This is a genomic window from Streptomyces lienomycini, from assembly GCF_027947595.1.
Lineage (GTDB): Bacteria > Actinomycetota > Actinomycetes > Streptomycetales > Streptomycetaceae > Streptomyces > Streptomyces lienomycini.
Genome location: NZ_CP116257.1, coordinates 4,155,501 through 4,211,573, shown reverse-complemented (window position 1 = coordinate 4,211,573; position 56,073 = coordinate 4,155,501). Strand labels below are relative to the sequence as shown.

Sequence of the window (56,073 nt, the reverse complement as noted above, 5' to 3'; positions counted from 1 at the left end):
CCGGTGACCTTGGCCGCGAAGGCCGCCCACGGCAGGTCGGCCAGCGCGGTGAAGGGCGGCGGAGCGGTATTGGCATTGACGACGACGGTGTCGATCCGCCCGTGGGTGGCGAGGATCCGGGTCACCAGCTCATCGACAGCGGTTGGGTCGGTGACGTCGGCCCTGGCGCTCGACGCGCTGCCGCCAGTGGCCTCGATGTCACGCACGACTTCCGCCGCGTCGGCAGCACCGGTGCGGTAGTTGACGATCAGGTGGTGCCCGCGCGTTCCGAGGTGCCGCGCGATGGCCGCCCCCAGGCCACGGGCGGCACCGGTGATGAGTGTGGTCGGTGACACGCTTCCTCCTTGGTCGTGAACAGGGCACTAACCTAGGGAGAGTGCTGGGGCGGCGGAAGGCGCTCACCATGTGGTGCGGTGCTCTCCCGGCGGTGAGTGCGCAGTCCAGGAGACCGGGAGAGGTGTGATGGGTGACGTGTTCCACAAGGACTGCCCGGCGCGCGAGGTGCTGGGGCACCTCGCCGGCAGGTGGACGATTCTGATCCTCACGGCACTGCTGGCCGAACCGTTGCGCTACCACGAGCTACGCACGGTGGTCGCGGGAATCAGCGACAAGAGCCTCGCGGCCACGCTCCGCTCACTCCAGCAGGACGGCCTGGTGCACCGCCAGGTCGGCACGGGGCAGCCGCCGTCCGTGACGTATTCGGTCACCGGGCTGGGCCGCGGCGCGGCAGCGGCGCTGAACCCGCTTCTGCAATGGATCCGTGCCAACGCGACGGAGATCACGGCACGCCGCGAGAAGTGACCGAGCCGTCGAACGCTGTCGAGGAGGAAAGAAGTACGCGGTCTCACGCGACTCGGACGTTCGGAGTCCTGTACCGGCCGAGCTGCGCCAGCACGCTTTGACCTGCGATTTCCTGATCGCTTCCACCAGGTCGATCAGCCGGGCGTTTTCCTGGCGCTCGAGTCGGCCCCAGAAGTGAACAGCGTCGAGCGGGAGCGTCCCACAGACGGCGGATCTGATGATCGGGAAGGCGCTGATGAGCGAGACCGTCACCGGGCACGAGGCCTTGGGAAATCGTCAGGACGCTCGGCGGCGCAGCGACTGCGCCGCCGTCCTTCAGCACGATCAGCCGAATCGCGCAGTCCTCCGAGGCTCGGACCGTCTCTCCAGCCCAGCGGATGCGCTCACCGTCGATCTCCTGCCGTGAGCAAGGTCCACCGCCCAAGGGCTCTCGACGCCCGCCGGTGGCCGGCCGTCCTCGTCCATCACCAGCCGGAAACGGACCTTCACGTCGTTCCAGCCGGATGGCGCGAGCGCCCGGCCAAGTTGGTACTGAGAGTCGGCGGTGTCGGCGATCAGCCGCCGTGGAGCCCCCACTCGTCGAGGCCGCCGTACACGTGGGCTTCAAGGCAGCGCGGAGCGTCCAAGCCGACCGCCTCGCCCCGGTAGAGGGCGATGAGCGAGTCCTTGCCCCGCCACCACGTGTCCGTAACGCCCTGTACCTCAGGCACCGGCTCGAAGCCGACGAGGTCCAACGACTCGACGGCCTTCCCCTTGATCCTCGTCACGGTCTTGGCCCAGCGACCGGCGTGGGCGGCGAGCGCCAAGGACTCCACCCATCCGTCTGTGCTGGCATGCAGCGGTGTCCAGCGGTAGGCATCGATGCCGAATGCGCCGTCGGAGCCGATCCTGAACCCGTAGGCCATGGACACCCGACAGCTTCCCGCCCGAAACGACCAGCCCTCGTCGGTCGAGCCCTCGGGGCAGCCGGCGCCCAGGATGCGCGGACCGCCCTCGTAGAACGGGGCAGGCGGCAGCGCAAGACCGCCCCAACGGTCCTGGAAGACCGCAGCCCGGTCGATCTCCACGGCCGGGGCCCCGTGCTCGATCCACTTCCGTCGATGCTGCCCGAGGCCCCGCCGAGGAACTCGAACGCTATCCACCTCGACGAACCTTCTGGCCCTGGCGGTCAGGCCGACCGGCGCGACCGGGATGGGCGATATGGAAGTGGCGGCCGTCATGGTGCCGGAGTCTAACGGCGGTTCGGTCGCGATTCGGATGTCAGCCATTGCGACCAGGTGGCATCCACCGCGACCAGTCACGCGTACTTCGTGCCGGTCCGACCCGCGCGGCCGTTGTCAGTGGCCTCTACCAGGGCTCCTCGGTCACCACCATGATCGGGAGAGACTATGGGCACTTGGGACGTCGGCCCCTTCGACGACGCCACCGCAGCGGATTTCTACGCGACACGGCGCAGCATCGCCACCAAAGACGTCACGAACACCATGCGGATCAAACAGCCCGCATCATGGAAGCGCGAGGTCAGCGATGTCGGCGATGTCAGTGCCTGGCCGTAGCCTGCGGGCGTGAGTACAGCACTGACCCAGTCCTACGCCTATGCGGACGCCTCCGCGGTGCGGGAATCGGCATCCGGCCGCAGCCTCGCCCTGGAAACCTCGGGCGGTGCCACACCTGGCGGTGAGCAGGCCAACCCCCGCTTCTTCGACGGGTTCCTGACCGCCCCGACCGCCGCGGCCACGGCACTCCTCGCGGTCGCGGACGTCGCGGCCACCCGCTACTACCGGCCCAGCTCCGCCGCCTCGCTCGACCCGGTGGTCACCGCCAACGGCGACCGCCTGCGGATGGAGTCCTTCTCCGGCTGCTGCGGGGTCTACGCGCGTCTGGACGTCCTCGCTCCCGGCCTCGACGGCGACGATGTCGGCCACGGCACCACGAACGTCGACATCAACGTCCCGCTGCGTCAGGCTCTCGCCAAACTCGGCGGCCTCGACCCGCTTCACCTGCGAGTGGGCCCGGAAGAGGTGGAGGCCATCACCTTGGACGGCCATTTCGTGGAGAAGAAGGTCCCCCTCCCACAGCGCTGGCTGCGCGGCTTCGCCGAGGCCCAGGTACTCGGGGCCGGCTTCGCGCTGCGCGCCGAGGTGCCGCCCGCGCAGGCGGCAGCCGTCCTGCGTTCTCTGCCACGCCTCGCCCTCGGCTCCCGTGCCCGCACCGCGCGCTGGGTCGTACCCACCGGGCGCACCCTGCGGCCCGTCAGCAGACCGGCTCCCGGAGCCCTTTGCCTGCCCGGCGCCGAGCGGCTGACCGGCCTGATACCCGTGCTGCGGCACGCGACCGTTGTACGGCTCTACGCCCCTGAGACTGCCAAGGGCGAGGGCACGGCCGTCGCCTGGGAGGTCGGGCTGCCCGGCATGAGGCTGACGCTGCTGCTCTCGCCGAGCGCCTCGCGCGGGTTCTCCGGGGACGGCGGCGTCCTCGACGACCTCGCCACCGGATCCGCGGCGCGCGACGCCGAGCAGGTGGCGGAACTCCTCGCCTGGGAGCCGACGTTGGACGTAACCATGCTGGCCCCCCAGGCCGGCCTTGCGCCCGAACGGGTCCGCGCGGCACTCACGGTGCTCGGGACCTCGGGGCAGATCGGCTACGACCTCGCCGAACAGACGTACTTCCACCGTCACCTGCCCTTTTCAGCCGGTGACGCGGAGGCCCGCAACCCTCGGCTCCGCGGTGCGCGGACCCTGGTCGCGGAGGACGCCGTCAGGCTCGACGGCGCACTCGCCTGGGTCGGGAAGGACGACCACACCCACATGGTCCGCGTCGACGACGCGGGCCGGTCGAGCTGTACCTGCCTGTGGTGGGCGAAGTACCAGGGCGGACGCGGACCGTGCAAGCACGTGCTCGCGACCCGCATGGTCCGCGACGACATGACGAAGGAATCGGCATGATGAACCTGATCGAACTCGTGGAAGCCGGTGACGTCCAGGGAGTGCTCGGGGCACTCCGTGAACTCACCGCGGAGCAGCGAGCCGCCCAGGCCGCCCCACTCGAAGCCCACTTCGAGCCGGGGCTTGGCAACAAGTGGGTCATCCCCAGCCCGCAGTGGCAGGCCCTGGCCGCCGCCCGCATGGGGAGCAGACCCAGACCCCGGGACGCAGTGGACTGGTTGGTCAACGCCGACTACTTGACCTTGACGTGTGGCTGGATGGTGGACATCACGAACCTCTACTCCACCGAGTGGCGCGCGGAGCTGGTCGCCTGCATCGCCGCGCAGTCGTGGTGGGGAAGCCTCCACAATGGCCTGCTGTTCGAGTTGGCCGAGCACATCATCCTGGACACCGGCTGCCCCCTGCCGACCTCCGACGAGTTCATCAGGCAGTGGCTGATGAACCGGGCCGAGCGCCGTTGGCGGCCCGGGCGCCCCGACCACGTGCTCGGCGGCCCGCGTGACGGCAACCTCCTCGCACGGCTGCGCAACGACCCCTTCACCCCGACACTCCTCCCGCTCGCCGTGGCAAGCCCGAAGGTCGGAGTCTCGGCCTACCGCAAGGATCTCGTCGCCTTCGCTGCCAAGGGCGTCATCGACCGGGACATGCTGATCCGGCGCACCTTCCTGGATCTCACCCGCCGCACCCCCGCGGTCCAGGTGGCGGAGAAGCTGCTGGCCGGGGAGCCCCTCAGCCCCAGCGAACAGGACCTCGTGGCACGCACCCGCGCGGAACTCGCCGGATCCCTGATCTCGGACGTGCTCCGGGGGAGTCCGCGTCCCCTCACCGACCTGCAAGCCCTCGCCCTCACCCCGGCCGAGAACGCGCCCCTGCTCCGTGACCACGTCGCGATGCTCGACCGGTCGTCCCTGATCGCCGCCTACGGTCAGGAGGTCCTCCTCGATCTCGACGGGGCGGGGCTGCTGGAGGCCGACGTCCTCACCGAGATCTGCGAACGCGTCCTGCTCCGCCCGGAGAAGAAACTGGTGGGCGCCCAGCTCGCCTGGCTGAACCGGGTGGCCAAGCGGGACGCCACCCGCACCGGCAGGATCCTGACCGACGCGGCGCTCACCTTCCAGCACTCCGACGTGGGCCTCCAGGAACGCGCTCTCAACCTGGTCGCCCGCCACCTGCCCGCCGTGACCGACGAGCAGGTGCTGTCCGACCTTCGCGAGGCCGCCGCATCCCTCAATCCGGGTCTCACCACGCGCGCCACCGAACTGCTCGGCCCGCCGGGGCAGGACGCCACCGGACCGTCTGCCGGGCCGTCCGACGAGTTGCTGCGCGACATCCTGCCGGAGATGCCCGAGCCGGCACCGGTCCGCCCCATCGACACGGCCGCCGAGGTCGCCCCCGAGGTCGCGGTGCTGCTCGCCGACCGCGAGAACGTGGTGGCCTTCGAGCGTGCTCTGGACGGCCTCGTCCGCCACGCACGCCTCGACCGCGGCACCCTGTCCAAAGCGCTCGAACCAGTCATGCGCCGGAAACGGGACCTGCCGGGCAGCCGCTGGAGCTGGACGCCCCTCGACACGCAGCTCGACGTGTACGACGTCGCGGCCGCGGTGCGCGGCGACGAGCCGAGGACATGGCACGTCCGCCTCCGCCACGAGGACCCGGACCTCCGTGCCTTCTGGGCCGCGATGGCCATCCCACCGACCGACATGCTCAAGGCGCGGCTCACCGAGGCCATCGAACTGATCGAGTCCGACGCACAGCCCTACCTGCTGGCCCTGCCGACCCACGCCAACGGGGCGGTGGACGCCGCCACCCTGGTGGAGCGGATCACCGAGTTCGAAAGCCTGGGCATCACCCCCGCACCCATCGACCTGGCCCAGGCCCTCCTGCGGGTCACCCCCACCGACGACGAGCGGGTGCGGGACGCGGCGGACGCACTCCGCTCGAACGCGGGCCGCCGGCTGGCACGGTGGCTGGACCAGGGAGGCGCACCTCACCGGGACACGACGCCCGAGAAATGGCCGGCCGACAACCCGATCGGCGCAGAGCCGGGGCGGTGGGCTCCCGCGGATCCCTGCACCGACCACGACCTGCCTCTCCCGCCGGTCGCCGCGGCCCTCCTCGGCCCCTCCGGACCGTACACCTCCGCAGGGGGTGCGTTCTGGTTCGCGCAGCTGCCGCATCACCGCGACGAGATGGCCGCACGCCTTGCGAACACAAGGAGTCCCCAGGTGGCCACGCCAGCCACGATCCCGAGTCCCCGCCTGCTCCCGCGACTGATGGAAATGCACGGCACCGCGGGCTACGCGACGCACTGGCAGATCGCGCGGCGGCTCGACGGGAACGCGAAGGAGGAGGACGCGGTAGTGGACGCCCTGCTGGTCCTCGCCGCGCAGGGGCAGCTGGACGCCCGGCTGTTCGCCGGACAGTGGCAGGCCCTGCTGCGAACTCCCGCCCGGGCCACCGCGGTACTGCGCGCGGCGGCCGAGACCGGCGCCTGGGCGACCGTCTGGTCGATACTCGAGGCCGCCCTGCCCGCCCTGCTTCGCGACAAAGCGGTCAACGGAGCGGGAGCGATCCTGGCACTGGCCGTCGAGTGCGCCGCCCGCTCCGGAGCGAAGGGCTCCATCCCCGAGGTCGACGAGATGGCCATGCGCAAAGGCTCGAGCCAGACCATGAAGAACGCCAGACTCCTGCGTGACGTGCTGCGGAGCTGAGACGGCGGCGACCCCGGCAGATCGTGGAGTCGACGTTCACCTCCCACGTGATGAGCCCGGCCGCGTCTGCGCGGGCCTGCAGCCCGGTGAAATGGGCGGTGCTTGCCCGGTTCTTGCGGCACGACGCCCCGAGGCGAGGGTCAGGTCACAGCCGGAGCAGCATTCGGTGGGCGATGCTGCTGTCCCGCAGTGGCTTCAGCGCGAGGCGCACCAGGGTCAGTGCGTTGTCGTCACCGGCGATCCGGTTGGCGCTGAGCTCACCACAGGACTGGCACTGGTGAATGATCATCCACTCACCGTCGGGTCGCACGGACATACTCAGTGCTTCCATCCGTCCACGACAAGCCGCGGCCCGGTCACCCGGGATCCGGCGGTCGACGTGCAGGCTGACCAGGCAGTTGGGGCAGTGATTGCGGTGGGTGGTGCCGGGCGCGTCCAAGGACACATCCAGTCGGCAGCCCACGCACCTGAAATCGTGTCGCCGGTGCCCTCCCTGGCGGTGCAGGACGTCCTTGTGCCGCTGTGGCCGTCGCATCCTCTGCGTACGTCTGCTGGAGTTGTTCGCTCGTCTCGGCACGGGGTCTTCTCCTTACAGGTCGCCGAATGCTTCGAGCGGGAACGGTGGTTGTGCCAGCGGGCGCACGGCCATGCGTATCAGGATGAGCTGGTTGTCGTCGGCGCAAATGGGGCTGGAGGTCAGCTCGTCGCAGTGCACGCAACGATGGATGACCATCCAGTCACCGGTACGCAGCACGGCGACGGAGATCGGCGACATCCGGCCCTGGCATGCGCTGAGACCGCCCTCGACGTGGTCGAGAACGTGCTGGGAGTGCAGGCACGACGGGCAGTGATTTCGTCGTGTGCCGTCGCCGGCGGCGGCGGATACCGTCAGGCCGCACCACACACAGGCGAAAGTGCCGGCCAGAACGGTGTTCGGGGTGTTGGAGAAGGTTTTGTTGGTACTGGACACCCGGAGGGCTCCTTGCTGAGAAGTCGGTCATGACAGCAAGAGCAGGCCGAGCGGCCTCGCCAAAGACGCCCCGTATGCCGCAGCGCGCGGGGGACTACGGGGTGCGTGGGCAGGTCAGAGCACCGGAAAGCCGCGTCCGGTAGCCGTCCGCGTGGGACGGGTCAGGAGGACGGGACGGCTGGAGCCGTGCAGCGAGGCGCGCGCGGCAAGGGCCGGGGCACAAAACTCACTCCCTTCCGGGGCACAGCAGGCCCGAGTAGTTCCGACGGAACGCCCGACAGTAGCAACGGCCCATGAGCGGGCGTCAACGGATTTTCGGACCCGCCGCCGCGGTGAACAGAGAAGATGTCGTGTGGAACCCGAGCCGGCGACGTCTGCCCCGGTTCTCGTCCCTGCGCGAGATCGTCGCAGTCGTCGAGGGGCGTCGCTCGTGCGCATGCGACCGGTGCGGGTGGTTCGGCCTTCCGGAGGGGAAGCCTGCCCCGGGTCGACATGCGCAAAGTCCGAGATGGCCGGAGCGCTGTTTATGAGACAGGTCCCGCGCTGCCCGGGCCGACGCAGAGGTTCACAGGAGATGCTAGGGTTTCTGCCGAAGTGGCGACCAGGCCACTCTTGGAGATCGGAGGAGATGCGCGATGACGGTCGTGGTGACCACCGCTGTGTGCGGTGCCCGACTCGTTCGCATCTCTCGGGTCTCGGCCTGACCTTTCCTCTGCCAGCCTCCCCTGCGTGGGAGTGGTTCCGGCACGTCTGACGTCCGGCGAGACCCCCTCTCAAGGGTCTCTTCAATTGTTTCACCCACACGCTTCACACCCATCTGCTCTTTCCCGTCCTTCGCGCGTCCCGACCTTGGTCGACTACGGCTGGGACACGGAGCGTGAGCGGTCCTTCGGTCCGTCGAGGGACGAGGGCCTGGTCCCGGGCCGTGTCGTGCGGGCCGAGCGCGGTCTGTGCGACGTCGTCGCCGAGACCGGCCCCGTCCGCGCGATGGTCCTCCCACCCTCAGACACCAGTGGCCGGCTGACGCCGTGCACCGGCGACTGGGTGGCCGTCCGGCCGGCCGGCCCGGCGACCTCCGCCACCGTGGTGGAGGTGCTGGAGCGCCGGAGTGCCGTGGTTCGCTCCAGTTCCTCGCGCACCTCCCACGCCCAGGTACTGGCCTCGAACGTCGACACCGTGGCGGTGGCCGTCTCCCTCGCCGACCCGCTCAAGCTCGGGCGGATCGAGCGGATGCTCGCCCTGGCTTGGGAGAGCGGCGCCACACCCGTGGTGGTGCTCACCAAAGCCGACCGGTCCACCGACCCCGCCTCGGCCGCGTCCGAGGTGGCCGAGGCGGCCCCGGGCGTGGAGGTGCTGGTCACCAGCGCCACCACCGGCGAGGGCCTGGACGTTCTGACCGCCGTCCTGTCGGGCACGGTCGTGCTGCTCGGACCCTCGGGCGCGGGCAAGTCCACCCTCGGCAACCGCCTGCTCGGCGAGGACCTCCTGGCCACCGGCGCGGTACGCGGCAGCGACGGCAAGGGCCGGCACACCACCGCCTGGCGCGAACTGGTGCCGCTGCCGAACGGTGGAGTCCTCCTGGACACCCCGGGCTTGCGGGGCGTCGGCCTGCACGACGCCGACGACGGCCTGGAGCACACCTTCGCGGAGATCACCGAGCTGGCCCGCGACTGCCGCTTCACAGATTGCGCCCACACCACTGAGCCGGGCTGCGCCGTGCTGGCCGCCGTCGAAGACGGCCGTCTCACCCAGCGGCGCCTCGACAGCTACCACCGGCTGCAGCGCGAGAACACCTTCGCGGCCTCCCGCACTGACGCGCGGCTGCGCGCCGAGCTGGAACGGCCGATGAAGCAGATCTCGCGCCAGGTGCGCGCCCTCAAGCGGTCCCCCCACTTCAAGGCATGACGGAAAGGAACACGGTCATGGACCTTCCCCGTATCTTCACCATCCGCGAGAGCGGCCACCGTATCCACAACCCGCTGACCGCGGACAAGTTCGCCGCCCTGGGCGAATCCCTCCGTCTCCCCGCCGGGACCCGGGTGCTCGACCTGGCCAGCGGCTCGGGCGAGATGCTGTGCACCTGGGCCCGCGACCTGGGCTTCACGGGCGCCGGGGTCGACATCAGCACGCTCTTCACCGAGCAGGCCCGGGCCCGCGCCGCCGAACTCGGCGTCGCCGACCGGGTCGAGTTCCTCCACGGCGACGCCGCCGGCCACGTCGCCGACCAGCCGGTCGATCTGGCCGCCTGCGTGGGCGCCACCTGGATCGGCAACGGCGTCGCCGGAACGACCGAGCTGCTCCAGCGCAGCCTCCGCCCGGGAGGAGTGATGCTGATCGGCGAACCCTTCTGGCGGCAGACCCCTCCGGACGAGGAGACCGCCAAGGCATGCCACGCCACCTCCATCGCCGACTTCCTGCTCCTCCCGGAACTGATCGAGCAGTTCCAGGATCTCGGGTACGACGTCGTGGAAATGATGCCGGCCGACCAGAACAGCTGGGACCGCTACGCCGCGGCCCAGTGGCTCAGCATGCGCCGCTGGCTCGACGAGAACCCCGATGACGAACTCGCCCCCGAAGTACGGGCGGAACTCACCACCGAGCCCGCCCACTACGCCCGTTACGGGCGTGAGTACCTCAGCTGGGGCGTCTTCGCTCTCATAAAGCGCTGACGCTCCCGTCCCGAGTGGGGTCAGGACGTCAAACCGTCCGGACCCCACTCGGAACACTTGATCACCACGACGATCAAGCCGACGGCAAGGGAGAGCCGACACCCTCCGCCTCCGTGCAGGCCCTGACCTTCTTCCGGACGGGGAAGCTCGGGGCGCTTGCAAACCTACCTATCAATAGGTAGGTTTTCAGTACAGGCAACGTCGCCACCCCAACCATCCGTGCCAACGGGCTCGGCCGGGACTTCGCCGAGCACACCGCGGTGCACCGGCTCGACCTGGAGGTGAACCCCGGAGAGGTCTATGGCCTGCTCGATGGCCTGCTCGGCCCCAACGGCTCAGGCAAGAGCACCACTGTCCGGATGCTCACCACCATGCTCCGCCCCTCCCGGGGCACCGCCCAGGTCGCCGGAGTCGACGTCTCCCGTGACCCTGGAACGCCATGCGCAGCCTGCTCACCGCGTCCTGGAGCGAGCAGAAGCTGCTGCCGGGCGCCCTCGTCGCTCTCGTCCGCCTGGTGGCGGGCGCCGCCGCGGCCCACCTCACCCTGACCCGTCGTACCCGTACAGGAGTCTGACCACCATGCCCCGCCAGAGCGACACCCGCACCCGTGCCCGCGACGAATTCGCCCGCCGACTCTCCGACTACGGCTACCTCGGCGTCTCCCTCGACGACATCGCCAAAGCCGTCGACGTGAAGAAGGCCAGCCTCTACCACCACTTCCCCGGCGGAAAACCCGCCCTGTTCATGGAGGTGGCCGACCACTACACCAAGGAAGCCTCCGCACTCCTCCAGAGCGCACTCGCCACCCCCGGCACCTTGCGCGACAAGCTCCTCGTCCTCGCCGCCTCCTACGCCACGGGCACCTACAACTCAGCGCTCAGCAACCAGATCTACTACGCCATCCGCCACCTCGAGGAGGATCAGCGCGCCGAGGTCTCCCACGCCTACGTGCGCGGCCTCATCCAGCCCGTCACCGACCTCATGGCCCAGGCGGTGGCCACGGGCGAACTACGGCAAGCCGACCCGGGGTTCCTCGCCACTGCCTTCATGGAGCTCGCCGCCACTGTTCACCCCTTGCAGGACGACTGCACTCAGGCGTCCGCCGACCGCCTGGCCCAGGATGTCGTCGACCTCTTCCTGCGAGGGGCTGGCCCAGACCCCCTGACCTGAACCTCAGCCCTCAAGCATCCGGCCAGGCCGCGTGCTTGAAGAGCTGAGGTCGCCCAGGGGAAGTACGGGACCCAGGTCGGGCCCGAACCGGGAGAAGGCGCTCGCCCTGGTCCGTCCACCAGTTCAATCGAAGCCGCCCCCAAGACGGCTGTCATTATCAGCGTGCACGAGCTCAAGCGCCTCGCGCGCAACGCGGCTGAGCTGATGCCGCTGTCCGTCGAGCTCCGAGCCGGCGGATCCAACTCGAGCTGCTCACCGAGGTGAGACTTCCGTGAACCAGTCCTGGCCCAGCGCTGACGTCGGAGCCGGGCCAGGGGGACGACGCCCGCGCTCGCGTCGTCCCCCTGACCTTGGGCCGTAGCTCGGCGTTGGGGTGGGGGCTGGGCCTGGAGCCGTTCGCGAAGGTTGATCTCCTCGGGGGCGAGCGGGTCCTCGGGCCGCCGGATGCGTACGGGCTTGGGCCGCAGCGACAGACCGTCGTGGGCCGCGGCTTCCTCGGCTTCCGCGAGCGCCCGGTACAGCGAGGCGACCGACGGGGACTTGCCCGCGTTCTTGCCCACCTTGATGGTCAGCTTCTTCGCGATGTGGGGGACGGGGACACCCTTGTCCTTGAGTGCGACGGTGAAGGTGAGCATGTCGTCGTCGATGACCTTCGGGCGTCCGCCGTGGTTGCCCTTGGACGCGGCGATGACCTGGCCTTCGAGGGTCTTCTCCCGGATGTAGTTGCGCTTGATCCGCCGGCCACGGCGAGCACGGCGAAGAACATGCGTGTTTCGAGAGGGCTTTTGCTCTCACAGATGAACCGTTGCGAGAACGACCGCGCGCGATGTCCGTGGTCCGAAGATGCCCGGTGTGGCTGAGTTCATGCTGCGGCGGGGGCACGGTGCAGCGTGAACCAGAACGTCGGGACGGGGTTCGTGCCGGGCGTCACGTCGGTCAGCTGCCACCCGGAGAACCTGGCGCTGAGTTCGTCGGCGGTGGCGCCGGACCATGAGTCGTCAAACGCCCCGGGCCCGTACCCGAACATCAGCAGTCGTGCACCGGGGGCGGCCCGCTCGGTGAGGCCGGCGGCGTAGACGTCGCGGCGGTGCGGTGGAATCCCGCAGTAGCAGCTCAGGTCGAAGAACAGGTCGTACGGGCCGGGCACGCCCACCTCGTCGAGTCGGGTGGCGTCTCCGCACAGCACCGTGACGTCCGCTCCGGCCGCGTCGGCCTTCTCCCTCGCCTGCCGGACCGCGCGGTCGACCAGGTCGACGGCCGTCACCTGCCAGCCGTGCCGGGCGAGGTACACCGCGTTGGTTCCGGTGCCGCAGCCGAGTTCGAGGGCCTGGCCCGGCATCAGCGCGTCGGGCGCCTCTATCAGGGCCACGAGCTCGGGTGGCGTGATGCCGCTGTCCCACGGCGGCTTGCCGTCTCGGTAGAAGTCCTCCAACACACCGCGCACAGACGCCTCTTGATCGAGCTCCGCAGCCGTCCGAGTCTTACTCATCGCTACCTCTCCAAGAATCTAGAGTCCAACTCTAGTGACTGACTCTAGAGATAGACTCTCGACATGGATGCGGTCAAGGGATCCGACGGACAGAACACCAAGCGCCCCGACAAGCGGGCCGAGCGCTCGCGGCGCACCCGCGAGAACATCGTCGCGGCAGCGCGGGACCTGTTCGTCGCGCAGGGGTACGGTGCAACAAGCCTTCAGGAGGTCGCGGATCGCGCAGGCGTGGCCGTCCAGACCGTGTACTTCGTGTTCCGAAACAAGCGCGCGCTGTTCAAGGACGTCGTCGACACATCCATCGCGGGCGACGCCGAACCGGTCGCCACAATGGACCGTGACTGGTTCCACGCTGCGTGCGCCGAGCCCTCCGCGGCCGGGCAACTGCGTGCCCACGTGCGGGGCGTACGCGACATCCTCGGCCGGGTCGCCCCGATCGTGCCGCTGATCGCGGCCGCGGCGGCCACGGATCCGGAGATCGCCGCGCAGTGGCCCGCCGGCCCCGACCCCCGCTACACCGTCCAGCACGCCGCAGCGAAGGCGCTGACCTCCAAGCCCGACGCCCGCCCCGACGTCGACACCGCCCGCGCCGCCGACTTGCTGTACGGGCTGCTCAGTCCGGAGCTGTACCTGATCTTTGTCCGAGAGCGGGGCTGGTCCCCCGACGCCTGGGAGGAGTGGGCATGTGGGGCCCTGACTACCCACCTCTGCACAGACCACGAGTAGGCCATCGCCCCTGCGGCGACAGCCGCCGAAGCGAAGCAGAGTTCGCGACCGGCTGCGGTTGCGGAAGCGGACCGGGACGCTCACTCCGCTGCACCGTCGTCGTCATCATCGTCAAGTCCGGCGGCGTCAGGGTCGTGCAGCGGGCGCAGCGCGCCGGCGGACGCGACCCGCGCCAGCGACCGCGCGAACGCCGTGCTCGTCGCCCGCGTTGGCGGCGGCGCAGCCGCTCCAGCTCCGTGAACCGGGCACCTTCCGGCACCGCCGGCGTGGCCACCAGATCCCCAGGCAGCGCCGCGTCCGCCCGGTGCGCGGGCCTGGCGACCGTGGCGTGCAGCCGCTTCTCCGCGACCGCCCGGACCTCCGACATCTTCCGGGCCGGGACCGATACTCCCGGCAGCAGCACCCGGTGCCGACGCTGCCAGCCCACCGCCTGGTTGAACAACGCCACCGGCCCCTCGGTGTGCGTCTACGCCCGCCTGTGCAGTACGCGTCCCGGATCTCCCACGCGTGCTCGTACGCCGTCGGCTTGCGCTCGGTGTACTGCTTCACGCAGCTGACGCCCTTGATGCCGAGCTGTTCCCCGAGGTACTCCACCACCGCCCACGGAACGTCCAGCGGGTCGTCCGGGAGAAACCAGCCGATGTAGCGCACGGTGCACATTTGGAGGGCGAACCCGAACCGGTTGTGGTCACCGCGTCGCTTCGCGACCAGCTTGCGGTCCTCGTCGTCGAGGAAGAAGAACCGCTCCAGCTCTGGCTGGGTCGGCTCCTCGTTGAACTGCCCGTACGAAGTCGCCTGCTCGTCGGTCAAGAACTCCACTGGCATGGACCTGACGCAAACGACGCCAGCAGCCGCTCAACGACCTTCCGCGAACGTCGGCACCAGGCTGATCGACTGTGCTGGAAGCCCGTGATCACCGCTGTACCGCTGTACCGCTGTGCCCCAAGGCCGGGCAAGCGAGTCGACGCCGGGGCGGGAGTACCGCTCCAGGGAGCGGACGGATGCGCCGTCTTGGTGCCGCTCTACCGCGATTCACTGCGGCTGGGCCCGAGTTCATCCCTGCCGACCTTGACGGCTAACGCCAGTAGCCGTAACTTGACGCCTCGTAACTAACGGCGTTAGCCGTGTTGATCATTCCCGAAGTGAAAGGGCTGCAATGAGCACTCCCATGGGCGAAGCCGGGCAGCCCGTCATGGCCGACCGTGCGCGGCAGATCATGGCCGCTGCCCGGGAGTTGCTCGACACTGAAGGGCCGGAGGGGTTGTCGATGCGACGCATTGCCGAGCGCGTCGGCATCCGGGCGCCTTCCTTGTACAAGCACTTTCCCGACAAGGCCGCTGTCGAGGCCGGGCTTCAAGCACAGGGGATGGTTCGCCTGGCGCAGGACATGGAGGCCGCTGAGGCCGAGATCGGCGACGATCCGCCCCTGCTGGTGCTCGCGAGCGCCTATTGGCAGCATGCGCTCGCCGGTCCGCATCTCTACCGCCTTACCCACGCACGGCCGCTCGCCCGCCCCGCGCTCCCCGAAGGGCTCGAAGACCGCGCGGCGATGCCCCTGGCCCGCGCGGTGCATGGCGACATCGATATCGCGCGGTCGTTCTGGGCGTTCGCCCACGGCATGGTGACACTCGAACTCGACGGCCGATTCCCGCCCGGCGCGGACCTGGATGCCGCGTGGCGCACCGGCTGCGAGGCGTTCGCCGACCTACTCCAGAACAAGAATGGCGGCGATGCCCTGTGACGGCCATCGCCAGGCGTTCCGCTCCTGGCCTCCCCCTGCTCCTGCTATGGATCGCCGCACTCGGCACCACGCTCAGGCGCTGGCCCTGAATGCTCGCTCGACCGGGCGATGCGCGGACAACTGCCGCTCGGGATGCCCAGCGATCACAGCTCCTGGACAAGGAGCTCCGGCAGGAAGCCGTCCGGTGCACGCCTGACCAATCCCCTTCACCAAGCCTGCTACGGAGTGACCATGGATCTCGCCTACCTTCCCAGCCCACCAACCGGGGTACTGCACCTGGGCCCGGTGCCGTTGAGGGCGTACGCCTTCTGCATCATCCTCGGCGTGTTCGTGGCCGTCTGGCTCGGCAACCGGCGCTGGGTCGCACGGGGCGGGGACCGGGGCGTCATCGCCGACATCACCATCTGGGCCGTGCCGTTCGGCCTCGTCGGCGGACGGCTGTACCACGTGCTCACCAGCCCGACGCGTACTTCGGCAACCATGGCGAGCCAATCCGGGCTCTGTACGTGTGGGAGGGCGGGCTCGGCATCTGGGGCGCCATCGCCCTCGGCGGGGTCGGCGCGTGGATCGGCTGCCGTCGCCGCCGCATCCCCCTTCCCGCCTTCGCGGACGCCATCGCCCCGGGCATCGCCGTGGCCCAGGCGATCGGCCGCTGGGGCAACTGGTTCAACCAGGAACTCTACGGCCGCCCCACCACACTCCCTTGGGGCCTGGAGATCGACCGCGCACACCGCCCGTTCGGCATGCTCGACATCGCCACGTATCACCCCACCTTCCTCTACGAGTCGCTCTGGGACATCGGCGTCGCCGCGCTGGTCCTCTGGGCGGCCCGGCGGTTCACACTCGGCCACGGCCGGGCCTTCGCCCTGTATGCCGCTGCCTACACGGCTGGCCGATTCTGGACGGAGTACCTGCGCATCGACGAGGCCCACACGTTTTTCGGCCTGCGCCTGAACGACTGGACCTCCGTCGTGGTCTTCCTCGGCGCGATCGCCTACCTCGTCGTATCGGCCCGCCGCCTCCCCGGCATCGAGGACGTGTCGCGGCCCCAGAGCCAGGGCGGAACGGAGAAGGACGACAGGCCTCGTAACACCATGCCGACATCAGACGTCGACGCGTCCACCGGCACCCCGGCCAGGGCGAATACCGACTGACGGCCTGAACGAACTCACTCCGGGAGAGCTACTCCCAACCATTTGGCGCCGCGCCCCAAGTGGATCTCGCCCCCGTCGCCTCGCAAGGAGTGAACGCATGACATCCCCAACGCGCAACAAGGCTAACCGGAGTTCGGCATCGGGCCTGGTCCGCGGTGCCTGGGCCCTGCTCTCTGTGTTTCTGCTGGCCTGGACCGTGCTCGAGATGGTCAACCACGGCGGCGGGACGATTCCGCTGGGCATATTGGGCTTCATAGCTCCCGACCTGACGCTGTTCGTCGGGCCGTCGGGGCCGCGCGAACCCGGGCAGCTCCCACGCGGCAAGGTGCCCGCCTACAACCTCGTCCACCGGCCGATCGTCCCACTTCTGGGGCTCATCGTCGTCCCCTTCCTGCCGGGCGAGGGACCAGGTGCCAACGTCGGGCTGTTCACCTTCGCGCTCGGCTGGCTGCTGCACATCGCCTCGGATCGGACGCTCGGCTACGGACTGCGCACTGCAGACGGCTGGCAGCGTTAAGCGCCGACCGAGCAGCTTCGCGGACACGGACGTGCGCCACCGGCGAGATCATCACCTCCATCCACCGCGGGCCGCCCACGGGTGATCATGTGATGCCCTCCACGACCTCGAACAGGCCACCACGCGCCCGTTCTCAGCGGTGACGGCGTTCGGCTCCCGGGGCGCGATCAGCCCGCGCGCCGCATCCTCGAAGTCCTGCCGGGTCGGAGAACGGCAGGCCCTCCCGCAGCTCGGCCTGCTGCTGGGCGATGAACGGCTGAGCGGGCTTGGATGCCGAAGTCATATCGACACCTTTGTCTCTTGTTCGCTGGAAACAGGCCCCCGCTCCCCGGAGAGCCAGTTGCGGCCTAAACAGCGATCAATGGCTGTCAACTGCTACTCCCGGACACTCGGCATGGCGGTGAGCAGCCGCCCGGAACCCACCGAGGACAGGCCGCCTTGCTTACCGCAGATGCTTCCCGGCAGAAGTGAACGCGCGCAGCAGCTACCGGACACCAACTACGCGCTGTGCACGGACTAGCCCATGATCAATGTCAGCGCCAACGGGCTGTACCGATGTTCCCCGAGGCCGGACAAGCGTATGCCCGCACCGTGACGCCCCGGCTGCACGCTGCGGACGGGCTACGTCATCAACTCGATGTGCGGATGCTCGGGCTCTGCCGGGCAGACGAACAGGTGCTGCCGGTAGCCGCTGCCGATCTGGACCCCGGTCGCGTTGTAGCCACGGTGGCCGGGGTACGGTCCAGCACCTGGGTGGGGGTGCGGAGACCAGCTGTTCCCGGCGTCGTCCCCTTCCTCGAACGTGGCGACGGTCATCAGGACCTCCATGCCGGTGCCGCACTCGGAGCAGGGCCGCGGGCTGGGGTCGGTGGAGTTCCAAGCGGGCCAGCCGCCGACCTTCCAGCCGGGTGCGTTGGACAGCACACAGTCGTAGTACGTGTCCGGGTCCATGTCTTCCTCTGCTGCCTGCGGCACACTCCATTGCTTGAGCTGCTCCCGCAGTTCTTCGCTCAGCTCCAGATGGTCGGGGTACTCGGTGATCTGCTCCGGTTCGAGCACGCACGGTTCCGGTAGATAGCCGTTGAACTGCACTGCGGGCGGCTCGGGGGGCGTGTCGAGGATGTCGGTGACGGCGGCTGCCGAACGCCAGAAGAGCAGGGTCCTGGGCATGATCGGGTGATCGAAGGGGCACCACAGAACCTGCAGCAGGTCCTTGCCCTCCGGCGGGCTCAGGTCGGGCACATCCCGTACGTACAGCTGCGCGACGGGCAGCATCGCTATGGGGCCGTCGTACGACTGGACTGCCAGTCTCACCGGGTACGTCCGAGGGGGCCGGATCCGCTCGAGAGTCTCCCGTTCCTCCGGAGTCATGTCCCGGCCGTGCGAGGCGGCGAAGATCCGTCGTTCCAGCCGCAGATCCGCCGGGGACTGGGCTGGGTTGATGCCGTCCACCACATGCGGTTCCTCGCAATGCGGCCACGGCTCCTCAGCGGGCCACAGCAGAGGCCCGCCGATCGAGCTGTCATGCCACGTCGGCGCCCCAGGGCGGGGGTGCAGGCGGGTCGCCGTGCGGGCCAGCGGGACCAGTTGAGGAAAGACCGCGGCGACGTCGATCGGCCGTGGCGGAGTGACAGGAGTGACCTTCATGACCGCAATCTTGCCAATCGCCTCTGACAACGGGCCTCGTGGCCGCCCCAGGAAGAGCTCCGACACGGGCGCCGCCCGGGAGAGCGCTACCGGCGATCCGTTGTCATCCGCAGTCTTCGATCAATGGCTGCGGGCCGCTCAGGCTCCCCACGGTGATCCACACGAATTGACCATTGCTCCGGTTCGGCTTGCGGTCGGCCTGCTGGTCTGCGACTGACGGGAGTCGGTGAACAGCTCCCTCATGGGCGGGGGAGGAGGGCGTATGGGCGCAGGGGGGAGCGGACGACCCGGAGGACGAGGTTGCGGCGTGCGGAGTGCAGGGTGCGCACGGCGGCCCGGGTCGGGCCGGGCTTGGGCGGGGGGACGCCGGCGTGGTCACGGCCGGGCTGCGTCGGGTTCCACAGGTAGCCGGGGTCGCTGCCTTCCAGTGCCGTGGTGATGCCTGCGCGGACGTCGAGCCGGCGCCGCAGGATGTCCACGGTGTGCTTGTCGAGTGGGTGGTCGAAGTCGGCAACGGTCACGACGGGGACGGACCTGCGGTCCAGGTCGACGTCGGTGACGTCGAGCTTGTGGAGTTGCGGCACGGTGCGGCCGGTGGTTGCGACGAGGGCGGGCGACTGCGGCGGTCCGGACGGTGGGTAGGAGCGCTGCAGTGCGGGCAGGCCGAGGTGGTCGACGAAGCTGTTGTACGTCTGGATGCGGGCGCGCTGGGAGTCGTGGGCCGCGGTGGCGTCGGTCCGGTGAGGGTGTTGCGGCAGCGGGTGCTGCCGGCGTGTGCGGCGGCGGCGAGCCAGGAGTCCGCGCGTTCGGGCTGGACGAGCTCCTGGGCGGTGAGGGGGAGGCGGTCTTCTCTCTCCCATATGGCCCCGGGTGCCGCTTTTGCCATGAGTGGGCGGTCAGGCGCCGGCCTGCCGCCACGCCGCCACCCGCGGCCGAACCGAAGCGCCGTCCACGGTCGGCTGACCGCTTATGGCCGACTGGGTGACGGGTGTTGATGGCAGTACACCGCCGGTCCGTCTTCGGACGCCACAGAGGCTCTCGCCATGTCCTTCTGGACCCGGCACGTCAGGCTTCGCGGACGAGGAGGTTCTTCGCGGATTCACGGAAGTGGGCGACGAGCGGGTTGGCGTCCGCGAAGCGAGTGGCGAGCGCCACTTGGCAGGGTTCGACTCCCTCGACGGGGATGGTGACGAGGTCGTCGCGCAGGGAGCAGCGTCGGTCGTCGGCCGGCACGAGTGCGATGGCCCGGCCGTCGGCGACGACTTCGAGCTTGTCCTCGAAGGTGTCGACGAGCATGGGACCGACTGGCGCAGGGCTGCCGTCCGGACGGGGGTCGAGCCGCCAGAACCCGGTCCACAGCGCGGCCATACCAGCACAGGCCACGAGGGGTTCGTCGGTGAAGTCCTCCGGGGTGACCGACTCCTCGCCGGCGAGGCGGTGGAACGCGGGCACGAGGAGTGCCCGTGGTTCGTCGTAGAGGACGGTCACGTCCAGACCGTCGCTCGGGATCGGGAGCGGCGTGCGGACGACGAGCGCGTCGACCCGGCCCTCGGGCAGGGCGCGGGCCTCGTCCCAGTCCAGGTGACGGGTGCGGACGTGGGCATCGGGGCGACGGCGGCGCAGGTCCCGTACCGCGGGGGTGATGACGAGGTCCTCGACATATCCGATGGTCACCGTGCGCGGCGGCGCGGCAGCGCGCACGGTGAGCACCGCCTGGTGAGCCGTGTGCAGGAGCGTCTGTGCCTGCGGGAGGAAGGCCGCGCCGGCCGCGGTGAGGCGACTGCCCTGATGGGTGCGCTCCAGCAGGCGCACGCCGAGGGTGTCCTCCAGCCGCTGGATCTGACGGCTCAGGGAGGGCTGGGCGACGTGCAGCGCCGCGGCGGCACGGGCGAAGTTCAGGTGCTCGGCGACGACCGCAAAGTACCGCACCAGTCTCAGATCCAGGTCAGGGCCAGGGAGGGGTGCCGTGGAGGGCGAGGCTTGGTCGGACATATCAGCAGCCTACCGTTATGCAGTTTCTGCATGACGAGGTGCACAACAGGTCTTGGACGCCTGGTTCGGACGGCTGTTGACTCGATGTTGTCCAGCTGGGGTCAACCGCTCGGACGAATACCCATAGCCGTTCTCACAGATGGAGTGTGTCCGAAATGGGCAAGCACGAAGGTAAGCATGTGGTGATCACCGGAGGCAGCAGTGGTTTCGGACTGGCCACCGCGCAGATGCTCGTGGACGAAGGCGCACGGGTGCTGATCACCGGGCGTAACCAGACCGCCCTGGACTCCGCACGGGACCGGCTCGGCGACAGGGCGATCGCGGTCCGCAGCGACGCCGCGTCGCTGCCCGACATCGACGCGCTGGCCGACCGGGTGAAGTCCGAGTTCGGCACGGTCGACGCGCTGTTCGCCAACGCGGGCGTCAACGGCTTCGCACCGTTCGAGGCGACCAGCGAAGAACTCTTCGACCAACTGCTGACCATCAACGCCAAGGGCCCCTACTTCACGGTGCAGAAGCTCGCTCCGCTGATGGCGGAAGGCAGCGGCGTCGTGCTCACCACCTCCGTGGCGAACGTGCTGGGACTTCCGATGCTCAGCGCGTACGCGGCCGGCAAGGCGGCGCTGCGCTCGATGACCCGCAGCCTGGCCCGTGAGCTGCTCCCGCGCAAGATCCGCGTCAACGCGGTCAGCCCCGGCCCGATCGACTCCGGGATCCTGGAGAAGTCGATGCCCCGGGAGGCGGCCGAACAGACCAAGACACAGATGGCGGCCGACAACCCCATGCTGCGCATGGGCACCCCCGTCGAAGTCGCCAGGACGGTGGTGTTCCTCGCCTTCGACGCCACCTACACCACCGGCGCCGAATTGGCCGTGGACGGCGGCGGCTCCCAACTCTGACGCCGGCGCCGGGAAGAGAGGAAACGATCCACGCGTGTGTTCGTCACCGGTGCGAGCGGCAACATCGGCTCCGGCCGCGTCCCGAAACTCCGCGCAGCGTGGCATGAGGTCATCGGCCTGGCCCGCTCGGATGCCTCCGCCAGAGCGCTGCGGGAGGCCGGCGCCGCGAACGGACACACGCCGGGCGCTTCGAGGAACGCGACAACCATCGTGCCCCTCGAAGTGCCCGTATCGGCGCTACGGGCGGCTTCCCTGCTAGGCGGTGTCTTCAAATGATCTTGGGTGGTGGATCATGGTGGCGTGATACGTCGCCATGAACTGTCGGATGCCGAGTGGGAGTTCGTCCGGCCGCTGCTGCCCGAGTCGTTGCGGGGACGCAAGCGGCTGGATGACCGCCGGGTCCTGAACGGAATCGTGTGGAAGTTCCGGACCGGGACGGCCTGGCGGGACGTGCCCGAGCGTTACGGGCCGTGGGCCACGCTCCACACCCGTTTTCGCAGGTGGGCGGCGGACGGCACGTTCGACCGGATGCTGCGGGCCGCGCAGGCGAAGGCGGACGCGGCAGGCGACATCGAGTGGCTGGTGTCGGTCGACTCCACGGTCGTCCGCGCCCATCAGCACGCGGCCGGGGCCAGAAAAGGGGGCTCCGCGACCCGGCCCTCGGCCGGTCCAGAGGCGGTCTGACCAGCAAGATCCATCTGGCCTGCGACGGGCGGGGCCGTCCGCTCGGCTTCGTTGTCACGGGCGGCAACACCAACGACTGCACCCGGTTCACCGCCGTGATGGATACGATCCGGGTGCCCCGGATCGGACCGGGACGGCCCCGCGTCCGGCCCGATCACGTCCTGGGCGACAAGGGCTACAGCTCGAAAGCGATCCGCGCCTGGCTCCGCCGGCGGAGCATCGCCCACACGATTCCCGAGCGGGCCGACCAGGCCCGCAACCGGACCCGGCGAGGCCGCCGCGGAGGCCGCCCGCCGGCCTTCGACCGCGAGACCTACAAGCACCGCAACGTCGTCGAACGCTGCTTCAACCGCCTGAAGCAGTGGCGCGGCATAGCCACCCGCTACGACAAGACCGCCGAGTCCTACGAGGCAGCCGTCACCCTCGCATCACTCCTGATGTGGGCGTGACATTTGACGACAGAACCTAGGCCGCCGGGGGCGCGTGGCGAGGCGCGTGCGTCGGTCTTGGAGTCGTTCCGCGTCCGGGTCGGCCTATCGGACTTTCGTCATCCGAACGCGTATCTCGGTCATCCCCCGTCTCTGATCGTCACCAGCAACCGGGGGCCCAGCGACTGGTATCTCCTCTTCCCCGACCCCGTGATCGCCGAGTCGCTTCTGGACCGACTGATCGACGCAAGCCACCAAGCCATCTCGAACAGCCCCAGCTACAGCCCGAACAAGCCGCCCGAGAACCACACCGACAAGCCCGTCAAGCCACCCACCTGACGACTCGACGGGTCAGGATCCGGCGTCGGCAGGCCGCTGACGTCCGCGCGGCGCCGGATGGCCATGCTTGTCGAAGACCTCGGCGTCACTTCCCGCTGGCCTCGGTGTCACTTCCCGCCTTCACCCACACCGCTGCCCTGATCATGAACGACGACGTTGCGGCTCTGCCGCTGATCCCGCGACCTGTCTCCGGGCGAGTGCGAGCACCGCGGGAGCCGAGGGGCGGTCATGCCGACCTGCCACGGGGGCCGGGGCCAGATCCGCCAGGCGTACCGCGAGGGCCGGGAGACCAGCTTGCCGCCCTGGGGCTGGTCCTCAACGCGGTGGTGCTGTGGAACACCTGCTACCCGGACGCCGCCGTGGCCCGGCTCCGCACCGAGGGCCACGAAGCAAGGACGAGGACGTCGCACGCCTCTCCCCGCTCAAGGACCGGCACATCAACTTCCTGGGCCGCCATCTGTAGCGGCCGAGCCGTTGCCGTGGCCCGACGACCATGTCCCGCTGACCACACCACGAGCGCCGGAGGTGGTCTTCGCCTTCCACGGCGACCAGTGCCGCCGTTCGGACCACCCCGTTGCCGGCACGCCCACGGGGTCGTCACGCCGAACCCCTGGGCGACGAACTCGGTGACCTGCGCGGGATCATCCTGCATGTCGTTGAAGAGACCGCACGGCACGCCGGCCACCTGGACACCACCCGTGAACTCCTCGATGGCCGAACGGGACTTGGGCCTCGCTGAGCACCGGCCCGTAGCACCGACCGGTACCAGGCTTCCACTGTCGCCCGCTGCGGTGCGGAGCGGAAGTCAGTTCTTCTGCAGGGCGCGGGTGACGCCCGCGATGACGGCGGTCGTCAACATCCAGCCGAAGGCGATCAGCAGGTATGCCAGCCACTGGAGGCCGTCGTTCGGCCAGTACCAGGCCGTGCGCTGGCCCAGACCGCCGATGGGGATCAGGAGGTCGAGTGTGTAGACGAGCGGCTGGAACGGGGCGCCCTCGCCTTGTTTGACCGGACTGGGGGAGTGAGCGCCGAAGGACAGCGTGCCCAGCAAGGTCAGTGCGAGGAGCCAGACGCCGGCCAGCCAGGGGCGGTAGCCGTAGCCGACGGTCGCATCGAGCAGGTTCCCCCACATGCGCGCGACCCACGGCAGGGTTCGACGCCGATGGCGCTGTTTGGCCAGCAGAACGCGGCGGGCGTCGTCGTTGTGGCCGGCCCTTCGGTACCAGCTCGCCAACTGCTCGTAGGGCTGCGGGTTGTAGCCGGGGCTGCGTCGTACCCACGCCACCCGTCCTGCGACGGAGTCCCGCCGCCCTACTGCCTCCCGGCGCTCTCCGTCCTTGGACACCTTGATGGAGCCGTAGACGAAGCCGTCCAGCTCCACCACGTCCGGCCAGACGTGGTCGCCGTCATGGAGGTTGGACACCTGTGCGCCTCGCAGGTCCACGCTGCCGGACGGAGGCTGGGCGAGGGTGAAGTCGAAGTCGACGGCCTGCATCAGAGGCGCGGCCAAAGACGGACTGGTGCCGTCGGGCGGGCCGTTCAGGACAGCTCCCGCAAAGGTCACGTTGTCCGAGATCCGGGCGCCCCGCAGGCGTGTCGTCCCGTTCGCGGTGAATCCGTCGGAGAAGTCGAGCGTCGAGGCCACGGCGTTGTCCAGGGCGAGGGCCGTCCCGCGTGGACCGGGGCTCACCAACTGTGCCCCCTGCATGAACAGCCCGCCCCCTCTCTGTCAGCCTTGGGTGAGACATCCCGTTCTGCGGGGTTAGCCTGAGAGGGCACGACAGGAGAACCGTCCCTTAGAGGTCCTAACAAAGGCGTTGGACGTGGCGGTGGGTGATGAGGCAGGTGGCGAGTCCGAGGAAGGCTTCGTGGATGTCGTCGCGTCGTTCCCAGCGGATTCGCAGTCGGCGGAAGCCGTGCAGCCAGGCGATCGTGCGCTCGATCACGTAGCGGAAGACGCCCAGGCCGGAGCCGTGTTCGACGCCTCGTTCGGCGATGACCGGTCGGATCCCGCGCTGTCGCAGCAGGCGGCGGTACTTGTCGTGGTCGTAGCCGCGGTCGGCGAGGAGTGCGTCTGGCCGGTGTCTGGGCCGGCCGACGACGCCGGCCACGGCCGGAACCTTGTCCAGCAGCGGCAGCAGCTGGGTGACGTCGTTGCGGTTTCCGCCGGTCAGCGACACCGCGAGCGGGATGCCCTGGCCGTCGGTGAGGACGTGGTGCTTGCTGCCCGGTCGTGCGCGGTCGACCGGGCTGGGCCCGCTTTTGGGCCGCGCCGAGCGGCCCGTACGTGGGAGGAGTCGATCACCGCCCGGGACCAGTCGAGCTTCTTCGCGGCCCGCAGCCTCTGCAGCAGCACCAGGTGCAGTCCGTCCCACACGCCGGCTTCGTTCCAGGCGGCCAGGCGCCGCCAGCACGTCATCCCCGAGCCGAAGCCCAGCTCCTGGGGCAGGTACTCCCACTGGATGCCGGTGTGCAGCACGAACAGGATCCCGCACAGTGCCTGCCGGTCCGGGACCCGCGGCCTGCCCTCCACCAGCTTCGGACCCGGCACGGGCAGCAACGGCTCGATGAGCGACCACAGTTCATCCGACACGACCCAGGGCCGCGACTGTCGTTTCCCCACGAACGGACCAACGACCACCCAAGCCGAAAGTCACATGATCAACAACTTCTGTTAGGACCTCTTATGCCCAGCACAGAGCCCGTCGGGTCCGACCCGGCGCCGAGGCCGAAGCGCCGCACTTTCACCTCGGAGTACAAGCTGCGGATCGTCGCCGAGTACGACGCCGCGCCCAGGAACGAGAAGGGTGCGGTACTGCGCCGGGAGCGGCTCTACCACTCGCATGTCAAGGAGTGGCGGGCTGCCCGGGATGCCGGGGCCCTGGAAAACCTGGTCGACCGCCGGACCAGCCCGGCCCGTGCGAAGAAGTCCGCCGCGGAGGTGGAGAACGAGAAACTGCGCCAGCAGGTGGAGCGGTTGCAGAAGGACCTGGCACGGAACAAGGCCGCACTCGAGGTGATGGGAAAAGCTTCCGCGCTCTTGGACATGATCTCCGAGAGCGCGGACTGAAGCCTGCCGCCGACCCTGTCGTGGACGAAGCGTTCACCGGCGTCGAGACTCAGCTGGGCATCACGGCCGCCTGCCGGCTGACCGGCCGCTCCCGCGCCACGCACTACCGTCGGCTCCGGCCCCCGCCACCACGCAGAGAACGTGCCCCACAGGTGCAGCCATCGGCCCTGACGGCCGAAGAGCGGACTGCGGTACTGGAGCTGATGAACGGCGACGAGTACGCCGAACTGGCACCCGCACAGATCTGGGCCCGCGAGCTGGATGCCGGGCGCTACCACTGCTCCGTCTCGACGATGTACCGGATCCTGCGCGAGCAGGATCAGTCCGGCGAGCGCCGACGGCAGGCCACCCATCCCGCCAAAGCGGTGCCCGAGCTGGTTGCCACCGGGCCCTCGCAAGTCTTCACCTGGGACATCACCAAGGCGGCCGGACCGGTCAAGGGTGTCTGGTATCACGCCTATGTGATCATCGACATCTTCAGCCGGTACATCGTCGGCCATACCGTCGAGCGGGCCGAATCGGCGGTGCGGGCAGGGGAATTGATCCGCGAGACCATCGCCCGCAACGGCATCGTGCCCCAGACCGTGCACGCGGACCGCGGCACCTCGATGACGTCGAAGAAGGTCTCCCAACTACTGATCGATCTGGGTGTGACGCGGTCGCACTCGAGACCGAAGGTCTCCAACGACAACCCTTACAGCGAGGCCCAGTTCAAGACCATGAAGTACATGTCGGACTATCCCGAATGGTTCGATTCGCTGGCCCACGCACGCGAGTGGTTCGACGCGTTCATCACGTACTACAACCATGAGCACCGGCACTCGGGCATCGGCTGGCACACGCCCGCCTCCGTCCACTTCGGGACCGCCGACGAGGTCCGAGACCAGCGCGCGATCACCCTCGCCCAGGCATACGCCCGCCACCCCGAACGCTTCGGCCGCCGCCCCAGACCACCCGCAATACCCCAGACGGCCTGGATCAACGACCCGGCCAAGCGCCAGGAACCCGCACCACAAACCTCATAGCGTCACGACCGTCTCACTGGACTTGAAATCTTCCGGCCCGGCAACTGCGCCCCCAGCAACCGTACTTCGCCTCGCGCTACGAACCCGCCCCTGCAGGTCACGCCTCCCTCCATGACCAGGCCGCCGGCGGCCACGGCCCATCCTCCGGGCGCACTGATCTCAGTGCCGTTGAGGAGCATGCCGCCGGTCACCCGTGCGTCGCTCAGCGACAGGGCGGTACGCACGTGGTTGAAGGGCGAGGACGCGAGGCTTTGCACTACGGAGCGTCGTAGGTCGAGCGTTCCCTCGACGCAGGCCGAATAGGCTTCGATGCCCGGGACATGGCTGCCCGTGATCACGAGCGTCTGGGTCGACGCTCCGAGCAGGTCCACCGACTCCTCGAACCAGCAGTCCTCGAGCCAGAGGGCGTACGCGATCCGCGCGCCGGCCAGGTTGAGGCGCCCGGATATCCGCGCCCCGGCGAGACGCAGACCTGCGACGGCGCCCGGCTGCGTGGTGTTCGCGCCCAGCAGGAGGGCGACGATCACCGCGGCCCGCACGGTCCGCTCGGGGCCCCAGCGCCCACCCCCGGCGACGCGGTCGTCCTCGGGCACACCCGTGCGCAGGTCCACGCAGCGCCCTTCGGGGAACCCGTCCCACAACTCACGCTCCGGTGAAGTCAACTCGTCATATGAGAGCACCCGTGCAGCGTAGTGATCGCTCTTCGTGCTCGCCTCACCCCACGGACTCGTCGGCGCCGTCGTGCCCGTCCCGCTGGGGCTGGGCGCCGTACGCCTCGGCCGCCGGGCTCTGACCCGCTGTCGCGACCCCGTCGACCCGCCGATCGATACCCCTCTGACCGCCGCCCGGTCACGGCGTGCGGGCTGCCACCGCACGCCGGAGCCCGTAGGCGGCGACACCGACGGCCAGCACCGCGGCACCGGAGACCACCGAGGACAGGGGAAGCGCGAAGGCCAGGAGCAGGCAGCCGGTCAGCCCCACGGCGGGGATGATGCGGTGGGGGCGCCCCTCGTCGGGGGCGAGGGTCCAGGCGGAGACGTTGGCGATGGCGTAGTAGACCAGGACGCCGAAGGAGGAGAACCCGATCGCCCCGCGCACGTCCCCCGTCGCGGCCACCACAGCCACGACGGCGCCGACGACGAGCTCGGCGCGGTGGGGAACCCGGAACTTCGGGTGCACGGCGGCCAGGGCATGGGGCAGGTGCCGGTCGCGGCTCATGGCAAGGGTGGTGCGGGAGACGCCGAGGATCAGGGCGAGCAGGGAGCCGAGTGCGGCGACAGCCGCGCCGACGCGTACGACGGGAATCAGCCAGTCGGCGCCCGCGGCCCGCGCGGCGTCCGACAGCGGCGCCGCCGCCTCGGCCAGTCCGTGCGGACCCAGCACCATCAGGACCGAGACCGCTACGACGGTGTAGACGACGAATGTGATGCCCAGCGCGATCGGGATCGCCCGGGGGATGACGATGGCCGGGTCCCGGACCTCCTCGCCCAGGGTGGCGACGCGCGCGTATCCGGCGAAGGCGAAGAACAGCAGCCCCGCCGCCTGGAGCACCCCGCCGGCAGTGGCGTCGGAGCCGACGTCGAGCCGGGCCGCGTCCGCCGCATCCGAGGTGAGGGCGGCGACCACCACGGAGGCGAGGACCGCCAGGACCACGGCCACGACCACCCGGGTCAGCAGCGCGGACTTTCGAACCCCGGCGTAGTTCACCGCCGTCAGCGCCACCGCTGCGCAGGCCGCGACCGCGTGCGCCTGGCCCGGCCACACGTACGAGCCGACGGTGAGCGCCATCGCCGCGCAGGAGGCCGTCTTGCCGACCACGAACGCCCACCCCGCCAGGTAGCCCCAGAAGTCACCGAGGCGCTCGCGGCCGTACACGTACGTGCCGCCGGCAGCGGGGTAGCGGGCCGCGAGCCGCGCGGAGGAGGTGGCGTTGCAGTAGGCGACGACCGCCGCCAGAGCCAGACCGATCAGCAGCCCGGAACCGGCGGCGCGCGCCGCCGGGGCGAGCGTGGCGAAGATTCCGGCACCGATCATCGCCCCCAGCCCGATCATGACGGCGTCGGGCACGCCGAGCGTCCGCCGCAACTCCACCTGCGGGCTGTCGGCGGTCGATGGCTCGCTCACGGGTTCACCCCTCAGCGACACACGGCCGCACACATTCCGGTCTCCGACAGCGGCAGACGATATATGAGGCGGGGGCATTTCCCATTGCCGGAACCTGAAGGACGCGTGGCCCTCGGGCATCCCCTTCGCGCGAGCGGGCCACGTACGTCGCCGGTGGAGAACGTCATCGTGGACGCCTCGTTCGGGGGAGCGGGGGCCCGCCGGCCGGCAGCGAGGCAGGGGGCGGGGTGCTGTCGGCCGCGAGCACGTCAGCGCGTCGGTCTCCGTCGAGGATGTCGACCTTCCGTCGCCACGCGAGCGATTCGTGGACCAGCGCGACCGGGACGGGGACTTCAACAAGCGGGCCGACGACGCCGGACAGGGCCTGACCGGAGGTGACGCCGGAGGGACGACAGTGACCGCGACGGCCGGCTCGGAGTTGTCGCCCGCCGCGGGACTTCATGAGCCAGCGCGGGCGAAGCTCACCGAGGTGGGCGCGAAGCTCGCCGACCACCAGATCGGCCACCTGTCCTCCCCTGACTGACGCCCCATCGCGCAGAGGATGTTGGTCTGTGACGCGGTGACGCGGTGACGCGGTGACGTGGTGACGGATCGGATGAGTCAGCGCTCGACGGCTTGGCGGATGCGGCGGGAGGGTGTGAAGGCGTAGAGGTCGAGGACGCCGGGAGGGTCGGCCAGGCCCGGCCCTCCGGCATCGACCCAGGCCGCGATGTCGTCTGCGGCGCCGCGGTCGTTGACCAGGCCGAGCCAGACGGGCCGTCCTCCGGCCGCGCGGCCGGAGGCGGAGGGCTGGATGACGATGACGTTGGCGTGCTCGCAGGCGTCCAGGCATCCGGTGACACGTAGCTGGGCGGTCTGTGCGAGGGAGGAGCGGAGTTGGTCGAGCTGGGCGGGGTGGTCCGGGCCGGGGATCTTCGCCGTGCCGCAGCAGCAGCCGCGGCAGACGGTGACCGTGCAGCGGGCCGCCCCCGCGCCGGCGGGGGCGGCATTGCGGCCGCGGCGGCTCACGGGGCGTTTCCGCTTCGGGCGCGGCGCCAGGCACCGTCGGCCAGCAGGCGCAGGCCGTTGAGGCCCACGACGACGGTGGAGCCCTCGTGTCCGGCGACACCGAGCGGCAGCGGAAGGGTCCCGACCAGGTCCCAGATGACCAGGCCGGTGATGAAGACCCCGGCGATGACCAGGTTCTGCACCACCAGGCGCCGGGCGCGGCGGGAGAGTGCGACGACGGTGGGGATGGTGGCCAGTTCGTCGCGGACCACGACGGCGTCGGCGGTCTCCAGGGCGAGGTCGGAGCCGGCCCGGCCCATGGCGATGCCGGTGTGGGCGGCGGCGAGTGCGGGGGCGTCGTTGACCCCGTCGCCGACCACCAGCACTTTGCGTCCGGCCTCTTCCAGTTCCTTGACGGCGTTGACCTTGTCCTGGGGGAGAAGGCCGGCGCGGACGTCGGTGATGCCGACCTCTTCCGCCAGGAGGGCGGCGGCGCGCGGGTTGTCGCCGGTGACCAGTACCGGCGCGGTTCCGGTCAGGGCGGTCAGCGCGGTGACGGTGGCGGCGGCCTCCTCGCGCAGCCGGTCGGCGATGCCCAGCACCCCGACCGGCGTGTTCTCGACCTCGATCAGGACGGCGGTGCGGCCCTCGTCCTCCAGCCGGGCGGCGACCACGGCGGCCGCATGATCAGGACCCCCGTTCAGCAGCCGTGCGGGGCTTCCGACGGCGACGGTCTTGCCCTCGACGGTGGCCGTCACACCGGTGCCGGGGGTGGAGGTGAAGTCCTCCCCTGCGGGGAGGATCAGGCCGCGGGTGAGGGCGGCGTCCACGACGGCGCGCGCCAGAGGGTGCTCGCTGGGGTGCTCGGCCGCCGCCGCGATCCGCAGCAGCTCCTCCTCGCTCAGACCGGAGGCGGCCAGCGGGTGGATGTCCGTCACCCGCGGGGTGCCCTCGGTCAGGGTGCCGGTCTTGTCCAGCGCCACCGCGTCGACCTGGCCGAGCTGTTCCATCACCACGGCGGACTTGACCAGCACACCGTGGCGTCCGGCGTTGGCGATGGCGGACAGCAGCGGCGGCATGGTGGCCAGTACCACCGCGCACGGGGAGGCGACGATCATGAAGGTCATGGCCCGCAGCAGTGTCGGCTGCAACGCCGCACCGAACAGCAGCGGCAGCACGAACAGCGCGACCGTGGCGGCCACCAACCCGATCGAGTACCGCTGCTCGACCTTCTCGATGAACAGCTGGGTGGGCGCCTTGGTCTCGGAAGCCTCCTCGACCATGGCCACGATCCGGGCGATCACCGAATCGGACGGGTCGCGCTCGACCTCCACCCGCAACGCGCCCGTGCCGTTCAGGGTGCCGGCGAACACCTCGTCGCCCTCCTGCTTGGCCACGGGCAAGGGCTCCCCGGTGATGGTGGCCTGGTCCACCTCGCTCGCGCCGTCCAGGATGCGGCCGTCGGCGCCGATCCGCTCACCTGGCCGCACCAGAACGGTGTCGCCCACGGCCAACTGCGCGGTGGGGACCGTCTCCTCGGTGCCGCAGTCGGCCAGACGGGTCGCGGTGGTGGGGGCGAGGTCGAGCAGGCCGCGCACCGAGTCGGCGGTGCGGGCGGTGGCGATCGCCTCCAGGGCGCCGGAGGTGGCGAAGATGACGATCAGCAGCGCGCCGTCCAGGACCTGACCGATCGCCGCCGCCCCCAGCGCCGCGACGACCATCAGCAGGTCCACGTCCAGCGTCTTCTCCCGAAGGGCCCGCAATCCGGCCCAGCCGGGCTCCCAGCCGCCGGTGGCGTAGGTGAGCGCGAACAGTGGCCCCCAGGACCACGCCGGCGCCCCCAGCAGGTGCAGCGGCAACGCGATCAGGAACAGCACCAGCGAGGCCGCCGCCCAGCGGGCCTCCGACAGCGCGAGGATCCTCGTGCGGCGCCGGGGCGTGCCCGCGTCACGCACGGCCGCGCCACCGGCGGACGCCGGGCGGGTCAGGGTGGAAGACATCGAACCAGGGATCCTTCGCAGACGTGAGCGGACAGCTCCAACACCACCACCGTAACAGGAATGAATGAACATCGATTCATGAATTCATGGTGCGTCGTACCATGGGCGCATGGGTCACGGAGCCAAACCGCCAGCCGACAGCGTTCCGCGCACACGCCTGGACGCGGCCAATGCCGCCAGGGTGGCCACCACCTTGCAGGCCCTGGCCACCCCGTCCAGGCTGCTGATCCTCGCCCGCCTGCGGGAGGGGCCGCTGCCGGCGACCGAGCTGGCCGCCGAGGTCGGCATGGAGCAGTCCGCCTGTTCCCACCAACTACGCCTGCTGCGCAACCTCGGCCTGGTCACGGGAACCCGTCACGGCCGCTCCGTCGTCTACGCGCTCTACGACAACCACGTGGCCGGACTTCTCGATCAGGCTCTGTACCACGTCGAGCACCTGCAACTGGGCCTGACCGACACCTCTGTCGGCCACGGGACGGCCACGACGGGCAGCAGCAGTGCGGTCAGCGGCGCGAACCCGGCGTAGCCCCAGCCGAGGCTGACAGTGGCGGCGACCGGGGCGACGAGCGGCGGGCCACCCGCATCGCCGAGTTCGGCCGCCCGCATCGTCTGTCCGATCCGTTCCTGCTGGTGCGGGTGAACGAGACCTTCGGCCTGCCACCTGCGGGGCGATGTCACCGCCCTCTCGCACGGTCTGCTTCTCGCGGGAGATCGGCCTGTCGGACACAGTGACCGCCTGTGTGCCGGGAAGCCCCGCGCACCGGTCGTCGACACACTGGAACCTTCGGGTCCCGGTGGCCGGGCTCTTGTCCGGTGATGATGAGGGCGGGCGAGACTTTCGGCCCTGTGCCGACGACGTATGCGTGTCGACGGGGTCGAAGCTGCCGCCGTTCTCCCTTTCACGCGGTCGTCCTCGAAGCCCCCGCCGGTGCGGGAAGGCTGGACGAGACCCCGTGATCCACTTTGTACTTCTTCTTGTCTGCGCAGTGGCGATCTATCTCTCGTGCGAGTGGTTCGTCAACGCCGTGGAGTGGCTGGGCGAGCGCCTCGACGTGGGCAGGATGGCCGTCGGCACGATCCTGGCCGCGTTCGGGACCGCGCTGCCGGAGTCGGTCGTGACGCTGGTCGCGGTGACCACCGGGGGCACCGAGGAGGCCAAGGACATCGGTGTCGGCGCTGCGATGGGCGGGCCGCTGGCGCTGGCCACGGTCGCCTACGGTGTCACCGGTGCGATGCTGCTGCGCAAGCGGCGCCGCGAACGCCTCACCGCCTTGGCCGTGACGGGCATGCCGCCCTCCGCCCCGTCCGCCCACCCGGACAGCGAGGAGGCCACCGGCACGCACCGGGACATGAAGCGCCTGGCCAAGGACCAGAAGTGGTTCCTGCCGATCTTCATCGTGAAGGTGGGGCTCGGCCTGGTGGCGTTCGCGTTCAAACCGGCTCTCGGTCTGCTGTTCTTCGCCGCGTACGCCGTCTACTTCTGGCGGGAGATCCGCAGCAGCCGCGCCGATGCCGGAGACGAGGACGAGGACGAGTTGGAGCCGCTGAAGCTCCAGCCCAAGGCCGCGTCACCCTCCACCTGGGCCGTGGTCGCGCAGACCTCGGCCACGCTGGTGGTGATCTTCATCGCCGCGCACTTCTTCGTGAAGCAGCTCGACGTCATCGGCCCGATGCTCGGTCTGTCCGCGACCGTGACCGCGCTGCTGCTCTCCCCGATCGCCACGGAACTGCCGGAAATCATGAACGCGGTGATCTGGGTGAGGCAGGGCAAGACGAAGCTTGCCCTGGCCAACATCTCCGGCGCCATGATGATCCAGGCCACCGTTCCCTCCGGAATCGGTCTGCTGTTCACCCGCTGGGACTTCGACGGCGCCCTGCTGTGGTCCGGGCTGATCACCATGGCCGCGATCACCTACCTGCTGCTGACCATGCGCGCCCACCGGCTCACTCCCCGGCGGCTGACGGTCGCAGCGGGCTTCTACGTGCTCTTCGCCCTCGGCCTGATCCCGATCCTCTCCTGACGGCAGCCAGGGAGCGCCGGCGGCCACGGCCGACGCCGGCACACTGGCAGCCCCCTCGCGGTCTCCGTCGCCTACGACGGCGCTCCGGCCTGTGTCGCCGAATCCGTCGGGGACCGTACGCGTTCGTCCCGGTATCGGGCTCCCCGACCTGCACCACTGGCTGTCGGACACCGCCGGCGGCATGCAGCACCGCATGGCCGACCACGGCCCGCCTCCTCAGGAACCAGCAGAGCAGACCCCATGATCCCCCCGCCCTTGGACAGCCGTGGGTGAACTGTTTAGACTGCGGTGCAGCGAAGGGGAGTAGTCCCGCAATACCGCTGGTCGACATACTGGACAGCCTGCCTGTCCCGGCCACCGGGCCCCGGCAGCACTGCCGCGGCGGACGAGACCTTCGGCCAAGCATGACCACCGTGCCCGCACACCCGTGCGGGCCGTACCGTCGTGCCGGGCCGAACCGGTTCTCGCCGCCCGCACCAGTGCCGCGCGAACCGGCGGCCCGGCCCAGCAGAAAGCACCGGGATGACCTTCGACCCCCTGGCGATCCTCACTGCCTTCGGGCTCATCTTCCTCGCCGAACTCCCCGACAAGACGATGTTCGCCTCCCTGGCCATGGGCACCCGCATGCGCCCCCTGTACGTGTGGTTCGGCACCTCCACCGCGTTCATCGTCCACGTCGCGATCGCTGTCGGGGCCGGCAGCCTCCTCAGCCTGCTCCCCGGCATGGCGGTCAAGCTCGTCTCCGCCGCCCTGTTCGCCTTCGGCGCCGTCGTCCTGCTGCGCAGTGGCGGCGACGATGACGACGAGGACGGAGCGAAGACCGTCACCGGTTTCTGGCCCGTGTACACGACCGCCTTCATGGCCGTCTTCATCAGCGAGTGGGGCGACCTCACCCAGATCACCACCGCCAACCTTGCCGCCACCAACGGCTGGCTGCCCACCGCCATCGGCTCCGCCCTCGCCCTCATGTCCGTCTCCGCCCTCGCCCTGCTCGCCGGCCGCTTCATCGCCAAACGCGTCCCCCTGAAGACGGTGCAGAGGTTCGGCGGCCTGTGCATGGCCGCCCTGGCCGTATGGACCCTCATCGAAGCCTTCACCGGCTAGGACGCACCCCTCGGTCGCGCCTGCCTGCTGACCGCCTACCGCCGGGCGCAGGGCAGGATGAGGCGAGGACGTCGGCCCCGACCGTCATCACCGGAGTACGGCGTGACTGGCACGCCGGCCACCGCGGCCCGGGCCACGGCCGCTGCCGGGATGTGCCGGGTGCGCAGCCGGGCTCAGGCGGAAGCGCGGGCGAGGGTGCCCGCGGTGAGCGTGGCCAGCATCTCCCGGAGGGCAGTCACGAAGTCCAGCTTGAACGCGGTGAGTGAGGGGTCGGCTTCGTAGGCGGCGAGCATTGCCGGGGAGGGCCGTGCGTGTGTCCACACGGCTCCGACGGTCATGATCATGGCTGCGGTCAACTGCGGTGCGCTGTCGCCCAGCTCGGGAAGGTGCTGGTGGGCCAACGCCGCGATGTCGGCGACGTTGGCCACGGCGGCGCGTTTGTGGCGGGCGGCCACCTGCGGCGAAACGTTGTGCTCCAGTACCCCCGCCTGCGCGCTGAGCAGGTCGCACAGGACCCGGCGTCGGGCGAGGGAGTCCGCGACGACGGCGGCGAACTGCTCTGCACGCCGGCTCACCGGAGCGCCCTGGTCGATGCCGGCGTGCGCGAGGGCAGGCAAGTCGGCCACCCACTGCTGCCAGGCACGGTCGAGCAGCTCCAGCAGGATCGCCTCACGCGACTCGAAGTAGCGCAGCACGTTGGACTTCGCCAGCCCGACGCGGCGGCTCAGCTCGTTCAGGCTGATCTCGCCGATGGGCATCTCCTCGAGCATGGCGGCGGTGGTGTCGAGGATGGCCTGGCGCCGTACCTCACGCTGCTCCTCACTGCGCGCGCGCTGGAAGTTCGTCATGCCCCCAGGTTACAGACTGCCGGTCTTTTGACATCAGGCCGGCGGTCTTCTACGTTTGCTCCCAGTCGAACAGACCGCCGGTCTGAAAAGCGGGCTGTCGCCACGTTGTCGACCGGCTCTGGGCGGACGGCACGGCCTGGCGCGGCGGCGGCCTGGGAGAACACCGCGGCACCGGAGCTCGGGGACGTTCACGGCGGCCCAGTGCCGCCGGGGCCTCAGCGGCATACGTCTGGACATCGTCCAAGTCGTCGCCGAAGCACACGAGATCAACGAACCGAGGAGTGTGACGACAGTGAACCACTGGACCCCCGACGACATCCCCGACCAGACCGGCCGCACCGCGCTGATCACCGGCGGGAACAGCGGCATCGGACTCGAGACCGCCCACGCGCTCGCCCGGCACGGAGCCCGCGTCATCCTGGCCGGCCGCAGCCGGACCAAGCTGGACCAGGCCGCGGAGGCTGTACGCGCCGCGACCCCCGAGGCCCGGACGGGCACCCTCGTGCTCGACCTCTCCGACCTCTCCTCCGTCCGCGACGCGGCCACCCGCATCGCCGAGACCGAGACGGTCGACCTGCTCTTCAACAACGCCGGCGTGATGAACCTGCCCGAGCGGCGGACCACCCACGACGGCCTCGAGATGACGGTCGGCACCAATCACCTCGGCCACTTCGCCTTCGACGCCCAGGTCTGGCCCGCCGTGCGCCGCTCGTCCGCACCGCGCGTGGTCACCGTCAGCGCCACCGCGGCACGGTGGCCCATGGGCAGACTGGACGACCTGATGAGCGAGAGGAGCTACCGCGCCATGGGCGCCTACGCCAAGTCCAAGCGCGCCAACATCGTCTACACCCTCGAACTCGCGCGCCGCACTGCGAACAGCCCCGTCGAGGCGCTCGTCGTCCACCCGGGCTCGGCGATGACCAACCTGCAGCAGCACGGCACCGGCCCCCTGAGCCGCGTGATCACACCGATCGCCGCACGCTTTCTCATGGGCTCGGCCGAGGGTGCCGCCTGGCCCTCCCTGTACGCGGCGACCAGCCCGCAGGTCCAGTCGGGCCGGTTCATCGGCCCCGCCGGACGCGACCAGACCTCCGGCACTCCCAAGCCCGCCAAGCTCCCCACCGGCGCCGACGACCCCGCGGAGGGCAGGCGGCTGTGGACGGAGAGCGAACAGCTCACAGGTGTCCCCTTCGACATCGAAGCCGGGGCCGCCGTCTGAGGCCGTCTTCACAGGCCCCAGAGGGTGGATCACGGGGGCGCGACACGGCGTCGGCGAGCCGGCACGCGCGACGTGCACGAGGGCGCACCCGGGTCGTGCTCCGGGTGCGCCCGCCTGGTGAGGGTCCGACGGGGGAAGGGTCAGTTGGCGAAGCAGAAGCCGAAGCTCCAGCACTGGATGGTGCGGGTGGCGGTGTCGGAGTGGCCCGCGTCGTCGGTGACGGTGAGGGAGGCGGTGAAGTTCTGCTGGGCGGCCGGGTAGCGGTGCGAGGTGGTCACCCCGCTGCCGTTCTGCCCGTCGCCGAAGCTCCAGGCGTAGGAGGCGATGTCGTCGTCGGGGTCGGTGGTGCCGGAGGCGTCGAAGTCGCAGCCGGTCTGCATGCAGAAGGCGGTGAAGGACGCGCTGGGCGTGTCGCCCGCCGGGGGTGCGCCGACCCGTACGGTGCGGGTCGCGGTGTCGGAGTGGCCCGCGTCGTCGGTGACGGTGAGGGTGACCTCGTAGGTGCCGACGGACGCGTAGGTGTGCGACGGGTCGGCGCCGGTGCCGGTCTTCTCGTCGCCGAAGTCCCAGGCGTAGGAGGCGATGTCACCGTCCGGGTCGGTGGAGCCGGACGCGTCGAAGGCGCAGGTCGGCTCCGTGGCGGAGCAGTCGGCGGTGAAGGACGCCGTGGGCTCGCCCGGCGTGGGTTCGTCGTCGCCGCCCAGGCCGGACACGTTGAGCAGGAGGTTGGGCGAGCCGCTGCCCGGGTTGCCGACCTCGCCCTGGTCGGCGCCGTTCACCAGCGCGTCGCGGACCTCCCGCGGTGCGGCGCCGCGGTGGGCGGACAGGTACAGGGCGGCGGCGCCCGCGACGTGCGGGGACGCCATCGACGTACCGTTCATCGTGGTCTGACCGCCGCCGTTGCGGGTGGAGACGATGTCGCTGCCGGGGGCGAACAGGTCGAGGCAGCGGCCGTAGTTGGAGAAGCTGGAGCGGGTGTCACTGCTGGTGGTCGCGCCCACGGTGATCGCGGCGGCGGTGCGGGACGGGCTGTAGTCGCAGGCGTCCCGGTTGTTGTTGCCGGCCGCGATGACCGTGGTGACGCCCGCGTCGACCAGGCCCTGGACGGCCTGGTCGACGGAGGAGTTGGGGTCGCCGCCGATCGACATGTTGGCCACGGAGGGACCGGAGGCGTTGCGCGCCACCCAGTCCATGCCGTCGATGACCGTCGACCAGGGGGCCGTGCCCTGGCAGTTCAGTACGCGTACGGAGACGACACCGACGTCCTTGGCGATGCCGTAGTCCCGCGAGCCCACCGTGCCCGAGACGTGGGTGCCGTGGCCCTGGCAGTCGCTGGCGTCCGGGTCGTTGTCGCTGAAGTCGTAGCCGCTGGAGGCACGGCCCTCGAAGTTCGGGTGGTCCATGTCGACGCCGGTGTCGATGACGTAGGCGGTGACTGCGGAGCCGGTGTTGGGGTACGTGTAGGCGCTGTCGAGTGCGCCGTCGACGCGGTCGATGCCGTACGAGGGCGGGTTGGGCTGGGTGCCGACGAGGCGGGCGGTTCCGTCGGCCTCCACGTACGCGACGCCGTCGGCGGCGGCTAGCCGCTTGGCCTGGGTCTCGGTGGCGGATATCGAGAAGCCCCGGAAGGCCGCCGAGTAGACCTGGCGAACCTGCGCGCCGTACCGCTGGGCGAGGCCCCGGGCGTCGGCCCGCACGTCGGCCTCGGCGCCCGCCCGCACCGACGGCCGGCCCTCCAGGGCCACGATGTACCGGCCCTTGACCGCGCCGGCGGTGTCCGCGTTCCGGATCGTGCCCTCGGTGGGCGTCGGACCCGCCGGGGCGGCGGTGGCCTGTCCGGCGAGCGCCAGTACCGTCGTCGCCGCCGCTCCGACGCACAGCGCGGTCAGCTGATTTCTCCTTATGCGCATACCTCTGCTCCTCCGCTGAATGGGGGGCGGTTCCGGAGGGGGAGCCGCCGGAACCGGGCGGGCTCACCCTCCGCCGGGCGAGGTGCGCGAACAATCCGTGGAGCAGTAGGTATCCCCTACGTATTCGACGCTGTGTCACCGCCACGTCGTCGCACCGACACCGAGACCACTCACGTCCCGTCGGCCGGTACGTCGGCCCGGGAGGAGACACCGAGTTTGCGCAGCACCTTCGCGACGTGCTGCTCGATGGTGCGCGGCGACAGGAACAGCACGTCGGCGATCTCCCGGTTGGTGTGGCCGAGGGACACCAGGCGGGCCACCTCGCGTTCGCGGGGCGAGAGGGAGTCGCCGTAGCCGCGCCGTCCGCGTCGGGACGGTGCCACCACGCCGGTGCCGCGCAGCACCCGGCGGCAGCGGGCGGCGTCCCGGGTGGCGCCGAGGGCGGCGAACTCCTCGGCGACGCCGCCCATGTCCGGCGCCGTCTTCGGGTCGCCCAGTGCCAACGTCTCCCGGGCGGCGGCCTCTCCGGCGCGGGCGGCGGCGTACGGCCGGGGCAGCGCGGCGTATCCGGCACGGGCGGCGCTGAAGGAGTGCGCGGCGTCCTCGTGCAGTTCGCCGGCGGCGGCGAGGATGCCCCGGCAGGCGTCCACGGCGGCCCGGCCGAGCGGCACGTCCAGGCCCGCGACACCGGAGGCGAGTTCCTCGGTCACCGCCTCCGCCTCGGAACGGCGCCCGTCCCGCACGTACGCCGCGACCGCCATCGGCGTGAGTTCCGCACCCCAGGCCCAGATGTCCTTGCGCCGGACGCGGGCCACGGCCCGGTCGGCCAGGGCGCAGGCGGCGCTGGTCTGTCCGCGGGAGAGCAGCAGGCGGACGCGGGCGCCGGACGCGGCCGCGAGGACCGGTGCGGGGGCGTTGTCCGGGTCGGCGAGACCGGCGGCGTCCAGCCGGGTGGCCGCCTCCTCCCACTCGCCCCGGGCCAGCGCCAGCTGACCGAGGACGAGTTGCGCGTCGGCGGCGACCGGGGCCACTCCGGGGTTGTCCCGCAGGATGCCGTGGGCGCGGGCGGACAGCTCCTGCCAGTGGCCGGCGTGCCAGTCCAGGCGCAGTCCGGTGCCGGCCGCGATGCCGGCGACGAACGTCGCTCCGTGCTCGCCGGCCAGCCGCTCGGCCTCCCGGCAGTAGCGGCGGGCCAGAGGGTCCCGGCCCAGCCAGGCCGCGTAGTCGGCGAGGTTGCCCCAGGTGCGGGCCGCCTGCACGCGGACCTCGGGGCCGGTTCGTTCGCCCTCCCGCAGGGCCTGTTCGGCCTCTTCCCAGACGCGTGGGTCGCCACGGCCCGCGCGCAGGGTGAAGTGGTTGCCGCGCACCGCCATCCGCAGTGCCGCGTCCGCCTCACCGGCCTCCACGGACTCCTCGGCGACGAGGGCCTCGGCGCGCGTCACCCACCGCTCGTACACCGGATAGGGGTGGTCGCCCCAGCCGGGCAGCGCGAGGGCCGCCATGCCGCGGGCGGCGAGGGCGGGGCGTCCGCGCAGTTCCTCGACGGCGATCTCGGTGTCGGCGCGAGCCTGTTCGTAGTCGCCGGCGTGGTTGTGCAGCAGCAGTCCGAGGTTGAGCCGGATCTCCCCGCGCAGTGGGTCCGGCAGGCGGTCGTCCTGGACGATGCGTCGCAGCAGCTCGGCGGCCTGCCGGTGGGAGACGCTGTGCACGGCGGCACGGCTGAGCCGGGTCGCCAGCTCGGCCCGTGCCAGGGGCGCAAGGCGGGCGTCCGCCAGCAGGTCCTCCAGCAGCTGGACGGCGAGGGCCAGGTCCCCCATGCGCTGCGCCGCCCGCGCGGCCGCCTCGCCGTAGCGGTGCCACTCGGCGGTGTCGGCGGACTCCTTGGCGTGGTAGGCGAGGTGCACGACGGGCTGCGGCCGGACGCCGTCCAGGGCCCGCACGGCCCGCCGGTGGAGGGCACGGCGGGCGGGTCCCGGGATGCTGCGGTAGACGGCCTGCTGGGCCAGGGTGTGCCGGAACCCGTAGCGGTCGGGCCCCAGTTCGTGCAGCACACCGGCGCCGAGCGCCTCGCGCAGCGCGGGCCCCGCCCAGGGCTCGCCGTCCCGGTCCGTCCCGGCGTCGGTCACGGTCGCGATCAACTCCTCGCCGGAGGGGACGCGCAGCACCGCGGTGGCCCGCACGCAGGCGGTGGCCTCCGGGGACAGCAGGGCCAGCCGGTCGGCCATCGCCTCGTGCAGCCGGGTCGGCACGCCGACGGCGTCCAGCGGGTCCGTGCCGTCCAGGCGGCCCGGCAGGGACCGTACGACCTCCTCCAGGACGAATGGGATGCCGGCGGTGCGTTCGTGCAGCGCCTCGGCGAGGGCGTCCGGTATCCGAGCGTTGCCGGTGAGGGCGGCGGTCATGCTGCGCACGGCCGGCACGTCCAGGGGGCCCAGCGGTACCAGGACCGCCGTCGTGCCCGGCGGTTGCCGGTAGGCGCGGCCCAGCGGCAGCCCGGCGCCCGGCAGTTCCTCGCGGCGGTAGCTGAGCACCACGCCGAGCCCGGCCGGTGGGTCGTCCACCAGGAAGCGCACCAGGTCCCGGGTGCCCTCGTCCGCCCAGTGCAGGTCCTCCACGACGACCACGGTTCCGCCGACGCGGTCCAGCAGCGCCCGCACCGCCCGGAACAGCCGGTGCCGGCTCGCGTCGGGGTCGGCGAGCGGCTCGGGCGCGGGCGGCAACCGGTCGCCCAGCTCGGGCAGGTAGGACCGCAGCGCCCCGCACACCGGGTTGAGGTCCGAGGGCAGACGGCCCTCCAGACGGCGCAGCAGCTCGAACACCGGGCCGTACGGGAAGGGTTCACGCAGTGGGTGGCAGCCTCCCGCGAGCACCGTCCGGCCGCGTACCGAGGCATGTCCGAGAGCCTCCCGGATGAGCCGTGTCTTCCCGATCCCGGCCTCGCCCTCCACCAGCACCACCGCCGGAGGGTGCGCGAGCGCGTCCCGTACCGCGTGCAGTTCTCCCGTGCGCCCCACCAGAACGGGGGTCTCGACGCGTCGGAGAGCAGCGGGGTCGGTCATGCACGGCTCCGGATGCAGGGGCGGCAGAGGGGCGCCGCGAAACTAGCGCCCCGGGCTCGGCACGGCAATACGGCGGGGCGGCACCGGTGCAACGGGGGAGGCGTTGTGTCGCACGGCTCGCCGCATGACTGGCCTCGAACACCGCGGACCGGCCCATGCCCTGGCGCTGACCAAGAAGGAAGCCGCTCGCCCGGACAACGTCCGGCCGCACCAGCCTGCTTGGGGCGGGTTCGGTCCGCCGACGCTTCCCTCCACCGCACCCCGCCGCGGACCGCTGGGCGGTTTCGTTCGGATCAGTCGGCCGTCGATCCGGATGCGCCGTTGACCTGGCTCACTCGATCGTCGCGAGGTCCAGGTCGGACATGTCGAGTACGAAGCGGTAGCGGACGTCATTGCGCCGGAGACGTCCGAGGGCCTCGTTCACCCGCGCCGAGGGAAGCACCTCGACGTCGGCGGTGATGCCGTGCTGGGCGCAGAAGTCCAGCATGGCGGCGGTCGCGGGCCTGCCGCCACTGCCTGCGGAGCTGAGTTTCCTGCGTCCCACGAGCAGGTCGAGGGTCTCCACGGTGACGGGCCCGAGGTGCCCGAGGTGGCTGAGCGTCCCGTCCAGGGCGACCAGGCGCAGGTAGGGGCCGAGGTCGTGCGGGGCGGAAATGGTGTCGACGACCACGTCGAACCGGTCGCGGGCGGCGGCCATCTGCTCCGGATCCGTGGAGACGATGAGACCGCGGGCGCCGAGACGTCGGGCGTCGCCGATTTTGTCCGGTGAGCGGCTGATGACCGAGGTGTCCGCGCCGAGCGCCACCGCGATCTTGACCGCAAGGTGGCCCAGGCCGCCCAGTCCGGCCACGGCGACGCGGGTCCCCGGCCCCACCCCGAGGGCGTGCAGCGGTTCCCAGACAGTGATCCCTGCGCAGAGCAGCGGAGCGGCGGCGGCCGGATCCAGTGCGGCGGGAAGAGTGTGGGCGAAGCGGTCGCGGACGACGTACTCGCGGGAGTAGCCCCCCAGGGTGGTCGAACCGTCGTGCCGGTCGGTGCCGCCGTAGGTCAGGGTCGGAAGGGAGTGGCAGAAGTTCTCCTGGCCGGCCCGGCACATGGCGCACACGCCGCACGAGTCGACGATGTTGCCCACCGCTACGGAATCACCGGCGGTGAAGCGGGTGACCGCAGGGCCGGTCTCGGTCACCACCCCCGTGAACTCGTGTCCGGGCACCAGGGGTCGGCTCCCCGCACCGCCCTGGGCGGCGACGGCGTGCAGATCGGAGTGGCAGACGCCGCAGTAGTCCACCCGGACGGCAAGGTCGTCAGGGCGCAGATCGCGTCGCTTCAGTGGTGTCCGGCGCAGTGCCGACGACGAGCCGTCCACCTGCCAGCCAACGGTGCTCCTCAAGATGTCTCCTCACAGACAGACTGTTCGGTCTATTACTGTAGCGCTTCGACCCGCCGTTTCGACCCGCGGACAGACCAACTGTTCTGTCTGATAGCTTGAGAGCATGGCTGATCAGCCCAGGACCGCACGTGGAGCCGCGACGCACCAGCGCATCCTCGAAGTGGCGACCCAGGAATTCGCCGAGCATGGGATCGCCGGTGCGCGCGTCGAGCGGATCGTGGCTGGGGCACGCACGAACAAGGCACAGCTCTACGCCTACTTCGACAGCAAGGAAGGGCTCTTCGACGCCATTTTCCTCGGCTCGCTGGAGCGGATCGTGAACGTCGTCCCGATCGACGCCACCGACCTCGCGGACTGGGCCGTACGCCTCTACGACGAGTACCTTCGCCGGCCCGACCTCATTCGGCTGGCCACCTGGGCACGCCTGGAGCGACGCCCGGCCGGTCACCTGCTGGACGACTCCGACCGCCTCGACGACCGCAAACTGCGCGCCATCGCCGAGGCGCAAGCATCCGGTCTGGTGCGTCAGGGAGACCCGTTCGACATCATGGCCATGGTGATCTCCATGTCCATGGCGTGGTCACCGGTCAGCAACGTCTACGCGGCGACGGCCCAGGAGCCCCCCGAACTCCACGACCGGCGCCGAGCCCTGCTCCACGAGAGCGTCCACCGCGCCGTGACCGCCGACCACGCCCGACCTTGACTCCGTCGGGGATCTTGGAGTCTCCCGGCGCGGCACGGACCGTGGTGCGACGAGGACCGCAGGGGACGCTTTCGGCTACGGCGTCGCAAACCCACGTGTGCGACATTCAGTAGCAACCCGGTGACCGGGTTCCGCCGTGTGCACCGGACGAGGGAGAGCAGTTGTTACGTCTTCAGTCAGTGAGCAAGCGCTATGGCCGCGGCGACTGGATCCTGAGAGACGTGGACGTGGAGGCCCCGGCCGGTGAGGTCGTGGCATTCGCAGGCGGCAACGGATCAGGGAAGTCGACGCTGCTGCGGATCGCCGTGGGCCTGTCCCGGCCGACCCGCGGCACAGTGGCCGCCCGGCCACCCGTCGTCGGGTACGTCCCGGACCGGTTCTCCCCCAACGAACGCATGTCGGCCGCGGCGTACCTGACACACATGGGCCGCGTCCGCGGGCTGACCACCTCGGCCGCGTCGGCGCGGGCCGACCGGCTGCTGGACCGACTCGCCCTGGTGGGCGGCAAGCACGCCACCCTGCGCAGCCTGTCGAAGGGCAACGCGCAGAAGGTCGCGCTGGCCCAGGCCCTCCTCGTGGACCCCGGGCTGCTCGTCCTGGACGAGCCGTGGTCCGGGCTGGACGCCGACGCCCACGGCGTGCTCGCCGAGATCATGACCGAGGTCGCGGCCTCCGGCGGCACCGTCGTGTTCACCGACCACCGCGAGTCGGTCACCCGGGCCCGCGCCACCCGGACCTACACGGTCAGCAAGGGCCACGTGTCGCTGCGGGGCCCGGAGCCGGGGCCGCTGGCCACCACCGGGCAGCGGCCCGCTTCCGACGTCGTCCTGGCCGCGGGCCGGGACGGGCGCGCACCGCAGGCCCTCGCCTGGGAACAGCTGGACGGCGTCACCGCGGTGCGCCGGGACGTCACCGGCGTCAGGCTGCGCGTGGGACGCGAGTCCACCGACGCCCTGCTGTTCACCGCGATCCAGCACGGCTGGTCCGTCCAGACCGTCACCGAAACGACCACGGACCACCACCGGACGCCGGACGCCGCGACAAACGGAGACACGCGGTGATCGCCCTCATCCGCTACACCCTCGCCACCGTGCTGCACACCCAGCGCTACCTCGCCCCGCTGCTCCTGTTCACGGGCCTGCTGGGCGTACTGACCGTCAACGGCAGCGGCCCGCTGCCTCCGGCCTACGCCTCTTCCGCCGGCGCCCTGTTCGTCTGCTCGACCTGGCTGACGGTCACGCTGATGAGCCTCGACGACCCTCCGCAGCGGGCGATCCTCGTCGTCACCGCGGGCGGCCGGTCGCTCACGGTACTGCTCGCGGCGATCGGCACGGCCCTGCTGAGCTGTCTGGCCCTGATGGTCTTCGGGCTGTTCTTCCCGCTGTGGATGGGCGACTACGCAGTCACCACGGCCGACCTCCTGCTGGGCCTGGAGGCGCAGCTCACCTGCGCCCTCGTCGGCATCGCCATCGGCGTGCTGTGCTCACGGCCGGTCTTCAAACGGCAGGGATACGCGCTGGTCGCCGCCCTCGCGCTGGTGACGGGGACCCTCTTCGCCAAGGACATGCCTCCGGTCAACCGCCTGTTCACCCTGATGGCCACCACCCCCGACGCGGCGGAACTGCTCGCCCCCGCCGGTGTCATGCTGGCGATCTCGGCGGTGATCCTCGCCGTGTGCACCGCCGTCGCCCAGTTCGTCACCGGGCGCCGGGAGTAGCCCGCCGGGCGACGCCTGTCGTTCGTGCCGCCGAACGCGTCCAGTCCGTACCGGAGTTCCGGCCCATACGCGCCCCGGCGCCGGTTCGCAGCGGGCTCCCCAGCTCCTTGCCCCGCTGGTTGCGGGTGCGTCGGAGGGGGAGGGGCAGCGCGAAGTCGATCCGCTGCTCCTCGTCGAACGCGGAGCGCCTGCGGTCACAGTGTCGTCAGCCGGCCGCCCTTGCCTCCGTGGCCGCCAGGTACTCACGCAGTGTCCGGCGGGACTGGACGAGTGTGTCGATCTGCTCGTCCAGTGCGGCTGTGCGCGCCCGCAGCAGGTCCAGGGTCTCCGGGCAGGGCTTCAGATCGGGGTCTCCGCCCGTGACGCACGGTTGGAGGTACCCGATCTCCTGTGTCGACAGCCCGGCGTCCAGCAGTTTCCTGATCTGGGACACGGTCAGTACGGCGTCCTCGCCGTACTCGCGGTAGCCGTTGCCGCCGCGGCCGGGTACCAGCAGGCCCTGAGTCTCGTAGTACCGCAGTTGGTGCCGATTCACCCCGGTCCTCCGGCTCAACTCCCCGATCAGCACGCGGAATCCCCCTTGACCTTCATACCGGTGTGAACGTTGACGATAGTGCCACCTTGCGCCACCGACCAGGGAAGGAGCACATGATGCACACCGCCCCACCTGTCACGGTTCTCGGCCTCGGACTGATGGGCGGCGCCCTCGCCGGGGCGTTCCTGCGCGCGGGACACCCGACGACCGTGTGGAATCGCACGTCGGCCAAGGCGGACGACCTCGTGGCCCGGGGCGCGACGCTCGCGGAATCCCCGGCGGCCGCGATCGCGGCCGCCCCGCTCGTGGTGGTCTGCGTATCGGACTACGACGCCGTGATGAACGTCCTCGAGGGACCACTCGACGATCGGGTCGTGGTGAACCTGACCTCGGGCACGCCCTCGCGCGCCCGAGAGCTCGCCGAGGAGGTGGTGCGCCGCGGCGGCGGATACCTCGACGGCGGGGTCATGGCCGTCCCGGAGGCAGTCGGCACGGCTGACGCCGTACTCGCCTACAGTGGACCACGATCACTGTACGACGCCCAGAAGTCCGCACTGGGCAGTCTCGGCACGGGGCTCCACCTCGGTGATGACCCCGGACTGTCGGCCACACACGAGATGGCCACGCTCGTCCTCATGTGGAGCATGCTCGACGGCTTCCTCAACGGCGCCGCGATTCTCGGCTCGGCCGGCGTGTCCGCTACGGCGTACCTCCCCGTCGCACGGACCGCGATCGACATGGTGGCAGGCTGGCTTCCGGGCTACGCACGCCAGGCCGACGACGGCGTCTACCCGGCCGACGACGGCACCGTGAACACCCACCTGACGGCGATGAGGCAGGTGGTCGAGGAGAGCGAAGTGCTCGGCGTCAACTCCGAGCTGCCGAGGCTCGTCATGGCGCTGGCGGAACGAGCGGCGACCGCCGGCCATGGCGGCAGCGGATACGTGGCGCTGGTGGAACAGTTCCGCAAGCGCTGAGCCGCTCGCAGCGCCAGGTCCTCACCCAGGTCGGCCGGCACTGCCGGCTGGCAGCCGGTTCACGGGCGCTGGAAAGCGACCTCTGAACGGCTCGGGAACGGCGGTGTTCAATCAGAGGGGGCACATAGTCCGCCGCACAGAACCTATCTCCTCTGCCCCGCGAGCGTGTCCAGGACGTCCGCAACCGGGGTGGGATCCAGCGGGCCGACGTGTGACGCCCCGGGGAAATCGTGCACACGGAAGCGGTTGCCGGGTGTGGACGCGTCGGCTTCCGCGATCATCCTGTCCTGGAGCGCGGTGGCGATCGTACGGTCCCTGCCGAAACGCAGGTACGTGCGGGGAACGCGTCCCCAACCGCCGGCCCGGCCGACCGCTCGGCCCGCATAGGCGGCGACGGGCTCGTCGGTCTGCATGCCGGCCAGTATCCGGCGGAAGTCGGCGTCGGGGTAGTCCGCGCAGATCATCTCCTTCAGGAGGGCCAGCTCACCGCTGACACCCGTACGGAAGTTCAGCCGCAACACCCCGAGCCGGTCGGGGTCACCCACCGTCAGCTCCACCGGGCTGACGGCGTTCGCGTTCTCGGGTGCCGCCGTGCAGGCGTCCGCCGTGGGCAGGACGCGGCTGGGACAGAACGCCGCCATGTAGCAGATGTGGTGAAGCAGGTGCGGGACGGCGTCGCCGACACGGCTGACCGACACGCCACCCAGGCTGTGCCCGACCAGCACCACCGGACCGTTCCGTGCGGCCTGCCGCACGATGCCCGTGACGCGCGCCTCGTAGTCGTCCAGCCCGAGGCCCTTCAGCGGGGAGGGCTCGACCGCCATCGCTGTGAGGTCCTGCCGCTGGTACGACTCCGCCACGAAGGCCTCCGCGCCGTGCTGCGGCTGGTCCACCATGATGACGCGGTGGCCTCGCAGCACCAGTTCCCGCGCGATCGGCATCCAGAACGCGCCGGCGCTGTGCGTACCGTGCACCAGCACGTAAGTCACGAGCCCGCGATGCGGGGTCGCCGCAGCCGGCGAGGTTCCCAGCCCGGTGGCCAGCGCCATGCCTCCCACCGCGAGTCCGAGCCCACGCAGCGCCGTCCGTCGGGTGGCGCCTTTTCGTTCTTCGTTCGTGTCATCCATCATGAACACAACGCTATGAACGGCCCGTGCCGCCCACCAGCGGTCCAGCACCCCCCACAGGGGTGGACCCAGAATCACCCTGCCGTGCGGCTCGCAGGCTCCGACCCGCGCGCCGGGAGCGGCCGGACCGCCCGGACGCCCTCCGAGCCTTCCAGCGCGGGTGGCAGCCCCGCCGGGTCCGGCCCGGAGCACCACCGGCGTCAGGCGCCCGAACGCTGTCAGGTCCCAGTCTCGATGTCGGTGGCGGATGGCATCCTCGGCTCCATGGATCACTCCGCGCGGGTCACCGCGTTCACAGGTCTCGTCGGACCGCCGCCCGGCCCGGCGCCCGCCGTCGACTGGGCGGCGGTCGAGGGCTGGCTCGGCACCCCGCTGCCCGGTGACTACAAGGCGCTCGTGACGGCGTACGGTGCGGCCGAGATGGGCGGCCCGGACGCGGCGATCCGGCTCCACCCCCCGTGCGTCAGCACCGACGGCCGCTTCGAGTACGCAGCATGGATCGTCGAGACGCACCGGCACTCGGCGATCCGGCCCGGCATGTTCACCGCGCGTCGGCGCCCCTTCCTGCCCGAGGAGGGCGGCCTGCTCGCCTTCGCCACGACGAGGAGCGGTGACCACCTCTTCTGGAACACGGGCGTGTCGGACGACCCCGACGAGTGGCCGGTCACGCTCATGACCACGAATGTGGCAGTCGGGGCGGGCGAGCCCTGGGTGGACTACGAAGTCCCCCTTCTGGAGCTGCTGTTCACGCTGCTGCGCACGGGCGTGCCGCACCCGGGCGAGCCCGGCGGGCTGCTGGGCCCGCTGTCCTCGCGGATACGGGTCTGGCCGCCGCTGGCCGGGGCCGCACCCTGGTCGCCACCGCCTGCGGGCACCGCCGTGGACGCGCGGCAGCACGCGGCGCTCACCGAGGGCCTGGGCCTTGACGCCGTCATGGCGCTGGTTCCACCGCCCCTGGAGCCGTATCTGGGCGAGGGCACATGGGAGCGGGTCTTCGAGCGGCTCGGGACCCGGCTGCCGCCGGACTTCGTGGCGCTCGCAGAGCGGTACGGGGCGGGCAACTGGAGCTGGTGGCTGGACATGAGCGCCCCACTGTCCCTGGACCGGTCACGGGAGCAGGGGCTCGCGGCCGCAGTCGAGGACATGCTTGACGGATACCGCCAACTGCGCGCCGCCCATCCCCAGTACTACCCGATGCCCGCGTGGCCCGAGCCCGGCGGCTTCCTGCCGTTCGCGTCGACGATCGACGGGGACCAGATCGGCTGGTGCGCGGACGGCCCGCCCGAGACGTGGCGCGTAGCCGTCAACCCACGCCACGGGGACCAAGGACCGCCCCTGACAGGCGACTTCACGGCGACCCTGCTCACGTGGTTGCGCGGCGGCCCCGCCGAATCCGGCTTCCCCGGTCTGACCGGCCGGGACCTGCATCCGCTGGACGTCATGTTCTTCGAACCGTTCGGGTCGGGCGTGCCGTGGTGAAGGCCCCAAGGCGACGGGCTGGGGCCTCAGCACCGTTGCGTCAGGGCCATGAGCGGCTGTTGCGGTCGTGGGCGAAGAACGCGACGGCGGTGCGGACGGTGTAGTCCTGGGTCTGTGGAGGGCTGTCTCGCGTTCGGGCGTACTTGCCCGTCGGGTTCTTTCGGGCGCGGGCAGGAGGTCGCCCAGAGGGTCGCCTCGATCACGCGGACCGGCAGCAGTTCCCGGAGGACGCCGTAGCCGATGCGGGCGAGGGAGGAACCGTCACCCAGGTGCTCGGCCGGGGTGGGGACACGGCGGGCCCCGAAACGCACGAGGAACCTCGCCCCTCGGACTCCGGTCCGAAGGCGGCGGCAACGAGCGCTCGGGTGCCACACTCGACCAGGGTCGGCAGCCACCGTGCGCAGGCCCGGGTGGAAGGACCCGTCCTGCCCAGGGCGGGCGACAGGCCCGGCAAGCGTCTCGCACAGCGCGAGAGCGAGCAAGAAGTACACCACCCGACGCGAAGTCCACGATCCGGGTCAACTCGACCTCCCGGTTAAGCAGCCACTTCGTGAACGAATTTTCGAAGGGGTGCGTGAACACTGTGTCGCCGGGCACAAGGGCTATCGCACCGAGATCCTGGCATCCGGAACGGATCGGGATCCACCAACAAGGGGGCGAACTCAGGCCTTGTGCGGCCTATGTGCGCACACGCCTGAGTCGCAATTGACGATGGAGTTCTGAAATGATCATTCTCGGGCTTATTCTGCTGATCATCGGCCTGCTTGTCGGCATGGGTCTGCTCACGACGATCGGTGGCATTCTCATTCTGGTCGGCGCCATCCTGTGGATCCTGGGTGCGACCGGCCGCGCGGTCGGCGGACGCAAGCACTTCTTCTAATGAGCGAGTCGGCCGGTGCGGAGGGGTGGAGGAAGGACCTCTTGACGAGCTCCTCGCCCTTGCCGCCTCCTACGCCGAGGGCACCCACAAGTCTCAGTTGAGCAACCAGATCTACCACGCGATCCGCCACCTTGATGACGACCAGCGCACCGAGGTCTTACACCTCGGTGCGCTGGTCGTCGCGGCCCCGCCCCGGATGGGCAAGTCCATCTCTCGCCGCACCCCCCTGCGGCGGCACGCTGGAAGGGCGAACAGCGCGCCGATCGTCGCCCACCCACCGTCCCTGCCGGGCGACCGGAGAGTCACCGTGCACAGCAGCGGCGGCCGGTGACACGCCTCCTGCTCCACCGCCCAGCCTGCACACCCCGGCCTGGGTGTGATCGTTCCCGAAGGGGACTCAGCCGGCCCCTCGGGGTCGCGTCGGCGCGGTCTGCGTACGGCACCGGCGCCGGGCCCTGTTCTTGCGGTGCTCATCTTCCGGAACGCGGAGGGCTCGTCGGTAGCTCCACGGTGATGCGGAGGCCGCCGGCGGGGCGGGGGGTGAGGGTGAGGGTGCCGTCGTGGGCCTGAGTGATGGTGTTGACGATGGCCAGGCCCAGGCCGACGCCCGGGTGGCCGGTGTGTACGCGTTCCGTGCCGCGCTGGAACGGCTCGGTCAGGGTCGAGGCCTGGTGGGCGTTGATCAGTTCGCCGGTGTTCTCGACGGTGAGCAGCGAGGTGTGGGCGCCGGGGGTGGTGTGGACCCAGACTCTGCCCCGGCCGGGGATGTTGTGGACGATCGCGTTGTGGACGAGGTTCGTGGTCAGTTGCAGGAGGAGGGTCGGCGAACCGACTGAAGGGGTCACGTCGCCGCCGGTTTCCAGGATGACGCCGTGTCTCTCCGCGAGGGGGAGGAGAGTTTCGGTCGCCTCCTCGGCGAGGAGGGACAGGTCGACGTGTTCCCGGGCGAAGGAGCGCTGGCCGGCGCGGCTGAGCAGGAGGAGGGCCTCGGTGAGGTCGATCGCCCGGGTGTTCACGGAGTGGAGGCGGTCGATGATCTCGTCGGTGTCCTGGTCCGGGTCGGTGCGGGCCACATCGAGGAGGGCTTTCGAGACGGCCAGCGGGGTGCGAAGCTCGTGAGAGGCGTTGGCCGCGAAGCGCTGCTGCTCGACCACGTGGGCTTCGAGGCGGGCGAGCATCGTGTCCAAGGCGTCGGCGAGTTCGCGGAACTCGTCCCTGCGACCCGGCAACCGGATCCGGTGGGACAGCGACCCGGCCTCAGCCGTACGGGTGGCGTGTGTGATCCGGTCCAGAGGGGCGAGCATCCGTCCGGCCAGGAACCATCCGCCCAGGAGGCCGAACACCAGGAGGAACGCCATGACCCCCGCTGCCGTCGGGGCGAAACTGCGGAGGAAGACCGTGCCGGGAGTCGCTCTCACCGCTCCCCGTTCGTTGGTGAGCAACCACCCCTGGCGCAGGAGGAACACTCCCACGGCCGCGAGCAGCAGGGCGCCCGCCAGCATGAGGAAGCCTGCGTAGCTGAGGGTGAGTTTGAGACGGACACTCAAGCCGCGCCGTCTATCCACGGTCACCACCGGCCTGCCCGGCCACGGCCGCCCCTGTGTCGATGCGGTAGCCGACGCCCGGCACGGTGGCGATGGTCCACGGTTCACCGAGGCGCTTGCGCAGAGCCGAGACGGTGATGCGGACCGCGTTGGTGAAGGGGTCGGCGTTCTCGTCCCACGCGCGTTCCAGGAGTTCCTCGGCGCTGACGACACCACCCTCCGCGGCGACCAGCACTTCGAGTACCGCGAACTGCTTCCTGGTCAGCGCGACGTAGCGGCCGTCCCGGTAGACCTCTCTGCGGAACGGGTCGACGCGCAGACCGGCTATCTCGCGCACGGGAGGCCTGCTGTGGGCGCGTCTGCGGTCGAGGGCCCTGAGTCTGAGCGCGAGCTCCCGCAGTTCGAACGGCTTGGTGAGGTAGTCGTCGGCGCCGAGCCCGAAGCCGGAGGCCTTGTCGTCGAGGCGGTCGGCCGCGGTGAGCATGAGGATCGGCATTCCGCTGCCCGAGGCGACGATGCGCGCGGCGATCTCGTCGCCGGACGGGCCCGGGATGTCGCGGTCGAGGACGGCGATGTCGTAGGCGTTGATGCTCAGCAGCGCCAAAGCGGTGTCGCCGTCCCCCGCGATGTCGCCCGCGATCGCCTCCAGGCGCAGGCCGTCGCGAATCGCCTCCGCCAGGTAGGGCTCGTCCTCAACAATCAGAACACGCATGCCGTCGAGGTTACGAGTGGGCGCATATCGTCGGCATATCGAAAACCGCATACGTGTCGGCAACACCGCGCCCCGTTCACTCACCGTATGCGCCAGACCTCACCACCAGCTGCACCTCCAACAACAACACCGGAAGCAGAAGCAACGAGAGGGACCGCCCCAGCAAGAAGTCGGCTGCCGCTCGCCGCGTTGCGTCGGGCTGTCCGGTCGGGAGCCTGGAAGCGGGGCCCGGTGCTCACGGGAGCCGCGCTGCTGCTGGGCCTGGTCATGCTGCTGCACGCCGAGATCCCGAACCGGATCGGGTCTCTCGGCAGTCTCGTGGAGACCTTCCTGCCGTGGTTCGGGCTCTTCGTCCCCGTGCTGGCGGCCGGGGCGTTGTGGCGCCGATCGGCCGCTGCGGTGCTCGCTCTGGTGCTTCCGGTCACGGTATGGCTGAGCCTCTTCGGCGGGCTGCTCGCCGACAAGTCCGAACCGGGCGGCGACCTCACCGTGGCCACCCACAACGTCGGCGCCGACAACCCGGACCCGGCCGGCACCGCCCGCCACCTGGTCGCCTCAGGGGTCGACGTGCTGGCCCTCGAGGAGATCACCGCGGAGGACCGGACAGCGTACGAGAAGGAACTGGCGGGAGCGTACCCGTACCACACGGTGCAGGGCACGGTGGGGCTGTGGAGCCGGCTGCCGCTGTCTCACACGCGACCCGTCGACATCAGGACGGACTACGGGCCGCTGGCCGACACCAAGCCCGCCGACGTCCAGGCGGCCGACGGCCGGGCGCTGCGCGCCACGGTGGCCACGGACCGGGGACCGCTGGTGGTGTACGTGGCCCACCTGGGCTCCGTACGCCTCAATCCCCGGGCGGGCTTCTGGACGGACTCCCGCGACCGGAACGCGCGGGCACTCGGCGATGTGCTCGCCGCAGACCCGAGCGAGCGGGTGATACTGCTCGGTGACCTGAACGGAAGCCTGGACGACCGCGCGTTGGCGGGCATCACCTCGCAGCTTCACTCGACGCAGGACGCGGCAGGAGACGGTTTCGGCTTCAGCTGGCCGGCGACGTTCCCGGTGGCGCGGATCGACCAGATCCTGGTGCGCGGCCTGGAGCCGACCGGTTCGTGGGTGCTGTCCGCCACCGGCAGCGACCATCTGCCGGTGGCGGCCGGCATCAGCTGGTGAGCGTCGCCCGACCGGCGCGTGGGCGGGTGCGGGGCCGCCCGCCCCGCTTCGCCCGGACATATCGTCGATGTATCGAAAATCGCATACGTGTCGGCAACACCGCGCCGACTTGACTGGCGGTATGTCCTACAGCGAACCAGTACGACCAATGGCCCGTTCCCGTCGATTTCCGCCCGGGGCGGCGGGCGTGGACCTGACCGTCCGGCCCATCAGCGCGGCCGAGCACCTGGCGTTCGTACGGGCACAGCGCTCGGTCAGTTTCCTGCAGACCCCGGCCTGGGGGCGCGTCAAGACCGAGTGGCGCAGCGAGTCCCTGGGCTGGTACGACGGCCCGCGACTGGTCGGCGCCGGGCTCGTCCTGCACCGGCCGGTGCCACGGCTCGAGCGTTTCACGCTGGCCTATCTGCCCGAGGGCCCGGTCATCGACTGGACCGGCGACGTCGACGCGTGGCTCGACCCGCTGGCCGCCCACCTCAAGGCAGGCGGCGCGTTCGCCATCCGGCTCGGTGGGCCGGTGCGTACACACGTCTGGAGTTCGGACGAGATCAAGGAGGGCATCGCCGATCCGGGCACGCGGCGGCTCACCGATGTGCCCGCCAGCTGGACCGACCCGGTCGGCGCCCGGGTGACAGACCGGCTCAGGGGCGCGGGCTGGCTGCCGCAGAGCCCGGAGGACGGCTTCGGCGTCGGGCACCCCCAGTTCAAGTACGAGATCCCGTTGGCCGGCAGAACCGAGGACGACCTGCTCAGGGGCATGAACCAGCTGTGGCGGCGCAACATCAGGAAGGCGGCCAAGGAGGGCGTAGAGGTCACGGGCGGTCAGGTCACCGACGGTCAGGTGAGCGGTCGGGAGGATGTGACGGCGTTCCACGACCTCTACGTCCATACCGCCGAGCGGGACCGCTTCACACCCCGGCCGCTGCGCTACTTCGAGACCATGTTCTCGGTGCTCGGCGCCGAGGATCCCGAGCGGATCGGACTCTACCTGGCCCGCCACCGGGGCGACCTGGTCGCCGCCGCCGTCATGGTCCGCGTCGGCACCCACGCGGTGTACGCCTACGGCGCCTCGTCCACCGGGAAACGCGAGGTACGGGGCTCCAACGCCTGTCAGTGGGCGATGATCCGCGACGCGCTGGCCACCGGCTGCGACGTCTACGACCTGCGCGGCATCACCCCGACCCTCGACCTCGACGACCCGCACGTCGGGTTGATCCAGTTCAAGGCCGGCACCGGCGGTCAGGCAGTGCGGTACGTGGGTGAGTGGGACCTGCCGCTGCGGCCACTGGTCTACCGGACCTTCGACCTGTACATGAAACGGCGCGGGCGTTGAGGGCTCACCCCTTACCTTACCGGCCGGTAACGTATCGTCGGGATATAGAAAATCGCATACGCGCCGGCAACACCGCGCCGCCTTGACTGGGGACATGACCTTTTCCCAGGCATCCCCGGCCGCCTCGGCCCCATCGATCTCCTCGGCCGTTCCGGTGACGGGGATCACGGTGTACGGCTGCGGGCATGACGAGGCCGACCTGTTCCGTCAGATGGCACCCCACTTCGGTGTGAAAGTGACCCTGACGGAGGCCG

Annotated in this window: 52 protein-coding genes and 8 pseudogenes (2 of these 60 running past the window's edge); 35 read left to right on the top strand and 25 right to left on the bottom strand. The window is 70.5% G+C overall.

The genetic code is table 11. The features are described 5' to 3' along the window. Positions 1 to 335 carry the beginning of an SDR family oxidoreductase gene (locus tag BJ961_RS19085; RefSeq protein WP_271413991.1) on the bottom strand. 430 nt of this gene lie to the left of the window's left edge, so only the first 335 of its 765 coding nucleotides appear in the window; the start codon lies at positions 333 to 335; its stop codon lies beyond the left edge, outside the window. A gap of 127 nt (positions 336 to 462) precedes the next feature. Here BJ961_RS19085 and BJ961_RS19080 point away from each other — a divergent pair, with 127 nt between their 5' ends. After that, positions 463 to 801, top strand: coding sequence for a winged helix-turn-helix transcriptional regulator (locus BJ961_RS19080; protein ID WP_271413990.1), 339 nt, complete (start codon positions 463 to 465; stop codon positions 799 to 801). 554 nt (positions 802 to 1,355) lie between these two features. Here BJ961_RS19080 and BJ961_RS19075 read toward each other — a convergent pair. Next, positions 1,356 to 2,021, bottom strand: a complete 666-nt coding sequence (locus BJ961_RS19075; protein ID WP_271413989.1) for a hypothetical protein — start codon at positions 2,019 to 2,021, stop codon at positions 1,356 to 1,358. 168 nt (positions 2,022 to 2,189) lie between these two features. Here BJ961_RS19075 and BJ961_RS19070 point away from each other — a divergent pair, with 168 nt between their 5' ends. The 3 genes from BJ961_RS19070 to BJ961_RS19060 are packed head-to-tail and all read left to right on the top strand — an operon-like array spanning position 2,190 to position 6,457. Continuing rightward, positions 2,190 to 2,357, top strand: coding sequence for a hypothetical protein (locus tag BJ961_RS19070; RefSeq protein WP_271413988.1), 168 nt, complete (start codon positions 2,190 to 2,192; stop codon positions 2,355 to 2,357). A 9-nt stretch (positions 2,358 to 2,366) separates the two neighbouring features. Then, on the top strand, positions 2,367 to 3,746 hold the full coding sequence (locus BJ961_RS19065) for an SWIM zinc finger family protein (RefSeq protein ID WP_271413987.1): 1,380 nt from the start codon (positions 2,367 to 2,369) through the stop codon (positions 3,744 to 3,746). Next, entirely contained in the window at positions 3,743 to 6,457 is a 2,715-nt protein-coding gene (locus BJ961_RS19060) for a DUF7824 domain-containing protein (RefSeq protein ID WP_271413986.1), read from the top strand. The genes BJ961_RS19065 and BJ961_RS19060 overlap by 4 nt, the downstream gene beginning before the upstream one ends. 145 nt (positions 6,458 to 6,602) lie before the next feature. On the opposite strand, the gene BJ961_RS19055 is transcribed toward BJ961_RS19060, so the two are convergent. After that, on the bottom strand, positions 6,603 to 6,992 hold the full coding sequence (locus BJ961_RS19055) for an RNHCP domain-containing protein (protein WP_271413985.1): 390 nt from the start codon (positions 6,990 to 6,992) through the stop codon (positions 6,603 to 6,605). 54 nt (positions 6,993 to 7,046) lie between these two features. Next, complete coding sequence (locus BJ961_RS19050) at positions 7,047 to 7,427, bottom strand: RNHCP domain-containing protein (protein ID WP_271413984.1); 381 nt, start codon at positions 7,425 to 7,427, stop codon at positions 7,047 to 7,049. Between the two features lie 849 nt (positions 7,428 to 8,276). Between BJ961_RS19050 and rsgA the strand changes: the two genes are divergently transcribed. The 5 genes and pseudogenes from rsgA to BJ961_RS19025 all read left to right on the top strand — a co-directional run bounded on the left by rsgA (position 8,277) and on the right by BJ961_RS19025 (position 11,266). Continuing rightward, the gene (gene rsgA / locus BJ961_RS19045) at positions 8,277 to 9,332 is read left to right on the top strand and encodes a ribosome small subunit-dependent GTPase A (protein ID WP_271413983.1); all 1,056 of its coding nucleotides are present in this window, start codon (positions 8,277 to 8,279) and stop codon (positions 9,330 to 9,332) included. A 17-nt stretch (positions 9,333 to 9,349) separates the two neighbouring features. After that, positions 9,350 to 10,096, top strand: a complete 747-nt coding sequence (locus BJ961_RS19040; RefSeq protein ID WP_271413982.1) for an SAM-dependent methyltransferase — start codon at positions 9,350 to 9,352, stop codon at positions 10,094 to 10,096. A gap of 260 nt (positions 10,097 to 10,356) precedes the next feature. Beyond that, positions 10,357 to 10,509, top strand: a pseudogene (locus BJ961_RS19035) (ATP-binding cassette domain-containing protein); the annotation flags it as partial. Between the two features lie 26 nt (positions 10,510 to 10,535). Beyond that, positions 10,536 to 10,670 (top strand): hypothetical protein, encoded by a 135-nt coding sequence (locus BJ961_RS19030; RefSeq protein WP_271417286.1) that lies wholly within the window; start codon positions 10,536 to 10,538, stop codon positions 10,668 to 10,670. Positions 10,671 to 10,675: 5 nt separating this feature from the next. Further along, the gene (locus tag BJ961_RS19025) at positions 10,676 to 11,266 is read left to right on the top strand and encodes a TetR/AcrR family transcriptional regulator (protein WP_271413981.1); all 591 of its coding nucleotides are present in this window, start codon (positions 10,676 to 10,678) and stop codon (positions 11,264 to 11,266) included. An 862-nt stretch (positions 11,267 to 12,128) separates the two neighbouring features. On the opposite strand, the gene BJ961_RS19020 is transcribed toward BJ961_RS19025, so the two are convergent. Continuing rightward, entirely contained in the window at positions 12,129 to 12,710 is a 582-nt protein-coding gene (locus BJ961_RS19020) for a class I SAM-dependent methyltransferase (protein ID WP_271413980.1), read from the bottom strand. Positions 12,711 to 12,818: 108 nt separating this feature from the next. On the opposite strand from BJ961_RS19020, the gene BJ961_RS19015 reads away from it, so the two are divergent. Further along, entirely contained in the window at positions 12,819 to 13,481 is a 663-nt protein-coding gene (locus tag BJ961_RS19015; protein WP_271413979.1) for a TetR/AcrR family transcriptional regulator, read from the top strand. A gap of 143 nt (positions 13,482 to 13,624) precedes the next feature. Here BJ961_RS19015 and BJ961_RS19010 read toward each other — a convergent pair. Next, positions 13,625 to 14,306 (bottom strand): annotated as a pseudogene (locus BJ961_RS19010) (DUF4158 domain-containing protein); the annotation flags it as partial. A gap of 343 nt (positions 14,307 to 14,649) precedes the next feature. On the opposite strand from BJ961_RS19010, the gene BJ961_RS19005 reads away from it, so the two are divergent. The 3 genes and pseudogenes from BJ961_RS19005 (at position 14,650) to BJ961_RS18995 (ending at position 16,893) form a co-directional block, all read left to right on the top strand. Then, positions 14,650 to 15,222, top strand: coding sequence for a TetR/AcrR family transcriptional regulator (locus BJ961_RS19005; RefSeq protein WP_271413977.1), 573 nt, complete (start codon positions 14,650 to 14,652; stop codon positions 15,220 to 15,222). Positions 15,223 to 15,453: 231 nt separating this feature from the next. Next, positions 15,454 to 16,376: pseudogene (gene lgt / locus BJ961_RS19000) on the top strand (prolipoprotein diacylglyceryl transferase). Between the two features lie 97 nt (positions 16,377 to 16,473). Further along, positions 16,474 to 16,893 carry a DUF4260 family protein gene (locus BJ961_RS18995; RefSeq protein ID WP_271413976.1) on the top strand — a complete coding sequence of 140 codons (420 nt, stop codon included), beginning with the start codon at positions 16,474 to 16,476 and terminating at the stop codon, positions 16,891 to 16,893. 133 nt (positions 16,894 to 17,026) lie between these two features. Here the strand turns inward: BJ961_RS18995 and BJ961_RS18990 are convergent, their stop codons facing one another. The 4 genes from BJ961_RS18990 to BJ961_RS18975 form a co-directional block, all read right to left on the bottom strand. Next, complete coding sequence (locus BJ961_RS18990) at positions 17,027 to 17,176, bottom strand: hypothetical protein (protein ID WP_271413975.1); 150 nt, start codon at positions 17,174 to 17,176, stop codon at positions 17,027 to 17,029. A gap of 338 nt (positions 17,177 to 17,514) precedes the next feature. Further along, positions 17,515 to 18,207 carry a hypothetical protein gene (locus BJ961_RS18985; RefSeq protein WP_333782087.1) on the bottom strand — a complete coding sequence of 231 codons (693 nt, stop codon included), beginning with the start codon at positions 18,205 to 18,207 and terminating at the stop codon, positions 17,515 to 17,517. A 572-nt stretch (positions 18,208 to 18,779) separates the two neighbouring features. After that, positions 18,780 to 19,124 (bottom strand): hypothetical protein, encoded by a 345-nt coding sequence (locus BJ961_RS18980; RefSeq protein ID WP_271413974.1) that lies wholly within the window; start codon positions 19,122 to 19,124, stop codon positions 18,780 to 18,782. Between the two features lie 481 nt (positions 19,125 to 19,605). After that, positions 19,606 to 20,532 (bottom strand): LysR family transcriptional regulator, encoded by a 927-nt coding sequence (locus BJ961_RS18975; RefSeq protein WP_271413973.1) that lies wholly within the window; start codon positions 20,530 to 20,532, stop codon positions 19,606 to 19,608. 155 nt (positions 20,533 to 20,687) lie between these two features. On the opposite strand from BJ961_RS18975, the gene BJ961_RS18970 reads away from it, so the two are divergent. The 6 genes and pseudogenes from BJ961_RS18970 (at position 20,688) to BJ961_RS36175 (ending at position 23,621) form a co-directional block, all read left to right on the top strand. Then, positions 20,688 to 21,431, top strand: coding sequence for an SDR family oxidoreductase (locus BJ961_RS18970; RefSeq protein WP_271413972.1), 744 nt, complete (start codon positions 20,688 to 20,690; stop codon positions 21,429 to 21,431). Between the two features lie 36 nt (positions 21,432 to 21,467). Then, positions 21,468 to 21,596 (top strand): annotated as a pseudogene (locus BJ961_RS18965) (NAD-dependent epimerase/dehydratase family protein); the annotation flags it as partial. Positions 21,597 to 21,734: 138 nt separating this feature from the next. Then, a protein-coding gene (locus BJ961_RS18960) for an IS5 family transposase (RefSeq protein WP_271417094.1) occupies positions 21,735 to 22,564 on the top strand; the annotation gives its coding sequence in 2 pieces (ribosomal slippage) (positions 21,735 to 22,076 and positions 22,079 to 22,564; 828 coding nt in all). Between the two features lie 57 nt (positions 22,565 to 22,621). Further along, complete coding sequence (locus BJ961_RS18955) at positions 22,622 to 22,882, top strand: hypothetical protein (RefSeq protein WP_271413971.1); 261 nt, start codon at positions 22,622 to 22,624, stop codon at positions 22,880 to 22,882. 183 nt (positions 22,883 to 23,065) lie between these two features. Beyond that, positions 23,066 to 23,339, top strand: a pseudogene (locus tag BJ961_RS18950) (Tn3 family transposase); the annotation flags it as partial. A 117-nt stretch (positions 23,340 to 23,456) separates the two neighbouring features. After that, positions 23,457 to 23,621: a mycothiol transferase gene (locus BJ961_RS36175; protein ID WP_271413970.1), complete on the top strand. Its 165-nt coding sequence runs from the start codon at positions 23,457 to 23,459 to the stop codon at positions 23,619 to 23,621. Between the two features lie 66 nt (positions 23,622 to 23,687). Here the strand turns inward: BJ961_RS36175 and BJ961_RS18940 are convergent. After that, positions 23,688 to 24,611 (bottom strand): annotated as a pseudogene (locus BJ961_RS18940) (oxidoreductase); the annotation flags it as partial. A gap of 76 nt (positions 24,612 to 24,687) precedes the next feature. Further along, positions 24,688 to 25,505, bottom strand: a protein-coding gene (locus tag BJ961_RS18935; protein WP_271320373.1) for an IS5 family transposase whose coding sequence is annotated in 2 segments (ribosomal slippage) — positions 24,688 to 25,148 and positions 25,148 to 25,505 — 819 coding nt in all. Because the reading frame shifts where the segments join, the coding sequence is not laid out codon by codon here. A 63-nt stretch (positions 25,506 to 25,568) separates the two neighbouring features. Here BJ961_RS18935 and BJ961_RS18930 point away from each other — a divergent pair. Together BJ961_RS18930 and BJ961_RS18925 are read left to right on the top strand one after the other, a co-directional pair. Continuing rightward, positions 25,569 to 25,952, top strand: coding sequence for a hypothetical protein (locus BJ961_RS18930; RefSeq protein ID WP_271413841.1), 384 nt, complete (start codon positions 25,569 to 25,571; stop codon positions 25,950 to 25,952). Between the two features lie 20 nt (positions 25,953 to 25,972). Next, positions 25,973 to 26,977 carry an IS3 family transposase gene (locus BJ961_RS18925; RefSeq protein ID WP_271413842.1) on the top strand — a complete coding sequence of 335 codons (1,005 nt, stop codon included), beginning with the start codon at positions 25,973 to 25,975 and terminating at the stop codon, positions 26,975 to 26,977. A gap of 2 nt (positions 26,978 to 26,979) precedes the next feature. On the opposite strand, the gene BJ961_RS18920 is transcribed toward BJ961_RS18925, so the two are convergent. The 5 genes and pseudogenes from BJ961_RS18920 to BJ961_RS18900 form a co-directional block, all read right to left on the bottom strand. Then, positions 26,980 to 27,657 carry a hypothetical protein gene (locus tag BJ961_RS18920; RefSeq protein WP_271413968.1) on the bottom strand — a complete coding sequence of 226 codons (678 nt, stop codon included), beginning with the start codon at positions 27,655 to 27,657 and terminating at the stop codon, positions 26,980 to 26,982. 169 nt (positions 27,658 to 27,826) lie between these two features. Next, the gene (locus BJ961_RS18915; protein ID WP_271413967.1) at positions 27,827 to 29,101 is read right to left on the bottom strand and encodes an APC family permease; all 1,275 of its coding nucleotides are present in this window, start codon (positions 29,099 to 29,101) and stop codon (positions 27,827 to 27,829) included. Positions 29,102 to 29,381: 280 nt separating this feature from the next. Further along, positions 29,382 to 29,533 (bottom strand): annotated as a pseudogene (locus tag BJ961_RS36170) (ACR3 family arsenite efflux transporter); the annotation flags it as partial. A gap of 168 nt (positions 29,534 to 29,701) precedes the next feature. After that, positions 29,702 to 30,109, bottom strand: a complete 408-nt coding sequence (locus BJ961_RS18905; RefSeq protein ID WP_271413966.1) for a (2Fe-2S) ferredoxin domain-containing protein — start codon at positions 30,107 to 30,109, stop codon at positions 29,702 to 29,704. Beyond that, positions 30,106 to 32,088: a heavy metal translocating P-type ATPase gene (locus BJ961_RS18900; protein ID WP_271413965.1), complete on the bottom strand. Its 1,983-nt coding sequence runs from the start codon at positions 32,086 to 32,088 to the stop codon at positions 30,106 to 30,108. Before BJ961_RS18900 ends, BJ961_RS18905 begins: the two co-directional genes overlap by 4 nt. Positions 32,089 to 32,197: 109 nt before the next feature. Here BJ961_RS18900 and BJ961_RS18895 point away from each other — a divergent pair, with 109 nt between their 5' ends. From BJ961_RS18895 to BJ961_RS18885, 3 genes are all read left to right on the top strand, one after another. Beyond that, positions 32,198 to 32,614 (top strand): ArsR/SmtB family transcription factor, encoded by a 417-nt coding sequence (locus BJ961_RS18895; RefSeq protein WP_271413964.1) that lies wholly within the window; start codon positions 32,198 to 32,200, stop codon positions 32,612 to 32,614. Between the two features lie 427 nt (positions 32,615 to 33,041). Further along, on the top strand, positions 33,042 to 34,109 hold the full coding sequence (locus tag BJ961_RS18890; protein WP_333782085.1) for a sodium:calcium antiporter: 1,068 nt from the start codon (positions 33,042 to 33,044) through the stop codon (positions 34,107 to 34,109). A 522-nt stretch (positions 34,110 to 34,631) separates the two neighbouring features. Next, positions 34,632 to 35,213, top strand: a complete 582-nt coding sequence (locus BJ961_RS18885) for a TMEM165/GDT1 family protein (RefSeq protein WP_271413963.1) — start codon at positions 34,632 to 34,634, stop codon at positions 35,211 to 35,213. A gap of 173 nt (positions 35,214 to 35,386) precedes the next feature. Here the strand turns inward: BJ961_RS18885 and BJ961_RS18880 are convergent, their stop codons facing one another. After that, positions 35,387 to 36,061, bottom strand: a complete 675-nt coding sequence (locus tag BJ961_RS18880; RefSeq protein WP_271413962.1) for a TetR/AcrR family transcriptional regulator — start codon at positions 36,059 to 36,061, stop codon at positions 35,387 to 35,389. A gap of 292 nt (positions 36,062 to 36,353) precedes the next feature. Between BJ961_RS18880 and BJ961_RS18875 the strand changes: the two genes are divergently transcribed. Beyond that, a complete protein-coding gene (locus tag BJ961_RS18875; protein WP_271413961.1) occupies positions 36,354 to 37,280 on the top strand; it encodes an oxidoreductase in 927 nt (308 codons plus the stop codon). Positions 37,281 to 37,420: 140 nt separating this feature from the next. On the opposite strand, the gene BJ961_RS18870 is transcribed toward BJ961_RS18875, so the two are convergent. From BJ961_RS18870 to BJ961_RS18860, 3 genes are all read right to left on the bottom strand, one after another. Continuing rightward, positions 37,421 to 39,190: a S8 family serine peptidase gene (locus BJ961_RS18870; RefSeq protein WP_271413960.1), complete on the bottom strand. Its 1,770-nt coding sequence runs from the start codon at positions 39,188 to 39,190 to the stop codon at positions 37,421 to 37,423. 170 nt (positions 39,191 to 39,360) lie between these two features. Next, a complete protein-coding gene (locus BJ961_RS18865) occupies positions 39,361 to 42,249 on the bottom strand; it encodes an ATP-binding protein (protein WP_271413959.1) in 2,889 nt (962 codons plus the stop codon). Between the two features lie 331 nt (positions 42,250 to 42,580). Then, positions 42,581 to 43,639 carry an NAD(P)-dependent alcohol dehydrogenase gene (locus tag BJ961_RS18860; RefSeq protein ID WP_271413958.1) on the bottom strand — a complete coding sequence of 353 codons (1,059 nt, stop codon included), beginning with the start codon at positions 43,637 to 43,639 and terminating at the stop codon, positions 42,581 to 42,583. Positions 43,640 to 43,742: 103 nt separating this feature from the next. On the opposite strand from BJ961_RS18860, the gene BJ961_RS18855 reads away from it, so the two are divergent. From BJ961_RS18855 to BJ961_RS18845, 3 genes are all read left to right on the top strand, one after another. After that, positions 43,743 to 44,342 (top strand): TetR family transcriptional regulator, encoded by a 600-nt coding sequence (locus BJ961_RS18855; RefSeq protein ID WP_271413957.1) that lies wholly within the window; start codon positions 43,743 to 43,745, stop codon positions 44,340 to 44,342. A gap of 179 nt (positions 44,343 to 44,521) precedes the next feature. After that, positions 44,522 to 45,403, top strand: coding sequence for an ATP-binding cassette domain-containing protein (locus tag BJ961_RS18850; protein WP_271413956.1), 882 nt, complete (start codon positions 44,522 to 44,524; stop codon positions 45,401 to 45,403). Then, positions 45,400 to 46,059 carry a hypothetical protein gene (locus tag BJ961_RS18845; RefSeq protein ID WP_271413955.1) on the top strand — a complete coding sequence of 220 codons (660 nt, stop codon included), beginning with the start codon at positions 45,400 to 45,402 and terminating at the stop codon, positions 46,057 to 46,059. Before BJ961_RS18850 ends, BJ961_RS18845 begins: the two co-directional genes overlap by 4 nt. A 205-nt stretch (positions 46,060 to 46,264) precedes the next feature. On the opposite strand, the gene BJ961_RS18840 is transcribed toward BJ961_RS18845, so the two are convergent. After that, entirely contained in the window at positions 46,265 to 46,627 is a 363-nt protein-coding gene (locus BJ961_RS18840) for a MerR family transcriptional regulator (RefSeq protein WP_271413954.1), read from the bottom strand. An 80-nt stretch (positions 46,628 to 46,707) separates the two neighbouring features. On the opposite strand from BJ961_RS18840, the gene BJ961_RS18835 reads away from it, so the two are divergent. Beyond that, positions 46,708 to 47,571: an NAD(P)-dependent oxidoreductase gene (locus BJ961_RS18835; protein WP_271413953.1), complete on the top strand. Its 864-nt coding sequence runs from the start codon at positions 46,708 to 46,710 to the stop codon at positions 47,569 to 47,571. Between the two features lie 143 nt (positions 47,572 to 47,714). Here the strand turns inward: BJ961_RS18835 and BJ961_RS18830 are convergent, their stop codons facing one another. Further along, positions 47,715 to 48,620 carry an alpha/beta fold hydrolase gene (locus tag BJ961_RS18830; RefSeq protein ID WP_271413952.1) on the bottom strand — a complete coding sequence of 302 codons (906 nt, stop codon included), beginning with the start codon at positions 48,618 to 48,620 and terminating at the stop codon, positions 47,715 to 47,717. Positions 48,621 to 48,962: 342 nt separating this feature from the next. On the opposite strand from BJ961_RS18830, the gene BJ961_RS18825 reads away from it, so the two are divergent. The 3 genes from BJ961_RS18825 (at position 48,963) to BJ961_RS18815 (ending at position 51,388) form a co-directional block, all read left to right on the top strand. Further along, positions 48,963 to 50,177 carry an SMI1/KNR4 family protein gene (locus BJ961_RS18825; RefSeq protein WP_271413951.1) on the top strand — a complete coding sequence of 405 codons (1,215 nt, stop codon included), beginning with the start codon at positions 48,963 to 48,965 and terminating at the stop codon, positions 50,175 to 50,177. A gap of 724 nt (positions 50,178 to 50,901) precedes the next feature. Then, positions 50,902 to 51,057: a hypothetical protein gene (locus tag BJ961_RS18820; RefSeq protein ID WP_010059700.1), complete on the top strand. Its 156-nt coding sequence runs from the start codon at positions 50,902 to 50,904 to the stop codon at positions 51,055 to 51,057. 25 nt (positions 51,058 to 51,082) lie between these two features. Continuing rightward, a complete protein-coding gene (locus BJ961_RS18815) occupies positions 51,083 to 51,388 on the top strand; it encodes a hypothetical protein (RefSeq protein WP_271413950.1) in 306 nt (101 codons plus the stop codon). 139 nt (positions 51,389 to 51,527) lie between these two features. Here BJ961_RS18815 and BJ961_RS18810 read toward each other — a convergent pair whose 3' ends face one another. Further along, on the bottom strand, positions 51,528 to 52,622 hold the full coding sequence (locus tag BJ961_RS18810; RefSeq protein WP_271413949.1) for a sensor histidine kinase: 1,095 nt from the start codon (positions 52,620 to 52,622) through the stop codon (positions 51,528 to 51,530). After that, the gene (locus BJ961_RS18805) at positions 52,615 to 53,313 is read right to left on the bottom strand and encodes a response regulator transcription factor (protein WP_271413948.1); all 699 of its coding nucleotides are present in this window, start codon (positions 53,311 to 53,313) and stop codon (positions 52,615 to 52,617) included. Before BJ961_RS18805 ends, BJ961_RS18810 begins: the two co-directional genes overlap by 8 nt. Positions 53,314 to 53,400: 87 nt before the next feature. Between BJ961_RS18805 and BJ961_RS18800 the strand changes: the two genes are divergently transcribed. From BJ961_RS18800 to BJ961_RS18790, 3 genes and pseudogenes are all read left to right on the top strand, one after another. Beyond that, positions 53,401 to 54,489, top strand: coding sequence for an endonuclease/exonuclease/phosphatase family protein (locus BJ961_RS18800; RefSeq protein ID WP_381160987.1), 1,089 nt, complete (start codon positions 53,401 to 53,403; stop codon positions 54,487 to 54,489). A gap of 121 nt (positions 54,490 to 54,610) precedes the next feature. Then, positions 54,611 to 55,819 (top strand): lipid II:glycine glycyltransferase FemX, encoded by a 1,209-nt coding sequence (locus BJ961_RS18795; protein WP_271413947.1) that lies wholly within the window; start codon positions 54,611 to 54,613, stop codon positions 55,817 to 55,819. Between the two features lie 94 nt (positions 55,820 to 55,913). Beyond that, positions 55,914 to 56,073, top strand: a pseudogene (locus BJ961_RS18790) (D-isomer specific 2-hydroxyacid dehydrogenase family protein) (its annotated part continues 836 nt past the right edge of the window); the annotation flags it as partial.

Coding starts and splice junctions, on each gene's coding strand:
- BJ961_RS19080 (WP_271413990.1), top strand. CDS start 463: ATGGGTGACGTGTTCCACAAGGACTGCCCGGCGCGCGAGGTGCTGGGG.
- BJ961_RS19075 (WP_271413989.1), bottom strand. CDS start 2,021: ATGACGGCCGCCACTTCCATATCGCCCATCCCGGTCGCGCCGGTCGGC.
- BJ961_RS19070 (WP_271413988.1), top strand. CDS start 2,190: ATGGGCACTTGGGACGTCGGCCCCTTCGACGACGCCACCGCAGCGGAT.
- BJ961_RS19060 (WP_271413986.1), top strand. CDS start 3,743: ATGATGAACCTGATCGAACTCGTGGAAGCCGGTGACGTCCAGGGAGTG.
- BJ961_RS19055 (WP_271413985.1), bottom strand. CDS start 6,992: ATGCGACGGCCACAGCGGCACAAGGACGTCCTGCACCGCCAGGGAGGG.
- BJ961_RS19040 (WP_271413982.1), top strand. CDS start 9,350: ATGGACCTTCCCCGTATCTTCACCATCCGCGAGAGCGGCCACCGTATC.
- BJ961_RS19030 (WP_271417286.1), top strand. CDS start 10,536: ATGCGCAGCCTGCTCACCGCGTCCTGGAGCGAGCAGAAGCTGCTGCCG.
- BJ961_RS19025 (WP_271413981.1), top strand. CDS start 10,676: ATGCCCCGCCAGAGCGACACCCGCACCCGTGCCCGCGACGAATTCGCC.
- BJ961_RS19015 (WP_271413979.1), top strand. CDS start 12,819: ATGGATGCGGTCAAGGGATCCGACGGACAGAACACCAAGCGCCCCGAC.
- BJ961_RS19005 (WP_271413977.1), top strand. CDS start 14,650: ATGGGCGAAGCCGGGCAGCCCGTCATGGCCGACCGTGCGCGGCAGATC.
- BJ961_RS18995 (WP_271413976.1), top strand. CDS start 16,474: ATGACATCCCCAACGCGCAACAAGGCTAACCGGAGTTCGGCATCGGGC.
- BJ961_RS18990 (WP_271413975.1), bottom strand. CDS start 17,176: ATGACTTCGGCATCCAAGCCCGCTCAGCCGTTCATCGCCCAGCAGCAG.
- BJ961_RS18975 (WP_271413973.1), bottom strand. CDS start 20,532: ATGTCCGACCAAGCCTCGCCCTCCACGGCACCCCTCCCTGGCCCTGAC.
- BJ961_RS18970 (WP_271413972.1), top strand. CDS start 20,688: ATGGGCAAGCACGAAGGTAAGCATGTGGTGATCACCGGAGGCAGCAGT.
- BJ961_RS18930 (WP_271413841.1), top strand. CDS start 25,569: ATGCCCAGCACAGAGCCCGTCGGGTCCGACCCGGCGCCGAGGCCGAAG.
- BJ961_RS18900 (WP_271413965.1), bottom strand. CDS start 32,088: ATGTCTTCCACCCTGACCCGCCCGGCGTCCGCCGGTGGCGCGGCCGTG.
- BJ961_RS18895 (WP_271413964.1), top strand. CDS start 32,198: ATGGGTCACGGAGCCAAACCGCCAGCCGACAGCGTTCCGCGCACACGC.
- BJ961_RS18885 (WP_271413963.1), top strand. CDS start 34,632: ATGACCTTCGACCCCCTGGCGATCCTCACTGCCTTCGGGCTCATCTTC.
- BJ961_RS18880 (WP_271413962.1), bottom strand. CDS start 36,061: ATGACGAACTTCCAGCGCGCGCGCAGTGAGGAGCAGCGTGAGGTACGG.
- BJ961_RS18870 (WP_271413960.1), bottom strand. CDS start 39,190: ATGCGCATAAGGAGAAATCAGCTGACCGCGCTGTGCGTCGGAGCGGCG.
- BJ961_RS18865 (WP_271413959.1), bottom strand. CDS start 42,249: ATGACCGACCCCGCTGCTCTCCGACGCGTCGAGACCCCCGTTCTGGTG.
- BJ961_RS18855 (WP_271413957.1), top strand. CDS start 43,743: ATGGCTGATCAGCCCAGGACCGCACGTGGAGCCGCGACGCACCAGCGC.
- BJ961_RS18835 (WP_271413953.1), top strand. CDS start 46,708: ATGATGCACACCGCCCCACCTGTCACGGTTCTCGGCCTCGGACTGATG.
- BJ961_RS18830 (WP_271413952.1), bottom strand. CDS start 48,620: ATGGCGCTGGCCACCGGGCTGGGAACCTCGCCGGCTGCGGCGACCCCG.
- BJ961_RS18825 (WP_271413951.1), top strand. CDS start 48,963: ATGGATCACTCCGCGCGGGTCACCGCGTTCACAGGTCTCGTCGGACCG.
- BJ961_RS18820 (WP_010059700.1), top strand. CDS start 50,902: ATGATCATTCTCGGGCTTATTCTGCTGATCATCGGCCTGCTTGTCGGC.
- BJ961_RS18805 (WP_271413948.1), bottom strand. CDS start 53,313: ATGCGTGTTCTGATTGTTGAGGACGAGCCCTACCTGGCGGAGGCGATT.
- BJ961_RS18800 (WP_381160987.1), top strand. CDS start 53,401: ATGCGCCAGACCTCACCACCAGCTGCACCTCCAACAACAACACCGGAA.
- BJ961_RS18795 (WP_271413947.1), top strand. CDS start 54,611: ATGTCCTACAGCGAACCAGTACGACCAATGGCCCGTTCCCGTCGATTT.